Source organism: Streptomyces sp. 351MFTsu5.1 (assembly GCF_000383655.1).
In the GTDB taxonomy this organism is placed as follows: Bacteria; Actinomycetota; Actinomycetes; order Streptomycetales; family Streptomycetaceae; genus Streptomyces; species Streptomyces griseorubiginosus.
This window is the reverse complement of record NZ_KB911787.1, coordinates 1-55,389: the sequence shown is the minus strand read 5'-3', so window position 1 is coordinate 55,389 and position 55,389 is coordinate 1. Positions and strand designations below refer to the sequence as shown.

55 protein-coding genes and 3 pseudogenes (1 of these 58 only partly in view) are annotated in these 55,389 nt (G+C 72.0%); 21 read left to right on the top strand and 37 right to left on the bottom strand.

All coding sequences use genetic code 11. The features are described 5' to 3' along the window. Window positions 1-331: the end of a SpoIIE family protein phosphatase gene (locus H295_RS0127055; RefSeq protein ID WP_051135617.1), read on the top strand. Its footprint begins 1,751 nt before the window's first position; 331 of the gene's 2,082 nt are visible here — the last part of the coding sequence; its start codon lies beyond the left edge, outside the window; the stop codon is at window positions 329-331. Window positions 332-362: 31 nt separating this feature from the next. On the opposite strand, the gene H295_RS43600 is transcribed toward H295_RS0127055, so the two are convergent. Beyond that, window positions 363-1,613: an MFS transporter gene (locus H295_RS43600; RefSeq protein ID WP_020138488.1), complete on the bottom strand. Its 1,251-nt coding sequence runs from the start codon at window positions 1,611-1,613 to the stop codon at window positions 363-365. Between the two features lie 132 nt (window positions 1,614-1,745). On the opposite strand from H295_RS43600, the gene H295_RS0127045 reads away from it, so the two are divergent. Then, window positions 1,746-2,672: a LysR family transcriptional regulator gene (locus H295_RS0127045; RefSeq protein ID WP_020138487.1), complete on the top strand. Its 927-nt coding sequence runs from the start codon at window positions 1,746-1,748 to the stop codon at window positions 2,670-2,672. A gap of 9 nt (window positions 2,673-2,681) precedes the next feature. Here the strand turns inward: H295_RS0127045 and H295_RS0127040 are convergent, their stop codons facing one another. Continuing rightward, window positions 2,682-3,473 (bottom strand): putative protein N(5)-glutamine methyltransferase, encoded by a 792-nt coding sequence (locus tag H295_RS0127040; protein ID WP_020138486.1) that lies wholly within the window; start codon window positions 3,471-3,473, stop codon window positions 2,682-2,684. A gap of 217 nt (window positions 3,474-3,690) precedes the next feature. On the opposite strand from H295_RS0127040, the gene H295_RS0127035 reads away from it, so the two are divergent. After that, the gene (locus tag H295_RS0127035) at window positions 3,691-4,122 is read left to right on the top strand and encodes a MarR family winged helix-turn-helix transcriptional regulator (RefSeq protein WP_020138485.1); all 432 of its coding nucleotides are present in this window, start codon (window positions 3,691-3,693) and stop codon (window positions 4,120-4,122) included. 46 nt (window positions 4,123-4,168) lie between these two features. On the opposite strand, the gene H295_RS0127030 is transcribed toward H295_RS0127035, so the two are convergent. Next, entirely contained in the window at window positions 4,169-4,981 is an 813-nt protein-coding gene (locus H295_RS0127030; protein ID WP_020138484.1) for a GNAT family N-acetyltransferase, read from the bottom strand. Beyond that, window positions 4,978-5,895, bottom strand: a complete 918-nt coding sequence (locus H295_RS0127025) for an NADP-dependent oxidoreductase (protein ID WP_020138483.1) — start codon at window positions 5,893-5,895, stop codon at window positions 4,978-4,980. The genes H295_RS0127030 and H295_RS0127025 overlap by 4 nt, the downstream gene beginning before the upstream one ends. A gap of 169 nt (window positions 5,896-6,064) precedes the next feature. On the opposite strand from H295_RS0127025, the gene H295_RS0127020 reads away from it, so the two are divergent. The 5 genes from H295_RS0127020 (at window position 6,065) to H295_RS0127000 (ending at window position 10,608) form a co-directional block, all read left to right on the top strand. Continuing rightward, on the top strand, window positions 6,065-6,670 hold the full coding sequence (locus tag H295_RS0127020) for a sulfite oxidase-like oxidoreductase (RefSeq protein WP_020138482.1): 606 nt from the start codon (window positions 6,065-6,067) through the stop codon (window positions 6,668-6,670). Continuing rightward, window positions 6,663-7,418 carry a ferredoxin reductase gene (locus tag H295_RS0127015; protein ID WP_020138481.1) on the top strand — a complete coding sequence of 252 codons (756 nt, stop codon included), beginning with the start codon at window positions 6,663-6,665 and terminating at the stop codon, window positions 7,416-7,418. The genes H295_RS0127020 and H295_RS0127015 overlap by 8 nt, the downstream gene beginning before the upstream one ends. 118 nt (window positions 7,419-7,536) lie before the next feature. Next, complete coding sequence (locus H295_RS0127010; protein ID WP_020138480.1) at window positions 7,537-8,118, top strand: hypothetical protein; 582 nt, start codon at window positions 7,537-7,539, stop codon at window positions 8,116-8,118. A gap of 254 nt (window positions 8,119-8,372) precedes the next feature. Next, on the top strand, window positions 8,373-9,341 hold the full coding sequence (locus tag H295_RS0127005; RefSeq protein WP_020138479.1) for an acetylxylan esterase: 969 nt from the start codon (window positions 8,373-8,375) through the stop codon (window positions 9,339-9,341). 100 nt (window positions 9,342-9,441) lie between these two features. Then, a complete protein-coding gene (locus H295_RS0127000; protein ID WP_020138478.1) occupies window positions 9,442-10,608 on the top strand; it encodes an EstA family serine hydrolase in 1,167 nt (388 codons plus the stop codon). Between the two features lie 22 nt (window positions 10,609-10,630). Here H295_RS0127000 and H295_RS0126995 read toward each other — a convergent pair whose 3' ends face one another. From H295_RS0126995 to H295_RS0126985, 3 genes are all read right to left on the bottom strand, one after another. Continuing rightward, the gene (locus tag H295_RS0126995; protein WP_020138477.1) at window positions 10,631-11,404 is read right to left on the bottom strand and encodes an acyl-CoA thioesterase; all 774 of its coding nucleotides are present in this window, start codon (window positions 11,402-11,404) and stop codon (window positions 10,631-10,633) included. A 74-nt stretch (window positions 11,405-11,478) separates the two neighbouring features. After that, the gene (locus H295_RS0126990) at window positions 11,479-12,207 is read right to left on the bottom strand and encodes a class I SAM-dependent methyltransferase (protein WP_020138476.1); all 729 of its coding nucleotides are present in this window, start codon (window positions 12,205-12,207) and stop codon (window positions 11,479-11,481) included. A gap of 18 nt (window positions 12,208-12,225) precedes the next feature. Beyond that, on the bottom strand, window positions 12,226-12,789 hold the full coding sequence (locus H295_RS0126985) for a PadR family transcriptional regulator (RefSeq protein ID WP_020138475.1): 564 nt from the start codon (window positions 12,787-12,789) through the stop codon (window positions 12,226-12,228). Window positions 12,790-12,863: 74 nt separating this feature from the next. On the opposite strand from H295_RS0126985, the gene H295_RS0126980 reads away from it, so the two are divergent. After that, entirely contained in the window at window positions 12,864-13,274 is a 411-nt protein-coding gene (locus H295_RS0126980; RefSeq protein WP_028809790.1) for a nuclear transport factor 2 family protein, read from the top strand. 10 nt (window positions 13,275-13,284) lie between these two features. On the opposite strand, the gene H295_RS0126975 is transcribed toward H295_RS0126980, so the two are convergent. The 3 genes from H295_RS0126975 to H295_RS0126965 are packed head-to-tail and all read right to left on the bottom strand — an operon-like array spanning window position 13,285 to window position 15,511. Beyond that, on the bottom strand, window positions 13,285-14,514 hold the full coding sequence (locus H295_RS0126975) for an RNA polymerase sigma factor (RefSeq protein ID WP_020138473.1): 1,230 nt from the start codon (window positions 14,512-14,514) through the stop codon (window positions 13,285-13,287). Further along, window positions 14,511-14,852, bottom strand: a complete 342-nt coding sequence (locus H295_RS0126970) for a YciI family protein (protein WP_020138472.1) — start codon at window positions 14,850-14,852, stop codon at window positions 14,511-14,513. Before H295_RS0126970 ends, H295_RS0126975 begins: the two co-directional genes overlap by 4 nt. Beyond that, window positions 14,849-15,511 carry a YciI family protein gene (locus H295_RS0126965; RefSeq protein ID WP_020138471.1) on the bottom strand — a complete coding sequence of 221 codons (663 nt, stop codon included), beginning with the start codon at window positions 15,509-15,511 and terminating at the stop codon, window positions 14,849-14,851. The genes H295_RS0126970 and H295_RS0126965 overlap by 4 nt, the downstream gene beginning before the upstream one ends. 154 nt (window positions 15,512-15,665) lie before the next feature. Here H295_RS0126965 and H295_RS43595 point away from each other — a divergent pair. The 3 genes and pseudogenes from H295_RS43595 to H295_RS45695 form a co-directional block, all read left to right on the top strand. Further along, window positions 15,666-16,492 (top strand): annotated as a pseudogene (locus tag H295_RS43595) (class I SAM-dependent methyltransferase). 226 nt (window positions 16,493-16,718) lie between these two features. Further along, window positions 16,719-17,852, top strand: coding sequence for a transcription termination factor Rho (gene rho, locus H295_RS0126955; protein WP_020138470.1), 1,134 nt, complete (start codon window positions 16,719-16,721; stop codon window positions 17,850-17,852). 174 nt (window positions 17,853-18,026) lie between these two features. Beyond that, window positions 18,027-18,866: pseudogene (locus tag H295_RS45695) on the top strand (D-alanyl-D-alanine carboxypeptidase family protein); the annotation flags it as partial. An 83-nt stretch (window positions 18,867-18,949) separates the two neighbouring features. On the opposite strand, the gene H295_RS48035 reads toward H295_RS45695, so the two are convergent. From H295_RS48035 to H295_RS0126870, 14 genes are all read right to left on the bottom strand, one after another. Beyond that, a complete protein-coding gene (locus H295_RS48035) occupies window positions 18,950-20,305 on the bottom strand; it encodes a glycosyltransferase 87 family protein (protein ID WP_020138467.1) in 1,356 nt (451 codons plus the stop codon). Continuing rightward, a complete protein-coding gene (gene mptB, locus H295_RS0126935) occupies window positions 20,302-21,702 on the bottom strand; it encodes a polyprenol phosphomannose-dependent alpha 1,6 mannosyltransferase MptB (RefSeq protein ID WP_020138466.1) in 1,401 nt (466 codons plus the stop codon). The genes H295_RS48035 and mptB overlap by 4 nt, the downstream gene beginning before the upstream one ends. 143 nt (window positions 21,703-21,845) lie before the next feature. Further along, the gene (locus H295_RS0126930; protein ID WP_043218048.1) at window positions 21,846-22,775 is read right to left on the bottom strand and encodes a glutaminase; all 930 of its coding nucleotides are present in this window, start codon (window positions 22,773-22,775) and stop codon (window positions 21,846-21,848) included. Between the two features lie 56 nt (window positions 22,776-22,831). Then, window positions 22,832-24,244: an aspartate ammonia-lyase gene (aspA, locus tag H295_RS0126925; RefSeq protein WP_020138464.1), complete on the bottom strand. Its 1,413-nt coding sequence runs from the start codon at window positions 24,242-24,244 to the stop codon at window positions 22,832-22,834. 142 nt (window positions 24,245-24,386) lie between these two features. Beyond that, a complete protein-coding gene (locus H295_RS0126920) occupies window positions 24,387-25,403 on the bottom strand; it encodes an asparaginase (protein WP_020138463.1) in 1,017 nt (338 codons plus the stop codon). Window positions 25,404-25,530: 127 nt separating this feature from the next. Further along, the gene (locus tag H295_RS0126915) at window positions 25,531-26,985 is read right to left on the bottom strand and encodes an amino acid permease (protein WP_020138462.1); all 1,455 of its coding nucleotides are present in this window, start codon (window positions 26,983-26,985) and stop codon (window positions 25,531-25,533) included. Beyond that, window positions 26,982-27,719, bottom strand: a complete 738-nt coding sequence (locus tag H295_RS0126910; RefSeq protein WP_078616757.1) for a FadR/GntR family transcriptional regulator — start codon at window positions 27,717-27,719, stop codon at window positions 26,982-26,984. The genes H295_RS0126915 and H295_RS0126910 overlap by 4 nt, the downstream gene beginning before the upstream one ends. A gap of 828 nt (window positions 27,720-28,547) precedes the next feature. Then, window positions 28,548-29,384: an undecaprenyl-diphosphate phosphatase gene (locus tag H295_RS0126900; protein WP_020138459.1), complete on the bottom strand. Its 837-nt coding sequence runs from the start codon at window positions 29,382-29,384 to the stop codon at window positions 28,548-28,550. Window positions 29,385-29,458: 74 nt separating this feature from the next. Next, window positions 29,459-29,833: a fluoride efflux transporter CrcB gene (gene crcB / locus H295_RS0126895; RefSeq protein WP_020138458.1), complete on the bottom strand. Its 375-nt coding sequence runs from the start codon at window positions 29,831-29,833 to the stop codon at window positions 29,459-29,461. Continuing rightward, entirely contained in the window at window positions 29,830-30,222 is a 393-nt protein-coding gene (locus H295_RS0126890; protein ID WP_020138457.1) for a DUF190 domain-containing protein, read from the bottom strand. The genes crcB (H295_RS0126895) and H295_RS0126890 overlap by 4 nt, the downstream gene beginning before the upstream one ends. Further along, window positions 30,219-30,674 (bottom strand): fluoride efflux transporter CrcB, encoded by a 456-nt coding sequence (gene crcB, locus H295_RS0126885; RefSeq protein ID WP_028809787.1) that lies wholly within the window; start codon window positions 30,672-30,674, stop codon window positions 30,219-30,221. Before crcB (H295_RS0126885) ends, H295_RS0126890 begins: the two co-directional genes overlap by 4 nt. Before the next feature lie 167 nt (window positions 30,675-30,841). Beyond that, window positions 30,842-31,804 (bottom strand): SMP-30/gluconolactonase/LRE family protein, encoded by a 963-nt coding sequence (locus tag H295_RS0126880; RefSeq protein WP_020138455.1) that lies wholly within the window; start codon window positions 31,802-31,804, stop codon window positions 30,842-30,844. Between the two features lie 28 nt (window positions 31,805-31,832). After that, window positions 31,833-32,120, bottom strand: coding sequence for a helix-turn-helix domain-containing protein (locus tag H295_RS0126875; protein ID WP_020138454.1), 288 nt, complete (start codon window positions 32,118-32,120; stop codon window positions 31,833-31,835). Between the two features lie 225 nt (window positions 32,121-32,345). Beyond that, window positions 32,346-34,367: a beta-galactosidase gene (locus H295_RS0126870; RefSeq protein ID WP_020138453.1), complete on the bottom strand. Its 2,022-nt coding sequence runs from the start codon at window positions 34,365-34,367 to the stop codon at window positions 32,346-32,348. 199 nt (window positions 34,368-34,566) lie between these two features. Between H295_RS0126870 and H295_RS0126865 the strand changes: the two genes are divergently transcribed. From H295_RS0126865 to H295_RS0126850, 4 genes are all read left to right on the top strand, one after another. Further along, on the top strand, window positions 34,567-35,598 hold the full coding sequence (locus tag H295_RS0126865; protein WP_028809786.1) for a LacI family DNA-binding transcriptional regulator: 1,032 nt from the start codon (window positions 34,567-34,569) through the stop codon (window positions 35,596-35,598). Window positions 35,599-35,879: 281 nt separating this feature from the next. Then, complete coding sequence (locus H295_RS0126860) at window positions 35,880-36,230, top strand: VOC family protein (protein WP_020138451.1); 351 nt, start codon at window positions 35,880-35,882, stop codon at window positions 36,228-36,230. A gap of 64 nt (window positions 36,231-36,294) precedes the next feature. Next, window positions 36,295-36,684 carry a MarR family winged helix-turn-helix transcriptional regulator gene (locus H295_RS0126855; protein WP_020138450.1) on the top strand — a complete coding sequence of 130 codons (390 nt, stop codon included), beginning with the start codon at window positions 36,295-36,297 and terminating at the stop codon, window positions 36,682-36,684. A gap of 169 nt (window positions 36,685-36,853) precedes the next feature. Continuing rightward, window positions 36,854-37,840: an AraC family transcriptional regulator gene (locus H295_RS0126850; protein ID WP_020138449.1), complete on the top strand. Its 987-nt coding sequence runs from the start codon at window positions 36,854-36,856 to the stop codon at window positions 37,838-37,840. Window positions 37,841-38,089: 249 nt separating this feature from the next. On the opposite strand, the gene H295_RS0126845 is transcribed toward H295_RS0126850, so the two are convergent. The 6 genes from H295_RS0126845 to H295_RS0126820 form a co-directional block, all read right to left on the bottom strand. Continuing rightward, on the bottom strand, window positions 38,090-38,485 hold the full coding sequence (locus H295_RS0126845; protein WP_020138448.1) for an SseB family protein: 396 nt from the start codon (window positions 38,483-38,485) through the stop codon (window positions 38,090-38,092). A 164-nt stretch (window positions 38,486-38,649) separates the two neighbouring features. After that, entirely contained in the window at window positions 38,650-39,192 is a 543-nt protein-coding gene (locus H295_RS0126840; protein WP_020138447.1) for a cysteine hydrolase family protein, read from the bottom strand. A gap of 31 nt (window positions 39,193-39,223) precedes the next feature. Next, window positions 39,224-40,693 carry a purine-cytosine permease family protein gene (locus tag H295_RS0126835; protein WP_020138446.1) on the bottom strand — a complete coding sequence of 490 codons (1,470 nt, stop codon included), beginning with the start codon at window positions 40,691-40,693 and terminating at the stop codon, window positions 39,224-39,226. A gap of 248 nt (window positions 40,694-40,941) precedes the next feature. Beyond that, a complete protein-coding gene (locus tag H295_RS0126830) occupies window positions 40,942-41,181 on the bottom strand; it encodes a hypothetical protein (RefSeq protein ID WP_020138445.1) in 240 nt (79 codons plus the stop codon). 29 nt (window positions 41,182-41,210) lie between these two features. Further along, entirely contained in the window at window positions 41,211-41,996 is a 786-nt protein-coding gene (locus tag H295_RS0126825) for a DUF899 family protein (RefSeq protein ID WP_020138444.1), read from the bottom strand. Window positions 41,997-42,280: 284 nt separating this feature from the next. Continuing rightward, the gene (locus H295_RS0126820) at window positions 42,281-43,279 is read right to left on the bottom strand and encodes an aldo/keto reductase family protein (protein WP_020138443.1); all 999 of its coding nucleotides are present in this window, start codon (window positions 43,277-43,279) and stop codon (window positions 42,281-42,283) included. 241 nt (window positions 43,280-43,520) lie between these two features. On the opposite strand from H295_RS0126820, the gene H295_RS0126815 reads away from it, so the two are divergent. Continuing rightward, entirely contained in the window at window positions 43,521-44,726 is a 1,206-nt protein-coding gene (locus H295_RS0126815; RefSeq protein ID WP_234021690.1) for a hypothetical protein, read from the top strand. Here H295_RS0126815 and H295_RS0126810 read toward each other — a convergent pair. The 5 genes from H295_RS0126810 to H295_RS0126790 all read right to left on the bottom strand — a co-directional run bounded on the left by H295_RS0126810 (window position 44,707) and on the right by H295_RS0126790 (window position 49,664). Continuing rightward, window positions 44,707-46,488, bottom strand: a complete 1,782-nt coding sequence (locus tag H295_RS0126810; RefSeq protein ID WP_028809785.1) for a serine/threonine-protein kinase — start codon at window positions 46,486-46,488, stop codon at window positions 44,707-44,709. The two genes, H295_RS0126815 and H295_RS0126810, sit on opposite strands and share 20 nt — an antisense overlap. 74 nt (window positions 46,489-46,562) lie before the next feature. After that, on the bottom strand, window positions 46,563-46,847 hold the full coding sequence (gene tatA / locus H295_RS0126805; protein WP_020138440.1) for a Sec-independent protein translocase subunit TatA: 285 nt from the start codon (window positions 46,845-46,847) through the stop codon (window positions 46,563-46,565). A 72-nt stretch (window positions 46,848-46,919) separates the two neighbouring features. Beyond that, a complete protein-coding gene (locus H295_RS0126800) occupies window positions 46,920-48,626 on the bottom strand; it encodes an LCP family protein (protein ID WP_020138439.1) in 1,707 nt (568 codons plus the stop codon). Between the two features lie 212 nt (window positions 48,627-48,838). Beyond that, window positions 48,839-49,018, bottom strand: a complete 180-nt coding sequence (locus H295_RS48595; RefSeq protein WP_020138438.1) for a hypothetical protein — start codon at window positions 49,016-49,018, stop codon at window positions 48,839-48,841. A 292-nt stretch (window positions 49,019-49,310) separates the two neighbouring features. Next, entirely contained in the window at window positions 49,311-49,664 is a 354-nt protein-coding gene (locus H295_RS0126790; RefSeq protein ID WP_020138437.1) for an ArsR/SmtB family transcription factor, read from the bottom strand. A gap of 267 nt (window positions 49,665-49,931) precedes the next feature. On the opposite strand from H295_RS0126790, the gene H295_RS0126785 reads away from it, so the two are divergent. Continuing rightward, window positions 49,932-50,198: a GlsB/YeaQ/YmgE family stress response membrane protein gene (locus tag H295_RS0126785; protein ID WP_020138436.1), complete on the top strand. Its 267-nt coding sequence runs from the start codon at window positions 49,932-49,934 to the stop codon at window positions 50,196-50,198. On the opposite strand, the gene H295_RS0126780 is transcribed toward H295_RS0126785, so the two are convergent. Further along, the gene (locus H295_RS0126780) at window positions 50,165-51,127 is read right to left on the bottom strand and encodes a squalene/phytoene synthase family protein (protein WP_078616756.1); all 963 of its coding nucleotides are present in this window, start codon (window positions 51,125-51,127) and stop codon (window positions 50,165-50,167) included. The genes H295_RS0126785 and H295_RS0126780 overlap by 34 nt on opposite strands. An 80-nt stretch (window positions 51,128-51,207) precedes the next feature. After that, window positions 51,208-52,272 carry a LacI family DNA-binding transcriptional regulator gene (locus tag H295_RS0126775; protein ID WP_020138434.1) on the bottom strand — a complete coding sequence of 355 codons (1,065 nt, stop codon included), beginning with the start codon at window positions 52,270-52,272 and terminating at the stop codon, window positions 51,208-51,210. A 469-nt stretch (window positions 52,273-52,741) separates the two neighbouring features. Between H295_RS0126775 and H295_RS0126770 the strand changes: the two genes are divergently transcribed. From H295_RS0126770 to H295_RS0126760, 3 genes and pseudogenes are all read left to right on the top strand, one after another. Then, window positions 52,742-54,046 (top strand): ABC transporter substrate-binding protein, encoded by a 1,305-nt coding sequence (locus tag H295_RS0126770; RefSeq protein ID WP_028809782.1) that lies wholly within the window; start codon window positions 52,742-52,744, stop codon window positions 54,044-54,046. An 18-nt stretch (window positions 54,047-54,064) separates the two neighbouring features. Further along, entirely contained in the window at window positions 54,065-55,045 is a 981-nt protein-coding gene (locus H295_RS0126765; protein ID WP_028809781.1) for a carbohydrate ABC transporter permease, read from the top strand. Beyond that, a pseudogene (locus H295_RS0126760) lies at window positions 55,042-55,389 on the top strand (carbohydrate ABC transporter permease); the annotation flags it as partial. The gene H295_RS0126765 and the pseudogene H295_RS0126760, both read left to right, overlap by 4 nt.

The following is a 55,389-nucleotide window of genomic DNA, read 5'->3' as shown; positions in this document are numbered from 1 at the left end:
GCATCTGCCTCCGGTACGACTGCGCGCGGGCCGCCCGCCCGAGCTGCTGGAGCTGCCCACGGGGGCGCCGCTGGGCGTGGGCGGTGTCGCCTTCTCCACGACCACCGTCGACCTCCGGCCCGGCGATCGGCTCGTCCTCTACACGGACGGTCTGGTCGAGACCCGTCAGCACCCTCTCGACGAACGCCTGGACGCGCTCCTGGATCTCCTCGACTGCGCCGACTGCCCTCTGGAGGACGTCTGCGACCTCCTGCTGCGCACATTGCACCAGCCGGACAACTCCGACGACGTGGCCCTGCTGATCGCCCGGGTCCAGACCCCGGAGCACTGAGGGGGCCTCAGTCCACTCCCGGCGGTCCGTGTCACGGGGACGGGGCCGACGACGGCAGGGCGGCGTCCCGGAGTGTCTCCTGCGGGGGCGTCTGCCGGCGGGGCAGCAGGAACGGCGTGGCCAGGAGCAGGAGGCCGGCGAGGGCGATGGCCTCGCGGGTTCCGGTGAGGCCGGCCAGCAGGCCCCACAGGGCGGTCAGGGCCGCCGTGAGGAGCTTGCCGGTCACCGACCAGGCCGAGAGGGTGCGGACCACCCGGTCCGTCGGTGTCATCTCCAGGCGGTGGGTGGCGAACACCGGGTTGAAGACGGCACAGGAGGTGATCACGCCCAGCTCGACGACCATGACGAGGAGCAGACCCGTCGTACCCGGACCGACGAAGGCCAGGCCCAGCGGCCAGCAGGCACGCAGGACCCCCGAGGTGAGCAGGACCCGGTGCCGCCCGAACCGGGTCACCAGGGGGCGGGCGATCCGGGAGCCGAGCAGACCGCCGAGGCAGGGCACCGAGAAGGCGAGGGCGTACTGCCAGGGCGCGAAGCCCAGCGGGCCGAGCATGAGGACCGTGAGCAGCGGCACCGGCACCATGATCAGGGCGTTGACCAGGACCGTGTTGAAGAACAGCGGGCGCAGCGCGGGGCTGGCCAGGATGTACCGCCAGCCCTCCAGGAGCGAACCCTTCGGAGCGCCGGTCGGGGCGGGTGGCGTCTCGCCGCCGCCGATCGCGCGCAGGCCAAGAGCCGACAGCAGATAGCTGACCGCGTCGGCCAGGACGGTCGTCACCGGACCGAACAGTCCGACGGCGGCACCGCCGAGGGGCGGGCCGACCACGATGGAGGTCCAGTTGGTGGCCTCGAAGCGCCCGTTGGCGACCAGCAGGTCCTCCGGGTCGAGCAGCGACTTGAGGAAGGCCCCGGACGCGGCGGTGAAGGTGATGTCGGCCGCCGCGACCACCACGGAGACCACCAGGAGCTGGACGTAGCCGAGCACGCCGAGCGCGAAGGCGACGGGGAGGCTCAGCAGGGCGGCGAACCGGGTGAGGTCCATCGCGACCATCACCGGTCTCTTGCGGCGGAACTCCACCCAGGGTCCGAGCGGCACCGCCACCGCTGCCCCCACGGCGAGGCCCGCGGCCGCCAGCAGGGACACCGCGGCCGGGCCGGCGTGCAGCACCAGGACGGCGATCATCGGGAAGGCACCGAAGGACAGCGAGGTACCGAACGCGCTGACCGCGTAGGCCGCCCACAGCCACCCGAACCGCCGCCCCAGCGACCGCCTCCCGCCCACGCCCCACCCCTTCGTCGACAACCCCGCGTTGAACCGGCGCCATCCAACCGAGTACGGTCCCGCAGATCAAACAACCGGTCCGGCGAATCGGCACAACCCCGGGTTGTACCGAGGGCGGCCTAGGCTACCCGCATGGATCTCGACGCCGTACGCACGTTCGTCGCCGTGGCGGACGCGGGCCGCTTCCAGGATGCCGCGGACCGGCTGGCGGTCACCCAGCAGGCCGTGTCCAAGCGGGTCGCCGCGCTGGAGAAGGATCTCGGGGCCCGGTTGTTCACCCGCACCCCGCGCGGCGCCCGGCTCACCATCGACGGACAGGCGTTCCTGCCGCACGCCCGCGACCTGCTCCGGGCCGCGGAGCGGGCGGCCGCCTCGGTTCGGCCCGGCAGCCGCGCCCTGCGGGTGGACGTGATCGGCCGCCGGCTCGCCCCCGCCGAGCTGCTGCGCGCCTTCCACCGCGCCCATCCCGGCGTCGAGCTCGACGTGGTCACGCTCTTCGACGCCGACGCGGCCCTGGACGCGCTCCGGTCCGGCACGATCGACGCGTCCTTCCGTGCCGTCCCCCATGCCCGGGGACTGTCGGCCGACGGCATCGAGTCGGTGCGGGTCTACGACGAACCGGTCCAGCTGCTCACCGGCCCCGACCACGCGCTCGCGACGGCCCGCTCGGTGACACCCGACCGGCTGGCCGGGCACCGGATCTGGATGCCCGGCCTGGTCACCGGGACCGAGTGGGGCACCTACTACGACGACCTGGCGGCCGCTTTCGGCCTGACCATCGAGGTCACCGGGCCCGACTTCGGCACCGACCCCCTCCTCGACACCATCGCCGACTCACCGGCATTGGCCACGCTGGTCGGCGAGCTGACCAGGCTGGTCTGGCCGTCCGACCAGGACCTGCGGCGCATCCCGGTGCACGGGCCCACACCGGTCTACCCCCACTCCCTGATCTGGCGCGCCGACAACGCCCACCCGGTCCTCGACGCCCTCCGCTCCCACCTCCACCGCACCCGGCCCGACCTCCCGGACACCGGGACCTGGACCCCGGACTGGGCGTGATCTGCGCCGCTACGCCCGGGTGCCGATCACGACCTGGGCGTGGAGCTCCTCGGAGACCGCCAGGCGGGTCGCCAGGCCGCTGCGGGTGAAGGCGTCGACGGCTGCGGGAGCCTGGCGGGCGCTGGTCTCGACGAGGAGGCAGCCGGCCGGGGACAACCAGTTCAGGGACTCGGCGGCCACCCGGCGCAGGAGGTCCAGGCCGTCCGTGCCGCCGTCCAGGGCGACCAGCGGTTCGTGGTCGCGGGCCTCGGAGGGGAGGAGGGCGACCTCCTCGGTGGGGACGTAGGGGACGTTGGCCGCCAGGATGTCGACGCGACCGCGCAGGTCGGCGGGGAGGGCCTCGAAGAGGTCGCCCGTGTGGACGTGGCCGCCGGCCCCGGCGGTGTTGCGGCGGGCGCACTCCACGGCGGCCGGGTCGATGTCGGCGCAGTGCAGTTCGACCGGGCCGAGCGCGGCGGCGAGGGCCGCGCCGACGGCACCCGAGCCGCAGCACAGGTCCAGGACCACCGAGGCGGCCGGTGCCTGGGCGAGGGCCTGCTCGACGAGGAACTCGGTGCGTCTGCGGGGCACGAATACGCCGGGGGCCACGGAGATCCGCAGTCCGCGGAACTCCGCCCAGCCGACGACGAGTTCGAGGGGGTGGCCGGCGACGCGGCGGTCCACCATGGCGGCCAGTTCGTCAGGGGTACGGGCGGCGGCGAGGATCAACCGGGCCTCGTCCTCGGCGAAGACGCAGCCGGCCGTGCGGAGAGCGGCGACGACCGAGTCGCCGGACGGGAAGCGGGGAGACAGGGAAGGCATGGAAGCCGGGGGCCTTTCGAGAGCCGAAGGGCGCTCCAGCGGTCACCTACCGGCGGTGATCCGCGCCGATGCGAGAGGCGAGCACCCGATCTGACACAGCGTTGATGGGTCTCACCCCCTCGGTACCTCACGGCCGGGACCTCCCGCGGCCGGACGGCCACCCTACCCCAGGGCATGATGAGTTGTACTGTGCAACCAGTGCGACGAGGGAGGTCCTATGCGAGCGGCGGACAGGGCCGTGGAGACGATCCAGCACGAGATGACGGTGTTCGCGCGGCGGGCCCGGGCCTCGGCGGGCCGGTTGCACCCCGAGCTGTCCCTGGTGTCGTACACCCTTCTCGGACATCTGGAGGAGCGGGACGGCTGCCGGGCCACCGACCTGGCCGCCCACTACGCCCTGGACAAGTCCACCGTGAGCCGGCAGGTCGCCGCGCTGGAGCGGGCCGGGCTCATCGAGCGGCGCCCGGACCCGGCCGACCACCGGGTCCAGGTGCTGCATCTGACCGACGCGGGCCGGAGCATCCTCGGCCAGGTCACCGTGAGCCGCCGGGCCGCGGTGGGTGAGCGGCTGGCGGAGTGGTCCGAGGAGGACCTGGAGCGGTTCGCCGGGTATCTCGTGCGGTACAACTCCTGGTCCCGTGCCGGCTGAGGAGTCCTGCTGACGGCCTCTGCCGGTCCGGTCCGCCCCAAGGGCGCTACGACACCGCCTCCGGCGACCGTTCGGGCACGCGTGCCGCCAGGAAGGCGGTCCTGCGGCGGAGCCGGAAGCCGAGGGACTCGTAGAGCCGGATGGCGTGGGTGTTGCGGGCTCCGGTGTGCAGGAAGGGTGTCTCGCCGCGCTCCCGGATGCCGTGCGCGACGGCGTGGATCAGTCGGGTCGCGAGGCCCTGGCCGCGGGCGGCGGGGTCGGTGCAGACCGCGCTGATCTCGGTCCAGCCCGGTGGGTGCAGCCGCTCCCCCGCCATCGCGATCAGGGCGCCTTCCCTGCGGATGCCCAGGTAGGTGCCCATCTCGACGGTGCGGGGCAGGAAGGGGCCCGGCTGGGTGCGGGCGATCAGGTCGAGGATCTCGGGCACGTCGGCGGGGCCGAGGCGGACCGCCTCCGGGTCGGGTGCGGCGGCGACGCCGTCGTCCACCAGCTGGACGCCCTCGACGTGGAAGGTGATCTCCCAGCCCTCCGGCACCGCGCCTACGTACGCCGTCAGCATCACCTCCGCGCCGGGACCTGCCTGGGCCGCGAGGTCGGCCCAGTCGCCGGCGTCGGGCTCGTCGGGCAGGGCGAGCCACGGCGACACGTCGACGGGGTAGCGCAGGACCCGGCCGCGCTTCTCGGCGAAGTGGGCGTGCGGACCGGTGAGGGAGGCGAGGGCGGGGTTGTCGAGGACGTGCAGGGCGCCGGTGGCGGCGAGGCCGTGGAGCGCGCCGCCGCTGTCGGCCCGTGAGGCATCGCTGCCGTCGACGTGCCGGACGTCGCCGCTGGTGAGCACGTTCGGGGTGTCGTCGGTCATCCGGCGACCTCGATCACCGTCTTGCCGCGGGCGTGGCCCTCCTCGACCGTGCGCAGCGCGTCGCCCGCCCGGTCGAGGGGGAACGTTCCGGTGATGTGCGGGTCCAGGTCACCGGCGACCACGAGCCGCGCGACCTCCTCCAGTACGGCCGCGTCGCGGGCCCGGATCACGCGGGCGCCGCCCAGCCGTCGTACGTCCTCCTCCGGTGCCCCGGCGGTGATCAGCTTCGTCCGGTCGGCGAGCAACTCGGCGGCCTCGACGAGCACTTCACCGCCCACGAGGTCGTAGACGCCGTCCGGTGCGGCCGCCCGGGCCCGCTCGGCCCAGCCGGGCCCGGAGGCGACATGGACCGCGCCGAGCGACTCGACGAACTCCTTCTTGGTGTCGCTCGAGACACCGACGACCTTCAGGCCGAGGGCCCGCGCGATCTGCACCGCGGCCGCGCCCACTCCCCCGCCCGCACCCGTGACCAGCAGCGTGGCCCCCTCGGGCAGGTCGAGCTGGCGGACGCCGTCGTAGGCGGTCGCGGCGGCGACGGGCAGCGTGGCAGCGTCCGCGTGGGAGAGCTCGGCCGGCTTGTGCGCGGCGATGCCGACCGGCAGCAGGGCGTACTCGGCGTAGCCGCCGGTGAGCGTGCTGCCGAAGACCTCGTCCCCGACCGCGAATCCCTCGACACCCTCGCCGGTCTCCGCCACCACACCGGAGACCTCGCTGCCGAACACGGCGGGAAAGACGCGCTCGCCGCTGTCGCCGGGGCGCCGGTAACCGGAGCGGATCTTCCAGTCGACCGGGTTCACACCCGCCGCCCGCACCGCGACGAGGAGCTCACCGGGTCCGGGGCTCGGCCGGTCCACGTCCACGAACGCCTCGGTCTCCGGACCGCCGTACCGCGTGAAGACGTACGCCTTGGGCATCTGCTTCCTCACTCTCCTCGTGCCGTCACCGGGGCAGCGACCCGGCACTCCAGCGCCAAGGAGCGGCGCGCGGCGGCTATTCCCGCAGCCGCGCGCTGTTCACACGGCCGCAATGATCGGGGCACTGACCTGGGGCGGAGCACCAGGGGCGAGAGCGTACGGTGGGTGCATGAACGTCACCCGAGGCTTCACCGGACGCCCCCGCGTCCACAACCCCGGACTGCCACCGGGCCAGTACGACGCGGGCGACGACTGGCCCGTGCTCTCCGCCGAGGTCACCCCCGACCTGTCGCCGGCCGACTGGACGTTCCGGGTCGACGGGCTGGTCGAACAGCCCCGCACCTGGGACTGGGACGAGGCGCACGAGCTGCCGTCGTCGGCCTACGAGGGTGACATCCACTGCGTGACGAGCTGGTCGAAGTTCGGTGTGCGGTTCGCGGGGGTCTCACTGGACGCGTTCCTGGCCGAGGCGCGGCCCCATGCGTCGGCCACCCATGCCGTCGCGTACGCGCACACCGGGTACACCACGAACCTGCCGCTCGCGGACCTGACCGGCGGGCGGGCCTGGATCGTGTGGGAGTACGACGGCGAGCCGCTGCCCGCCGAACACGGCGGCCCGGCGCGGCTGCTGGTGCCGCACCTGTACTTCTGGAAGAGCGCCAAGTGGGTCGCGGGCCTGACCCTGCTCGACCACGACGAACCCGGTTTCTGGGAGCAGAACGGCTATCACGCGCGGGGCAACCCGTGGGAGGAGCAGAGGTACGCCGGTGACTGAGACCTTCGTGCCCGCGACGCGGTTCGCCGTGCCCGGACGGATCGCCGTCAGCAACCGGTCGGCCGCGCTGTGGCAGACCGCCACACTCACCGAGATCCGCCGGGAGACGCCGTACGCGTCCACGTTCCGCTTCGCGGTGCCCGACTGGCAGGGGCATCTGCCCGGCCAGCACCTGATGCTGCGGCTCACCGCCGAGGACGGCTACACCGCCCAGCGGCACTACTCGATCGCGTCCCCGCCGGAGGACACGGGGCACGTCGAGCTGACCCTGGACCGCGTCGAGGGCGGCGAGGTGTCCGGCTGGTTCCACACGCAGGCCGCGCCCGGTGACGAGGTCGAGGTGCGGGGGCCGCTGAGCGGTTTCTTCGCCTGGCCCGGTGATCGGCCCGCGCTGCTGATCGGGGCCGGGTCCGGGGTCGTCCCGCTGATGTCGATGGTGCGGCACCACCGGGCGCGCGGACTGTCCGTGCCGTTGCGGCTGCTGGTGTCGGCGCGGGGGCCGCAGGAACTCATCTACGCCCGGGAGTTCGGCGCCGAGACCACGACCGTGTTCACGCGGAGCGCGCCGGAAGGGGTGCCGGTAGGACGTATGACGGCCGCCCATGTGGCGGCACTCCTGGCCGAACAGCCTGATGATGGGTGGGAGGCCTATGTGTGTGGATCCAACGCGTTCGCCGAGCACGCCTCGCGGCTTCTGTTGGCGGCGGGGCAGCCGGTGGACCGTATCCGGATCGAGCGGTTCGGCTGACAGGAGACGCGTGTGTGCACTCCGTGTGCAGGCGCACTCCCCCACAAGTGAACGACGCCGGTTGAGGGGTACTACATCTTTGTGACCACTCACAGGCGTGCGTGGTGCGGAGGTCGACATGCGAACCCGGGTGCGCGGCTGGCGCTGGCGGCGCAATCCGCTCAGGCGTCGGTCGGACGTCGTCGAGGCGTGGACGGTCCTGGCCGTCGCGGTGTTGTTGCTGCTGGCGGCCCCGCTGGCGGGTGCGGTTGTGGGCTGGTGGGCCCATGGCGACGCACGGGCGGTGGCCGAGGAGCAGCGCGCGGAGCGTCATCGGGTGCGCGCGGAGGTGACCGGCGAGGTGCCGGCCTCGCCGCCCACGGTCCAGGGCGGACGCGAGCGCCCGTACCGGGTGGCCGTGCGCTGGACGGAGGCCGGGGCGACGAAGACGGCCACCGCGCGGGTTCCGGCCGGTACCGACCGGGGCGACAGGGTCGACGTGTGGTTCGACTCCCGCGGCCGGAGTGTGGCCCCGCCGCCCGACGAGACCGCGATCTGGCAGCACACCCTGACGATGGGGGCCTGCGGAGCGGGCGGCGCGGTCGCGGTGATCCTGCTCGGTCACTCCCTCGTCCGGGCCGCCGCCCACCGCCACCGGCTCAGCGAGTGGGAACGCGACTGGGCTCTCACCGAGCCCCAGTGGACCCGCCGCCGGGCCTGAACCCGCACCGGACCAGCGTCTCCGCACGCCGGCGGTGACCCGATCACTTCCGACGGCCCGACGACCGCCCGCGCTCTCCCGTGCACCCTCCACGGCCAGCGCTCCGGTGTCCTGACCAGCGGATCACGGGCTGTCAACGGGGCGGGGCCATAGTCGGCCGATCGTCGGGCGATCATGCAAAGGCCTGGCGATTCGTCCGACCACGCACGTACGGTGTGATCATCCCGCACGTCCCTTCGCAAAGGCGGTCCTGCATGGCACTGTTCGACCTCCCCCTCGACGAACTGCGCGAGTACCGCAGCGAGTCCGCCGAGCCCGAGGATTTCGACGCGTTCTGGTCCAAGACTCTTCAGGAAGCCCGCGAGTACGACCTGGACGCCCGTTTCGAGTTCGTCGACACCGGCCTGTCCACGGTCAAGGTGTACGACGTGACCTTCGCCGGATTCGGCGGCCAGCCGGTCAAGGGCTGGTTCACGATCCCCGCCGAGGTCTCCGCGCCGGTGCCGGTGGTCGTGGAGTTCATCGGATACGGCGGCGGACGCGGACTGCCGCACGAGCATCTGCTGTGGGCGTCCTCGGGCCGGGCGCACTTCGTGATGGACACCCGGGGGCAGGGCAGCGCCTGGGGCGGCGGTGGCGGCACCGCGGACCCGCAGGGCGGCGCCCCGGCGTATCCCGGTTTCATGACCCGGGGCATCGACGCTCCCGAGACCTACTACTACCGGCGGGTGTTCACCGACGCGGTGCGCGCGGTGGAGGCGGCCCGCTCGCACCCGCTGACCGACTCCGCGCGCACGGTCGTGCTCGGCGGCAGCCAGGGCGGGGGCATCTCGATCGCGCTTGGCGGTCTGCTGCCGGACCTTGCGGCGGTCGCGCCGGACGTGCCGTTCCTGTGCGACTTCCCGCGCGCGACGACGATCACGGACCGGCATCCGTACCGGGAGATCGGTCTCTACCTCAAGACGCACCGCGGCCGCTTCCAGGACGTCCTGGGCACCCTCGCCTACTTCGACGGCGTGCACTTCGCGAGCCGCGGCCGCGCGCCCGCGCTCTTCTCGGCGGCCCTGGAGGACCAGACCTGCCCGCCCTCCACCGTCTTCGCGGCCTTCAACGCCTGGGGCCATGAGGACAAGCAGATCGAGGTCTACGACTTCAACGACCACGAGGGCGGCGGCCCCTACCAGGAGGCGGCGAAGCTGCGCTGGCTGCGCGCCCGCGCGTGAGTCGCGCCTGACACCTTCCCCCCGGTCCGACCAGTCGGTATGTTCGGCGGATCCGGGTCGCGGCGTGGCGGCCCGGACGTCCGGCGACGACGGAGGACCCATGTCCGAGCACCAGTCAGTTGTCCACGGCCACTGCGACGCCCGCTTCACGGCGGTACGGACGGCGTTCGAGGAGAACTTCCGGGACCGTGCCGAGCTGGGCGCCGCGGTGAGCGTCTCGGTCGGCGGCGAGACGGTGGTGGACCTCTGGGGCGGCTGGGCCGACGCGGCCCGCACCCGCCCCTGGGAGCGGGACACGCTGGTCAACGTGTGGTCGACGACGAAGGGCCCCACCGCCCTGTGCGCCCACCTCCTCGCCGACCGGGGTCTGCTCGACCTCGACGCCCCGGTGGCCGTGTACTGGCCCGAGTTCGCGGCGGCGGGCAAGGAGAAGGTGCTCGTACGGCACCTGCTCTCGCACCGGGCCGGGCTGTCCGGCCTGCGTGAGCCCCACTCCCTGGCCGAGCTCTGCGACTGGGAGCTGACGACACAGCGGCTGGCGGCGACGGAGCCCTGGTGGGAGCCCGGCACGGTGTCCGGCTATCACGCCTTCACGTACGGCTTCCTGGTCGGGGAGGTCGTCCGACGGGTCTCGGGGCTGCTGCCCGGTGCCTTCCTGGAGCGGGACGTGACCGGGCCGCTCGGCATCGACTTCACGATCGGCCTGCCGGAGAAGGAGGCCGGGCGGGCCGCCGAGCTGGTGCATCCGCCGGTGGTGTCGACCAGCGAACAGGCAGCGGTCTTCGCCCAGTTGGCGCCGGCCGCCATCGCCGCGCTGACCAACCCGGTGGCGGGAGCGGCGGAGGCGAACACGCCGGAGTGGCGGGCCGCCGAGATCCCCGCCGCCAACGGCCACGGCACGGCCCGGGCCGTCGCCGCGCTCTACGGGATCTTCGCGGGCCGGGGCTCCTGGGGCGGTCACCGCGTCCTGTCCCGGGAGGCGGCCGAGCGGGTGCGCGAGGGGCAGGGCAGCTGCCGTGACCTGGTGCTCGGCGCCGGTCTGGGGAACGACACGGAACTCGGGCTCGGGCTGTGGCTCAGCGGGGCCGAGGGCTCGTACGGGCCCAATCCGCGGGCCTTCGGACACGACGGCTTCGGCGGCTCGTGCGGCCTCGCCGACCCGGAGTCCGGGGTGTCCCTGGGGTATGTGATGAACCGGATGGGCCCCCACATCGCCAACGATCCGCGCAAGAAGGCCCTGGTCGACGCGTTGTACAGCGCACTGTGACCGCGGATCCCGGTCGGCGGCGCTACGGACGCGCGCCGCGCACCACGCGGGACTGACGGCCCAGGGCGAGGAGGCGGCCGTCCGCGGCCCAGACGGCACTGTCGTCGACGGCCCATCCGGCGCCCGCGTGGTCGGTGCGGATCCGGACCAGGGCCCAGCCCCCGAGGAGGCCCTCACCCTCGTCGAGGGCGTCGGTGAAGTGGACGGTGAGCTCCGCGCTCGGCACCGGGCGCGGGGCGTCCCAGACGGCGTACAGCGCGGGCGGCAGCACATCGGTGAGGGTGACGACCGCCGGTGCGTCCAGCGGCCGGCCGTCCAGGAAGCGCACCCAGGCGAGCAGCTCGGCCCGGTCGCCGCCGGCCAGGGGCAGGCTGTGTCCGGCCTGCCGTATCTCCAACTGCCGGGCGAAGGGCGCCAGATGGCCGGGCAGCCGCAATGTCCGGCAGTCGTCCGCGCCCGGCACGTGCGGGGCCGGCTGTCCGTCGTACGCCACTCCGGGCCGCCCGTCGCCGAACAGGGCCGAGCCGACGACGACCGGCTGACCGTCCTGGTGGCCGGTGAAGACACAGGCGGCGGTGCGCCGCCCGGAGGCGGGCGCGGCCCCCGAGACGTGCAGCGGGCCGGCGTCCGCCGGGGCCAGGAAGTGCGTGGTCAGTGTGCGGACCGGCCGGGTTCCCCCGGCGAACCGCGAGCGGACGGCCGCCAGGGCGACGGCGGCGACATGGCCGCCGTGCGCCCCTTCCCAGGACCGCCACTGGGGGTCGATCCGGCTCTCGTGCTCGGTGGAGGTGGTCACGCGCCTCACCATAGCGTGGTGAGTTGGAAAATCAAACGAATAAGTTGGAAATCCAGACCGACTGGCCTGACCGACTAGGCGGGCCGACGTGCCACGACCATCCGGACCCGGGGACTGCCGTCCGGCCGCTCGCCGAACTCGCGCAGCGCGTGCAGCTCCACCTCGAGCCCGGCCCACTCCAGTTCCCGCCGCACGTCCCCGAGCCGGAAGTCGCGGTAGTACATGACGAACGGGGGCCGCCACAGGGCGTTGCGCACCCGCATCACGGCATCGAAGCCGAGCAGCGTCCAGTACGCCGGGGAGGAGGGGCGCGGCGGGGCGACGACCGGGAAGGCGAAGCAGCCGCCCTGCCGCAGCACCCGCCGGGCCTGGGCGAACAGGCCCGGCAGCTCCCGCGGCAGGAAGTGCCCGAAGGCCCCGAAGCTCACGACCAGGTCGAAGGAGCCGTCGGCGAACGGCAGGGCGCGCGCGTCGCCCCGCACCCAGGACACGCGCGGCCCCCGTGTAGCGGTCCGCTCCCGGGCCACGTCGAGCATCCCGGCACTGAAGTCGACGCCGGTGACACTCTCCTGGCAGACCCGGGCCAGCACCCCGACCCCGGCTCCGGTGCCGCAGCACAGGTCGAGCCCGGCGTCGAAGGGGCCCAGCCGGCGGAGTGCCGACGCCACCGCGTCCAGGACGGAGTCGGGCGTACGGAAGGGGGTGTGGTCGAACTTGGGGGCGAGCAGGTCGTAGCCGCGCTCGACGGACGACAGCGCCTGGACGGCGAGTTCGCGGAGGCTGGGGCCTTCTGGGCTGAACATCGCGACAGCTTAGGCGAGTCAGGTGTGCGCGGCGCGCGCCTCGAGGATCACGAGCGCGCGTTCACACCAGCGCACGGTCTCGCTCTCCAGGGCGATGCCGCCCAGCAGGGTGAGATAGGGGCCGATACGCTCGGCGTCCCGCAGGTACTCGGCCTCGGTGCGGCCGTCCAGGAACCGTTCACGTACGCGCTCGTAGCGGGCGAGCTTTCCGCGCGCCCAGGACAGACGTTCCTCGAACAGGGCCCGGGTGGCCTCGGGGTCGGTGCCGTCCATGGCCTGGATCTTGATCAGGAACTCGTCGCGGAGGGCGGCCGGCCTGCGGGGCGGTTCGCCGGCGAAGGTGCCCAGCTCCCGGCGGCCGGTCTCGGTGAGCGTGAACAGCCGCTTGTTGGGCCTGCGTTCCTGCTGGACCACCCGCGCCTCGATCAGCCCGTCCTGGGCGAGACGCTCCAGCTCCCGGTAGAGCTGCTGCGGGGTCGCCGGCCAGAAGTTCGCCAGGGAGACGTCGAAGACCTTCGACAGTTCGTAGCCCGAGGCCTCACCCTCCAGCAGGGCCGCCAGGACGGCGTACTTGAGCGACATGTGGACACGCTAACAGCAGAGTGACTAATCTACTCCGCACCTACTCAATTAATTGACTATGGATGGAGCCACCGATGCGAGCGTTCCGAGAAGCGGTGGAGGCGGGCGACCTCGCCGCCGTCGAGGCGTTGCTGGCCGAGAACGTGGTCTTCACGAGCCCGGTGGTGTTCAAGCCGTACGAGGGCAAGGCCATCACGGCGGCGATCCTGAACGCGGTGGTCAAGGTCTTCCAGGACTTCCGCTACGTGAGCGAGCTGAGCAGCGCGAACGGCCGCGACCATGCCCTGGTGTTCTCGACGCGGGTGGGCGAACGGGCCCTGGACGGCTGCGACTTCATCCATCTCGACGAGAACGGCCTGATCGACCGGTTCATGGTGATGGTCCGCCCGCTGTCGGCCGCGCAGGCCCTCGCGGCCGAGATGGGCGCACGGTTCGAGGAGATCGCGAAGGAGGCGGAGGCGCGGACCCGGGCCACCGCCTCCTGAACCCCCGCCTCTACGCCGACCGGCACTCCGCGAGACGCCTTTCGAGGAAGCCGCGCTCGGCGTCGTTCTCCACCAGTTCCAGCGCCCGCTCGTACGCCCGGGCCGCCTCCCTCGTACGGCCGCCGCGGCGCAGCAGGTCGGCGCGGGTGGCCGGGAGCAGGTGATAGCCGCTCAGTTCGCCCTCCCGCTCCAGCTCGGCGACCAACTCCAGTCCCGCGTCGGTTCCTTGGGCCATGCCGACGGCCACCGCGCGGTTGAGGCGGACCACGGGCGAGGGCACGAAGCGCTGCAACTCGCCGTAGAGGGCGGCGATGTCGGCCCAGTCGGTGTCCTGCGCGGTGGGTGCCGTGGTGTGACAGGCGGCGATGGCCGCCTGGATCTGGTACGGCCCGGGGCGGCCCCGGCGCAACGCGGTCTCCAGGAGCCCGGCGCCTTCCTCGACCTCGGCATGGTCCCACGCGGTGCGGTCCTGGTCCTCCAGGGTGACGAGGTCGCCGTCGGCGTCCACGCGGGTGTCCCGGCGGGCGTCGTGCAGCAGGAGCAGCGCGAGCAGGCCGAGGGCCTCGGGCTCGTCGGGCATCAGACGGGCCAGGACCCGGGCCAGCCGGATCGCCTCCGCGCACAGGCTCCGCCGTACGAGATCGGCGCCCGACGTGGCCGCGTACCCCTCGTTGAAGAGCAGGTAGATCACCCCGAGCACGCCCGTGGTGCGCTCCGGCAGGAGATGGGCCGGCGGCACGCGGTACGGGATGCCCGCGTTGCGGATCTTCTTCTTGGCGCGCACCAGGCGCTGCGCCATCGTCGCCTCCGGGACGAGAAAGGCGCGGGCGATCTCCGGGGTGGTCAGCCCGGCGAGGGTGCGCAAGGTCAGGGCGACCCGGGCCTCGATGTGCAGCGCGGGGTGGCAGCAGGTGAAGATCAGGCGCAGCCGGTCGTCCTGGACCCCGCTGTCGTCGTACGGCTCCTCGGGGGCCGTGAGCATCGCCGCCTCCTGCAGTTTCCGCGCTCCGACGGCCTCCCGGCGCAGCACGTCCATGGCCCGGTGGCGGGCGGTCGTGGTCAGCCAGGCGCCGGGGCGGCGCGGGACTCCGTCGCGCCGCCACCGGTCGAGGGCCTGGGCGAAGGCGTCCTGCGCGCACTCCTCGGCGAGGTCCCAGTCGCCGGTCACCCGGATCAGGGTGGCGACGACCTGGCCCCACTCCTCACGGAAGGCGGCGGCGACGGCTTCCTCCGGGGTCACTCCCACACGGGCCGCACTTCCACCGAGCCGCCCCTGAGCGCCGCCGGGTGCCGGGACGCGAGGGAGATCGCCTCGTCGAGATCGGCGACCTCGATGATGTCGATGCCGGCGATGTACTCCTTGGACTCGATGAACGGGCCGTCGGTGAGCAGGACCTCGTCGCCCCGGACGCGCACGGTCGTGGCGTCGGAGGCGGGACGCAGCCGGGCACCGCCCTTGACCAGGTCCCGGGTGCGGACCTCGTGGATGTACGAGGTGAAGCGGGGGTCCTCGGCGATCTCGGCGGGGCTGAGCTCCTCACCGTCGACCGGGGTGCAGATCAGCAGGACGTACTTCATGACGTGGCCTCCGTGACGTGCTCGTGGACGATCAGCCAGCGCGGGCCGGCGTTGCGGTAGCCGGTGGTGACGCGCCGCAGCCTGCCGTCGGTGCGGACGAGGGCGTGACCGAAGGCGATGCTCTCGTCGACGTGGAGCCCGAACTCCAGGACCTCGCGGGTGACCGGTCCGGTCTCCGACCATGCCTTGCGGAGTGCCTCGACGCCCAGATCCGCGCGACCGTCCGCCACGACCTGCGCGTCCCGTGCGTAGCAGGCGAGCGCCCGCTCGACGTCCCCGGCGCGGGCCGCGTCCGTCAGTTCGGCGTCCAGCCGCCGGATCTCGCCCTCGGCGTCCTCGTCCTCCCAGAACGGGCGGATCTCCATGGCTCCGACGGTGGCCACGGGGTGCCTGGCGGCGGCCTCGACCGCCTCCTCCAGGCTGCCGCACTCCAGGATGTCGAAGCCGGCGACGTACTCCTTGGTCTCCGCGAACGGGCCGTCCGTGCGCAGCACCTCACCGCCGCGCACCCGCACGGTGACCGCGTCGGCGGGCCGGGCGAGCCGGTGCCCGTGCAGCCGTACGCCACGGTCGCCGAGCTCGTCGACCCAGGGTTCGACGGGGGCCATGTCCGAGGCGTCGTTGGTGTCGTCGCCGCAGACGAGCAGCATGTACTTCATGGTTCCTCCCGGTCCTCATGAGCTTCCTACACCCCACCGACGAACGGGACCGAGGCGCATCGACACCGGCCGCGGAAAAAATCGAAGCGCATGAGGTCCGGACGTGTTCCCGCACGTCGGCGCGTCGCCGCCCGGTTCGCGGTTGGATGGGGCCATGACCTCCGACGAGCACGCGCGGCTGATGCGGGTCAACCAGGCCAACTGGGACGCCCGCACCCCCGTCCACCTCGCCAGCCGGTTCTACGGCCTCGACCAGGACCTCGATCCCGAGCGCTGGTTCGCCGCCTTCGAGTGGGAGGACCTCGGCGACCTCACCGGCCGTGACGTGCTCCATCTCCAGTGCCACCTCGGCACCGAGACGGTGGCCCTGGCCCGCCGCGGCGCCCGGGCGGTGGGCCTGGACTTCTCGGAGGCGTCGGTGCGGGCCGCACGGGACATCGCCACGAAGGCGGGCGTCGAGGTCGACTACGTGCGGGGCAATGTGTACGACGCCGTCGAAGCGCTGGAGGGACGGCGGTTCGACGCCGTGTACACCGGCAAGGGCGCGCTCTGCTACCTGCCCGACCTGGAGCGGTGGGCCGCGGTGGTCAGCGAACTCCTGCGCCCCGGGGGCCTGTTGTACCTCGTCGAGTTCCATCCGCTGCTCAACTCCCTCGGCCCGAAGCCCGCCGAGGGGGAAGGACCGGAGCTGCTGCTGCGCCACGACGACCTGGGCGGCGACGGCCCCGTCCGCCGGGACGCGACCCACACCTACACCGACGGCCCCGCCGTCGAGGGCGCCACGGAGAGCTTCGAGTGGATGCACGGAATAGGGAGGTCGTGAACGCGTTGAGCGGGGCAGGACTGCATGTCCGCCGACTCCGCGAGAGCGACGAGCTGCCCTGGCCCCGCTGGGAGCGGATGACCCGCACCGCGTCCGGCTGGTGGCGACTGCCCGCACCGCGCATCCCGCTGCTCTACGGACTCCTCGCCACACGCTGAACGGTCGTGGTACGGTCCTGCTAGCACTTGTGTACGCCCCGTCAGGGCGCCGGTGCCAGTTCTCCTTCCTCCGCCGGTCGCTGTACCGGCTTCTCCTCACCACCTCGTAGTTCCCGAGGTGCTGTCTTCCGCCACCCGAAGGCGCCATGTCCGCCTTCCCGTCGTGCGCGGCTCTCCCCTCCCTTCCGCATGTCCCATGCCCTGCGTCCTCGAAAGGACCACCCTGATGACCACCACACTCGAAAACCCCCCGATCCAGCAGACCCCGGTCCGGACCGTCACCGGCGTGCTCGACATCGACACGAACGGCAAGGGCCACCTCCGCTCCGCCGGTCTGCTCCCGACACCCTCCGACCTCCAGGTCGCCCCCGCCCTGATCCGCAGGTACGGCCTGCGCAAGGGCGATCTCGTCGAGGGCACCCGCGGCGAGCAGCGCGCCCTCACCGAGATCGCCCGGGTCGACGGCCGCGTCCCCGACCGGAACCGTCGCCACTTCCACGACCTGACCCCGCTGCACCCGCGCGAGCGGATCCGGCTCGAGCACCCGGCGTCCGGGCTCACCGGACGGGTCGCCGATCTGATCGCCCCCGTCGGCAAGGGGCAGCGCGGGCTGATCGTGGCCCCGCCCAAGACCGGAAAGACCGTGCTGCTCCAGCAGATCGCGGCCGCGGTCGCCGGCAACCACCCCGAGTGCCGCCTGATGGTGGTGCTCCTCGACGAACGCCCCGAGGAGGTCACCGACATGCGGCGCTCCGTGCGCGGCGAGGTGTACGCCTCCACGTTCGACCGCACGCCCAAGCAGCACATCGCGCTCGCCGAGCTGGTGATCGAGCGTGCCAAGCGGCTCGTCGAGGCCGGTGAGGACGTCGTGATCCTGCTCGACTCCCTGACCCGGCTGTGCCGGGCCCACAACAACGCCGCCTCCGGCAACGGCCGCACGCTCAGCGGGGGCGTCGACGCGACCGCGCTGATCGGGCCGAAGAAGTTCTTCGGTGCCGCCCGGCTCGCCGAGGAGGGCGGTTCGCTGACCATCCTCGCCACCGCCCTGGTGGAGACCGGTTCGCGCGCCGACGACTTCTACTTCGAGGAGCTCAAGAGCACCGGCAACATGGAGCTGCGCCTGGACCGCGAACTCGCCTCCCGGCGGGTCTTCCCGGCCGTCGCCGTCAACCCCTCAGGCACCCGCCGCGAGGAACTCCTGCTGCCGTCGGCCGAGTTGACCACCGTCCACGGTCTGCGCCGGGCGCTCCAGACCCGCGACGGCCAGGCCAGCCTCGAGACGCTCCTGGAGCGGATGCGCGAGACCCCGGACAACGCGACGTTCCTGCGCCGCATCCAGCCGACGCTGCCGACGGGCTGACGGGCCGTCGAGTGAGGTGACCGGTGACCGACGGGCCGTCGAGCGACGGGAACCGGTCACTGACGGGCCATCGCCCCTCCATGTCCCAGCGGCCCCTCGTCCGTCCGGGTGCTCGCGCGCGCCGCACGGCCCGGGCAGCACGGTGTACGGCGGGTCCGTTCCTAGCTTTGCAGTATGACAATCGGATTTCCCTCCCGGTTTGCCGTCCCGGCCTGCGCTCTGTGCATGACAGGACTGCTGGCGCTCGCCCCCGCCACGGCGGCGGCCGCGCACACGGGCTCCGGACCCGGCGCACCCAGCAGACCCCGCACCCCGGCCGTGTCACCCGCCCTGCTGTACCAGTCCGACACGCAGGCCCGCCCGCACCCCGGCGCACCCCGCGTCCCTGACGTGTCCGCGCTGTCGTGGGTGGTGGCCGACGCCCGCAGCGGGGAGGTGCTCGCGGCCCACGACGCCCACCGCAGGCTGCCGCCGGCCAGCACACTCAAGACCCTGTTCGCCCTGACCGTGCTGCCTGTGCTGCCCGGCGGGCTCCGGCACACCGTCCGGCCGGAGGACCTGGCCGGCATCGGGCCCGGCAGCAGCCTGGTCGGGGTCGCCGAGGGCCAGACCTACCAGGTCGCCGACCTGTGGCGCGGGGTCTTCCTCAACTCCGGCAACGACGCCGTGCACGTCCTGGCCCGGCTGAGCGGCGGCTGGCGCGCGGCGGCCACCCGGATGCAGGCCAAGGCCAGGGCGCTCGGCGCCCGTGACACCCACGTCCGCTCCCCCGACGGCTACGACACCCCGGGCCAGGTCTCCTCCGCGTACGACCTCGCGGTCTTCGGCCGGGCGGGGCTGCGCAACGCGGACTTCGCCCGGTACTGCGGCACGGCCACGGCCAGTTTCCCCGGCCGGGGCGGATGGTCGTACGGGATCCAGAACACCAACCGGCTGCTGACCGGCGCCAACGGCGTGGCGCGCTACGACGGGCTGATCGGCATCAAGAACGGCTACACGAGCCACGCGGGCAACACGCTCGTCGCCGCCGCCCGCCGGGGCGACCGCACGCTCGTCGTGACGGTGATGAACCCCCAGTCCGGTGGCGGATTCACGGTCTACGAGGAGGCGCGCGCGCTGCTCGACTGGGGGTTCGCCGCGGCCGGGCGGGTCGATCCGGTGGGCTCCCTGGACGCGCTGCGGGTGCGGCCCAGGCCGGGGCCCGCGGCCGTGCCGGTCGCGGCGGCGGTGTCGCCGCCGGCCGCGGGGCCCGGCTGGCTGGAGACCTGGGCCATCCTGGGCGCGGCCGGGCTCGGGGCGGGGTCGATGGCCCTGGCGCTCAGGGCCAGGTTCGGGCGGGCGGCCCGGGGCTGACCGACCGGCAGCCACAGCAGCAGGCCGAGGGTGATCCACGCGTAGGTGTTGCTGCCGAGGAAGCCGTCGACGCCGGACGCGTCGTCGAACCACAGCCACACCACGCTGGTGCACAGCACGGCGTACAGGGCGCCCGCCACCCGCGGGTGCCCCGCGCGCACCAGGACGGCGAACGAGGGCAGCAGCCACACCAGATGGTGGACCCAGGTGATCGGGCTGACCAGGCAGGCGGTGAGCCCGGTCAGTGCGAACGCGGCCGTCCAGTCCTGTGCCGCGGCGGCCCGGCGGGCCCGTACGGCCCACACGCACAGGGTCAGCAGCACGGCCACGGCCCACACCGCGCGGTCCGTTTCGCCGAGCCGGGCCAGGATGCCCTGGAGCGACTGGTTGGAGACGTAGTCCAGGCGGCCCACCCGGGTCGTGTCCCACATCGCGTCGGTCCAGTAGAAGCGGGAGGCGTCCGGGGCCACGACGGCCGCGAATCCGGTCGCCGCCAGCGCCACCACGGTGGCGACCGCCGCCGTGCGCCAACGCCTGGTGACCAGGAGCAGGCCGATGAAGAGAGCCGGCGTGAGCTTCACGGCGGCGGCCAGACCGATCCCCACGCCGGCCAGACGTCCCCGGCCGGTCGCGAGCAGCCGGGCGTCGACGAGGACGAGGGCCAGCAGCAGCAGGTTCACCTGACCGAAGCTGAAGGTGTCGCGCAGCGGTTCGAACAGCGCGAGCGCGCAGGCGCCCAGAGTGCAGCCGTACCAGCCGAGGCGCCGCCAGGCGCGGCCGGTGAGCAGGCGCACGACCAGGGCCAGCGCGGCCAGGTTGAGCAGCAGGCCGACGACGATGGCCGTGCGCAGGCCGAGCAGGGCCATGGGCACCATGACGACGGCCGCGAACGGCGGGTAGGTGAAGCCGTACGGCGTCCCCGGGACCCGGTAGTCGTAGAGCCGTCCGCCGTGGTGGATCCAGGTGTCGACGGCTCCGTGGTAGACGCGCAGGTCGAACCAGTCGCGCAGCAGCGGCACGGTCGCCGTGAACGCGGTGACGGCGGCGGCGACGGTCAGGACCAGGAGCAGCCGGCCGTGGTCCGTGCCCGGCGCCCTCACGCCGCGTGTCCCGTCGCGGCGCGCGCGGTCTGGTGAGCCTGGACGAGGACGACCAGGGCGAGCACTCCGCCCGAGACGGCGAGGACCAGTTGGCCGCCGTCGGCGGGGCCGCCGCTCGGCAGGGTGGCGAGGGCGAGGACCCCCGTCAGGGCGGCCACCCGGTCGCGTACGGAGGCACTGGGTGCGGCGGCCGCTATCAGGAACAGGCCCCACAGCGCATACCAGGGGCGGATCGCCGGGCCGAGGGCGGCGACGGTGGCGAGGCTGAGGCCGAGGGCGTAGACCGGCCGTGGGCGAAGGCGCAGCCAGGTCCAGGCGATGAGGGCGACGGCGAGGACGATGCCGAGGGCGTGCCAGGCGGGGACGGCCAGCGGGGCCAGGTCGCTGCCGAGCCGCTTCAGCAGGGCCGCGGTGGCGCGGCCGAGGAGGGTGGTCAGGGCCCAGTTGCCGGACGACACAGGGGTGTTGAGGGCGCCTATCCAGCCGTAGCCGGTGCCCGCCACGGCCGTCACGGCGACCGTGGTGGCGGCGGCCGACGCGGCGGCGGTGAGGACGGCTCGCGCCGGACGGTCGCCGGCCCGGATCCGCAGGACGACGATCGCCGCGAGCCCGAGCACGGCGGGCGCCTTGACGAGCGCGGCCAGTGTCACGAGGACGGCTCCAAGGACCGGCCACCTCCCCAGCGCGGCGACCAGTCCGAGGCCGAGCAGTCCCAGCATCACGGCGTCGTTGTGGGCGCCCGCGACCAGGTGGAGCAGGACGAGCGGGTTGAGGGCGCCGAGCCAGAGCGCGGCGGCCGGGTCGGCGCCGCTGTGCCGGGCGAGCCGGGGCAGGGCGGCCGCCATGAGGGCCACGCCGAGCAGGGCGACAAGCCGCATCCCGAACAGACCGGCGGGCAGTTCGCCCCGGGACGCCTTGGCGAGGGCGGAGGCGAGGCCGAGGAACACGGGCCCGTACGGGGCGGCCGTGTCGCGCCACATGGGGGCGACCTCGTCGGCGAGAGGGCCGCCGAGGAGGGCCGGGCCGTGGGTGTAGACGTCCATGTGGGCGTCGGCCATGGCGCCCTGGGCGAGGTAGCTGTAGACGTCCCTGCTGAACAAAGGCGGGGCGAGCAGCAGCGGGGCCGACCAGACGGCGAGGACGACGATGAGCTCACGGGTGCCGGGCCGGGTGGCGGGGTCGCGCACCAGACGGCCGAGCAGCAGCCAGGCCGCTATCAGGAGCACGACGCCGAAGTAGACACCCACCAGCCCCAGCGCGGCCTGCGGCGAGGCCGGGGCGAGGAGCTCACGCACGGGCAGGGCACCCGCGGTCTCGCCCCCTGCGGCGAGAAACGCGGTGCCGGCCAGACCGAGGACCTGGCAGCGGCGGAGATCGACGGGGACGTTGGCCAGCACGTGGGCAGCGTGGCAGTCGAGGGTGGCGGGGAGGCGACAGGGTGGCGACCGGAGTGTGACCGGTGCGGGCCGGTCGCTCGCACCCGGCGGCGCTCTCGGAAGACGGCGCTCCCGGATGGTGGCGCTCTCGGAAGGTGGTGCTCTCAGAACACCGACAGGCCCGTCAGGGTCGTGAACCTGTCCAGGGCCGCCACGCCCGCCACCGAGTTGCCGCGTTCGTCCAGGCCCGGGCTCCAGACGCACAGGGTGCAGCGGCCCGGTACCACCGCGATGATGCCGCCGCCCACGCCGCTCTTGCCGGGCAGGCCCACCCGGTAGGCGAAGTCGCCCGCCGCGTCGTACGTGCCGCAGGTCAGCATGATGGCGTTGATCTGCTTGGCCTGGCTGCGGGTGAGGAGGCGGGTGCCGTCGGCGCGGATGCCGTGGCGGGCCAGGAAGCCGGTGGCGAGGGCCAGGTCGGCGCAGGACGCCCGGACCGAGCACTGGCGGAAGTACTGGTCGAGCAGGGCGGGGATGTCGTTGTCGATGTTGCCGTACGCGGCCATGAAGTGGGCCAGGGCCGCGTTGCGGTCGCCGTGCGCCGCCTCGGACGCGGCGACCTCCTCGTCGAAGTCCAGGTCCGGGTTGCCGCTCTCCTCGCGCAGGAAGGACAGGAGTGCGCCCGCCGCGTCCGCGGTACGGCTGTGCAGGCGGTCGGTGACGACCAGGGCGCCCGCGTTGATGAACGGGTTGCGCGGGATGCCGTTCTCGTACTCCAGCTGAACCAGGGAGTTGAAGGGGTTGCCGGAGGGCTCGCGGCCCACGTGCTCCCAGAGTTCGTCGCCCTCGCGGGCCAGGTCGAGGGCGAGGGTGAACACCTTGGTGAGGGACTGCGTGGAGAACGGCTCGCGCCAGTCGCCGACCCCGTACACCGTGCCGTCCAGCTCCGCGACGGCCATGCCGAAGCTGCGCGGGTCGCAGGCGGCGAGCGCCGGGATGTAGTCGGCGGCGCGGCCGCGGCCCGGGGTCCGGGCGATCTCCTCGGCGATGCGCTCCAGGACCGGCTGGAAGGTGAGCGACGACGTCGTTGTCATGATCACTATTGTGCCTCCGGGCCGGTCGTGGAGCGCATCGCGGCAGGTGAGGGCCGTCAGGCCGCGGGCGAGCCACTGCCGGCGAGGATCTCCGGACGCAGCAGGTCGGCGAGGGTCTCGGCGGGCAACAGGCCCTTCTCCAGGACGAGTTCGGCCACCCCGCGGCCCGTGGCGAGGGCCTCCTTGGCGATGTCGGTGGCGGCCGTGTAGCCGATGTGCGGGTTGAGGGCGGTGACCAGGCCGATGGAGTTCTCGACGGTCCGGCGCAGCACCTCGGTGTTGGCGGTGATGCCGTCCACGCAGCGCTCGGCGAGCGTCAGACAGGCGGCGCGCAGGTGGGTGACCGACTCGGACAGGGAGTGCAGGATGATCGGCTCGAAGGCGTTGAGCTGGAGCTGCCCGGCCTCCGCGGCCATGGTGATGGCGACGTCGTTCCCGATGACCTCGAAGGCGACCTGGTTGACGACCTCGGGGATCACCGGGTTGACCTTGCCGGGCATGATCGACGAACCGGCCTGCACGGGGGGCAGGTTGATCTCGCCGAGACCGGCCCGCGGACCCGACGACAGCAGCCGCAGGTCGTTGCAGCTCTTGCTCAGCTTGACCGCGATCCGCTTCAGTACGCCGGACATCTGGACGAACGCCCCGCAGTCCTGGGTGGCCTCGACCAGGTTGGCCGCGGTGACCAGCGGCAGCCCGGTGATCCCGGCGAGGTGACGGCGGGCCGACTCGGCGTACCCGACGGGAGCATTGAGTCCTGTCCCGATGGCCGTGGCGCCCAGGTTGATCTCATGGATCAACTCGACGGCCTCGTCAAGACGGCTGCGGTCCTCGTCCATCATGACGGCATAGGCCGAGAACTCCTGACCGAGCGTCATGGGCACCGCGTCCTGCAACTGTGTACGGCCCATCTTGAGCACATCACGGAACTCGACGGCCTTACGGGCGAAGGAGTCCTGGAGTACAGCCATCGCCTTGAGCAGTCCATGCACCGCGAAGACCGTCGCAATCTTGACGGCGGTCGGGTAGACGTCATTGGTCGACTGCCCCAGGTTGACGTCCTCGTTGGGGTGCAGGAACGAGTACTGCCCCTTCTCGTGCCCCAGCAGCTCCAGCGCCCGGTTCGCGATGACCTCGTTGGCGTTCATGTTGGTGGAGGTACCGGCGCCGCCCTGGATCACGTCCACCACGAACTGGTCGTGCAGCTTCCCGTCCCGGATCTCCCGGCAGGCCTCGACGATCGCGGCCGCCTTGCGGGACTCCAGCAGCCCCAGCTCCTCGTTGGCAAGCGCGGCGGCCTCCTTGACGGCGGCGAGGGCGTCGATCAGGTGCGGGTAGGCGGAGATCGGGGTGCCGGTGATGGGGAAGTTCTCGGTGGCCCGCAGGGTGTGGACACCCCAGTAGGCGTCGCCGGGTACGTCCCGATCACCCAGCAGGTCGTGCTCACGGCGGCTGATGACGGCACTCATGAGGGTAGGTCCTTCTTCTGAGAGAGGCTCAGGTAGGTTTTTTTCAGGGGCGCGGGGCTATGTTGGAAATGCGGCTCCGCCGCGCGGGCGCGACGAGCCACGACGGGCCCGCACCCGCGATCCGACAGGGACGACCGAGCTCTCAGGCGCAGGCAGACACAGAAACGGGGTCGAGCGAACGAACGGGCCGCACAGACCCGACCTCAACGCCGCCCCCGAGCAACGCCTCCCCCTGGAACTCCGTGAGCAGGTCCCCCGGGACACCCGCACGGGCAAGCGCCGCCGCGGCCACCGGAATCCGCGCCCGGTTCGCCCCGTCGGAGATCTTGACGGCGACGGCCCGCCCGTCGGGAAGGGCCGCGACCTCGACGCCCTCGAACCCGTCCTTGGCCAGCAGCCCCGGCACCGCCCGCATCAGCGCGGCCACATCGCGCCCCGCCCCGGACGCCATCTCCGGATGCGCACGCATCGCGTCGGCGAGCCGCGCCTCGGGCGTACCGGGAGCCGCGGACGTGATCCGGGCGGCGGCCCTCGCGAGGCCGTGCAGGGAGACGGAGAACAGCGGCGCACCGCAGCCGTCGACCGTCACGCGCGCGATCCGCTGCCCGGTCAGGTCCTCGACGATCTCGGCGATCGCCTGCTGGAGCGGGTGCGCGGGGTCGAGGTACCCGTCCAGGGGCCAGTCGTTGAGCACGCAGGTGTACAGCATCGCCGCGTGCTTCCCGGAGCAGTTCTGCGCGAGCCGGGAGGGCCCGCGTCCGTCCCGGATCCACTCGTCCCGCACCGCCGGACCGAACGGCATGTCCGGGACGTTGCGCAGGGCGGCCTCGGTGATCCCCGCCAGGTCCAGGATCCGGCGCGCCCCGTCGAGGTGGCGTTCCTCGCCGGAGTGGCTGGCGGCGGTCAGCGACAGGAGCTCGCCGTCGAGGGGCAGCCCGGCCCGGACCATGGCGACGGCCTGGACCGGCTTGAGCGCCGAGCGCGGGTAGAACGCGGCCTCGATGTCACCGAGCTGGAAGCGGACCTCCCCGTCCCGGCCGAGGATGACGACGGATCCGTAGTGGGTGCCCTCGACCAGGCCACCGCGGATGAGGTGGGCGACGGGAGCGTGGAGGGGCTCACGGACAAGGGGTGCGTCCGCGACGGAACTGCTGAACATCACTGCCTGTTTCTCGGGAGGCGCCACGCGGGTGGCGTGTCGGCGCCGGTGGATGTGGAGTCTCGGTCGCGCGCGAGCATGCACGCGTGGACGCCGGCGGGGTCGGCCCCGGCGTCCACGCGTTCACTCACCCGTCGACGCCGGTGGATTCGGTTGCGGTGGATGTCCGGGCGACCCGGCCGCGGACGGCGAACCAGCCGGCGACGAGGGCCGCGACGATCAGCGGGAGACACAGCACGGTGGTGCGGCCCGCGCCGCCGTCGGCGTACATGAGGACCAGGACGGAGGCGAGGAAGGCCAGCGTCACGAGTTCGGTCCAGGGGGATCCCGGCAGCCGGTAGCCGGGGCGGGTCAGGTCGCCCTTCTCGGTCTTCTGCCAGAAGAGCAGGTGACAGATCATGATCATGCCCCAGGTGGCGAGGATGCCGATGGCGGCGAAGTTCAGCACGATCTCGAACGCGTCGGAGGGGACGACGTAGTTGAGGCCGACGCCGAGCACGCAGATGCCGCTGGTGAGCAGGATGCCGCCGTAGGGGACCTGGCTGCGGCTCATCACCCCGGTGAACTTCGGGGCGGAGCCGGACATCGCCATGGAGCGCAGGATGCGGCCGGTGGAGTACAGGCCGGAGTTGAGGGAGGACATGGCCGCGGTGAGGACGACGAGGTTCATCACGCCGCCGGCCGCCGGAATGCCGATGTTGGACAGGACGGTCACGAAGGGGCTCTCGCCGGCCGTGTACTTGTTCCAGGGCAGCAGCATCGAGAGCAGGACGACCGAGCCGACGTAGAAGAGGCCGACGCGCCACATGATCGAGTTGATCGCCTTGGGCATGATCTTCTCGGGGTTCTCGGTCTCGCCCGCGGCGACGCCGACGAGTTCGACGGAGGCGTAGGCGAAGACGACGCCCTGGATGATCAGCAGCATCGGCAGCATGCCGTTGGGGAAGACGCCACCGTTGTCGGTGATCAGGGCCGGGCCGGGGTGGTGGCCGTCGATGGGGTGCTGGGTGGCCAGCAGGAAGATGCCGATCAGCATGAACGCCACGAGCGCGCTCACCTTGATGATGGCGAACCAGAACTCCAGCTCGCCGAACATCTTCACGGAGATGAGGTTCACCGTGAGGACGACGGCGAGGGCGATGAGCGCGAGCGTCCATTGCGGGATGTCGGCGAACATGCCCCAGTAGTGGGTGTAGAGGGCGACCGCGGTGATGTCGGCGATGCCGGTGGTGGCCCAGTTCAGGAAGTACATCCAGCCGGCGACGTACGCGCCCTTCTCGCCGAGGAACTCCCGGGCGTACGACACGAAGGCGCCGGAGGAGGGCCGGTAGAGGACGAGTTCGCCGAGCGCGCGGACGACCAGGAAGGCGAAGACACCGCAGACCGCGTAGGCGATGAACAGGGAGGGGCCGGCGTCGGCGAGGCGGCCGCCGGCGCCGAGGAAGAGGCCGGTGCCGATCGCGCCACCGATGGCGATCATGTTGACGTGTCGGGACTTCAGCGACTTGCTGTAGCCCTCGTCTCCGGCGTCGACATGGCTGGAACGTTTCCGCACATCGTCGTGCAGGCTCTGCTCGCTCACGCCTGGGCTTCGCTTTCCTTGGAGGGGTCCGCATCCGTGCGCGGGGAACGCACGATGTCGGTGAGGGTGGTCTCGACGCGGTCGAGGTGGTGGGACATCGCCTCGACCGCGTCGTGCTCGGAACCGTCGATCAGCGCCTCGACGATCGCGCGGTGCTCGCGGTTGGACTGCTCGCGGCGGCCGCCCAGTTCGTTGAGGAAGGCCGACTGGCGCGCCAGTGCGTCGCGGATCTCCTCGATGACCCGGCGGAAGACCGGGTTCTGGGCGGCCTCGGCCACGGCGAGGTGGAAGAGGGTGTCCATCGCGACCCATGCCGTGGTGTCGGTCTCCCGTTCCATCCGGTCCAGGAGGTGGGCCAGGTGGTCGAGGTTCTCCGGGGTGCGGCGGTTGGCCGCGTACCCGGCGACCGGGATCTCGACGTGCCGGCGGACCTCCAGGAGGTCGCTGGCCGCGTAGTCGCCGAAGGTGGGGTCCTCCACCGCGTCGGCGACGACGAAGGTGCCCTTGCCGGTCTTGGAGACGGTCAGCCCCATGGTCTGCAGGGCCCTGAGGGCCTCACGCAGCACTGGCCGGCTGACCTCCAGGGTCCGGCAGAGCTCCGCCTCGGAGGGGAGCTTGTCGCCGATGGCGTACTCCCCGCGCTCGATGGCGCCACGCAGGTGCGCCAGGACGGCCTCCATGGCGCTGACGCGTCGCGGAGGCTGACTGGCTGTCCGGCTGTCTGACAGGTTCACGGGAGAGATACTCCGGGCGACGAGAGGGTGCTGTCAAGAGTCCGGGGCGCTCCGGGATGCCGGGGTGGTGGGTGCCTCGCGACGGGGGCGGCATTGCCAAGGGCGAGCAGGACCTCGGCCGAGCGGACCGAGCCCCGGGCGACGTGGGCGTGCTCGGCGTGGCCGACGGGGCGGGTGGGACGCGGCGGCAGGGCGACGGCGTGCACTGACGCGGGCGGAGATGTCTGGGGGCAGGGCCGGGGCTACGCGGAGTGGACAGAAGACGGCACCGCCACAGGCCGACGGCTCCGCAGCGGCCGGGCCACAGGCACAGGCATCACGTGGCCCTGCAGGGCATGGACGAGGTGGAGGCGGCTGCACCGACGAGGCAACGGCCCGGTGAACGCCCTGCCCGGCGGGAGCAAGGACGCGGGGCAAAGCCGCATCACCACCAGGACAGAGGACGGGCGGCGACGCCGAACAGGCCGGTGCAGCGCAGCGACCGGGCCACAGTCACAGGCATCACGTGGCCCTGCAGGGCATGGACGAGGTGAAGGCCGCTGCACCGACGAGGCAACGGCCCGGTGAACGCCCTGCCCGGCGGGAGCAAGCACGCGGGGCAAAGCCGCATCACCCCCAGGACAGAGGACGGGCGGCGACGCCGAACAGGCCGGTGCAGCGCAGACGGGGTCGCCGTCTCCTGGCGACAAGGCGCAGGCATCGGCGGACCTTCCGCTGCACCGACGCTCACCCACGCCACACGGCCGGCACAGCACAGGCGCGGGGCGGGGTCGCAGGCCCGCGGCTCCAGCGGCGCCATGTCGGGAGCGCCCCCGCCCCCGTCCCGGTTCAGCCGGACAGCGTCCCCGTGGCCAGCAGGCCGAACAGGAGGACGCCGACGACGAGGCGGTAGATCACGAAGGCGTTGAAGGAGTGCTTCGCCACGAACTTCAGCAGCCAGGCGATGGAGGCGTAGGCGACGACGAAGGAGACCCCCGTGCCGACGGCGAGCGGTGCCGCGCCCACGCCCGTGCCCAGGGCGTCCTTGAGCTCGTAGATCCCGGCGCCGGTGAGGGCGGGGATGCCGAGGAAGAAGGAGAGGCGGGTCGCGGCGACGCGGTCCAGGTCGAGAATGAGGGCCGTGGACATGGTGGCGCCCGAGCGGGAGAAGCCGGGGAACAGCAGGGCGAGGATCTGCGAGCTGCCGACCAGCATGGCGTCCTTGAAGGAGGTGTCGTCCTCACCCCGCTTGTGTCGGCCCATCTGGTCCGCCGCCCACATCACCCCGCTGCCGACGATCAGCGAGCCCGCGACCACCCACAGGGAGGCGAGCGGCCCCTCGATGAGCGGCTTGGCGGCGAGGCCGACGACGACGATCGGGACGGTCGCGGCGATCACCCACCACGCGAACTTGTAGTCGTGGTGGTAGCGCTCCTCCTTGTGGACGAGCCCCCTCCCCCACGCGGAGACGATCCGCACGATGTCCTTGAAGAAGTAGACGAGCACGGCGGCGATCGCGCCCACCTGGATGACGGCCGAGAACCCGACGACGGCGTCGTCGTCGACGGGGATGTTCATGAGCCCCTCGACGATCTTGAGATGGCCGGTCGAGGAGACGGGCAGGAACTCGGTCACCCCCTCGACGGCTCCGAGGACGACGGCCTGACCGACGCTGATGACGCTCATGGGATCCAGTTCTTCTCAGGGGAAGGCAGGTGCGGAGGGCTCAGTCTTACTACACGCGGGCGAGGACGGAATTCCTACGCCCACACCACCTGCGCCAACGCGACGCCCGCGAAGGCTGCCCCCAGACCTGCCACGAGGCTCGCGGCCACGTTCGCGGCGGCGTAGAAGCGCGCCCCGGTCTCGGCCAGCCGCAGGGTCTCGTACGAGAACGTCGAGTACGTCGTCAGCGCCCCGCACAGCCCGGTGCCCAGCAACAGCTGGAGGTGGGACCCGGCGGCCCCCGCCGCCGCGGCGCCGGTGAGCAGGCCCAGGATCAGGCACCCCGTGACGTTGACGGCGAAGGTGCCCCAGGGGAAGACCGAGTCGTGCCTCGACTGGACGGCCCGGTCGGTGAGGTAGCGGAGCGGGGCACCGACCACGGCACCCGCGACGACCAGCAGCCAGTTCACAACGACTTCTTACCCTTCATGCCCGTTCTGCCCCGGTTCGGCTCCTGGCGGTCGTCGCGGCCGACGTACCGGATGACCTCGCACGCGTCCAGGGTCACCAGTCCCTCGGTGACGAGTTCGTCGAGCTGCGGCAGGAACTCCCGTACGCGCGTCTCGGTGTCGACGATGACCACGGCCACCGGCAGGTCCTCGCTGAGGGACAGCAGCCGGGAGGTGTGGATCAGGGAGGACGCGCCGAAGCCCTCGATGCCGCGGAAGACGCTGGCTCCGGCGAGCCCGGCGGCGTGCGCGCGGTGCACGATCTCGGAGTAGAGGGGCTTGTGGTGCCAGGTGTCGTTCTCGCCGATGTGGACGGTGAGGCGCAGCGCGCTGCCGGTGAGCCTCGTCATGGCTGCCTCCGCTTCAGGACGCGGCGGGCCGCCGTGGACGCCAGCCACACCGCCGTGAGGGCCGCGAGCAGGGTCGCGGCGAGGTAGGCCAGGCCCGTGAGGGGCCGGCCGTGGTCGACGAGTTTCTGGATGTCGACGGCATAGGTGGAGAAGGTGGTGAAGCCGCCGAGGACACCGGTGCCGAAGAACGGGCGGACCAGGCGGTGGGCGGCCCACACGTCGGTGATGACGACCATGAACACGCCGATGACGGCACAGCCGACGACGTTGGTCCAGAAGGTCGCCCAGGGGAACTGGCCCGGGTGCGCGGGCCAGTGCAGCGCGAGGGCGTAGCGGGCCGTCGCGCCCAGGGCGCCGCCGAGGGCGACCATCGCCACCACGGGCGCCTGGCCCTGCCACGGGGACTGCCGTGGGGGCCGCGCGGGGGCGCGGAGGCTTTCCGGGGCTGTCATCGTGGTGTCTCTCCTACTCGCCGGTGCCCGGGCGTGCGGGCGCGCTCCATCGCAAGTAGGGACCGTTGGCGGCACCTTCGCCGCGGTTCGGGTACGGCGGGCCCCACCGCCGCGTCGCGACGGTGATCGCGACCGAGGACCAGGGTAACGCCGGGGCCCGGCCGGGGTCACTTCGCGGCGGGCGGCTCGCACAGCGCGATACCGCGCTCCCACAGGCTGCCCAGGACCAGGTGGCCGGAGGCCTCGCACACGCTGGTGACCATGCGGAACCGGGAGCGGCGGCGGGTGAGGTGGTGGACGGTGCGGCCCTCGTCGTCGACCGCGAGCATCCCGACGAAGCCGGTGGGCCGGTACGGGGCGCCCACGGCGACGCGGGCGGCGGCTCGGCGGACCGGCGGCGCGGCGCGGTGCAGCAGGTCGAGCGGCGGGATCCGGGGTCCGGCGAGGGAGACCCAGATCGGTCCGTCGGGTCCGCCGCGCCAGATGTTGTCGGGCATGCCGGGGAGGTTCTCGGCGAGGGGTTCGGTGCGGCCCGCCCGAGGTCCGTCGAGCCAGTAGCGGGTGAGGCGGCGGGCGCCGGTCTCGGCGACGACGAGGAAGGACTCGTCGGCACTCGCCGCGAGGCCGTTGGCGAACTGGAGCCCCTCCAGGAGGACTTCGGGGGTGACATCACCGGGGGCCAGACGCAGCAGCCGCCCGGTCCCGGTGTGTTCGACGATGTCGCCGATCCACTGGTCGAGGGGGTAACGGCGGCTGGAGACGGTGAAGTACACGCTGCCGTCGGACAGCGCGACCACATTGCTGGTGAACCGCAGCCTCTCCCCCGCCACCTCGTCGGCGACCACGCGCACCGAGCCGTCGGTGAGGTCGACGCCGAGGAGTCCGCGTTCCGCGTCGCACACCAACAGGGAGCCGTCCGGGAGGAGTTCGAGGCCAAGGGGCCTGCCACCGGTGTCGGCGAGGACCTCGACACGGGGTGCGACGGGTTCCGTCAGGCCGTCGACGCGCAGGATGCGGCCGTCCGCCACGCCGGTCAGGACCCGGCCCCGGCCGTCGGCGACGACATCCTCGGGACCGTGGCCGCCGAGGGCGACGTAGTGGCGTGGGGTCAGTGCGGTGGGACGGTCCATGTGCTGTCTGCCCTTCCGGTGCGGGTCGCTACCAGCCCTTCTCGAACATGCGCGCCACCTCGGCGATGCGCATCTCGTCGCGACGGTAGTAGGTACGCCACCGGATTCTCTTGGTGCGCACCAGGCCGGTGTTCACGAGGAGGCCGAGATGGGTCTCCGCGACCGAACGCGACACGCCGAGTTTGACCGCGACGGCGTGCGCGGAGACGCCGTCCTCGACGGGGTCGATGTGCCGCTGCGGGGGGAAGTGCGCGGCCGGGTCCTTCAGCCACTCCAGGATGTCCAGGCGCCGCCGGCCGGTCGGAGTCCTCAGCATCTCGTCCCCTCCGCCCCTCCCTCTGCGTCTCACCACTGTCCCGCAGCGGCGGCGGCCCTGTCCCGGGGTCGCGGAGCTTGTCCGATATCGAACTCCGCTGCGACAAGGGGCTGTTCGGCTTGTACGGCCGCTGACCGGGGAGGGACGGGGGACGAGGCCCCCTCCGCCCGCGGCTCGCGGTCTCGCGGGCGGAGGGGAGTCGGCGGGGCACGTGGCCGGACGGGCTCAGGCGTCGAGGCGTACGACCCTGACGGCACCGGCCGGAACCGCGAGGCGGCCCGCGGCGCGCTCACCGGTCAGCAGCTCGGTGCCCGCCCCGCCCAGGGGCACCTTGGCCTCGGTCGCCGTGTGGTTGACCACGAAGACGTAGGGACCGGACGCACCGTCGCGCCGGACGACCTCGACGTCGTGGGGCAGGTCGGCGCGCGAGGGGAGCCCGGCGTCCTCGGCGGACCGGCCGAGGAGTGCGTCGAGACCCTGGGCGGTCAGACGGGTCGAGACGTACCAGGCGGTGCCCCGGCCGTGGCGGTGCCGGGTGACGGCGGGGTGGCCCGCGGTCAGACCGTCCGCGTACGTCCACACGGTCTCGGCGCCGCGCGGCACCACGAACTCGGTCCACACGTCACCGGTGAGCTCGGAGCCGTCGGGGCCGGTGACCCGGACCCGCTGCTCCGGGAGCAGCGGCGAGAACTCCTCGACGGTGAGCCCGAGGACGTCACGGAGCGCGCCGGGACAGGCACCCTCGTGGACGGCGTCGTGCTCGTCGACGATGCCGGAGAAGTACGACACGACGAGGGTGCCGCCGTTCTCGACGTAGCGCGTGAGGTTACGCCCGGCCTTCCTGGTCATCAGGTACAGCGCCGGTACGACGACAAGGGGATAAGCCGACAAGTCGGCCTCCGGGTGGGCGAAGTCGACCGTGAGGTGGCGGTCGTAGAGTGCCTCGTAGAAGGCGTCGGCGCGCTCGCGGGCGTCGTGGTCGACGCTCGGCCGCCAGTCGAGGTTCTGCGCCCACCAGGAGTGCCAGTCCCACAGGACCGCCACGTCGGCCCGCGTGCGGGTGCCGCGGACCGCGCTCAACGAGTCGAGGGCGGCGCCCAGTTCGACGACCTCGCGCCACACGCGGGTGTCGGTGCCGCCGTGCGGGACCATCGCCGAGTGGAACTTCTCGGCGCCGCGCCTGGACTGCCGCCACTGGAAGAACATGGCGCCCTCGGAGCCGCGGGCCACGTGCGCGAGGGAGTTGCGGGCCATCTGACCGGGTGCCTTGGCGGGGTTGCGGGACTGCCAGTTGACGCCGGAGGTGGAGTGCTCCAGCAGGATCCAGGGGGCGCCGCCTGCGACGGAGCGGGTGAGGTCCGCCGCCATGGCGAGGTTGACGTGGGTGCGGCGGCCGTCGGTGATGAGGTAGTGGTCGTTGGTGACGATGTCGACCTCGCGGCCCCACGCCCAGTAGTCGACGGAGTCGCACTGGCTGAGCGCCGTCATGAAGTTGGTGGTGACCGGGATGCCCGGGGAGAGGCGGTGCAGGATGTCCCGTTCGGTGCAGAAGTTCTCGCGCATGGTGGCGTCGGCGAACCGTCTGTAGTCCAGGGCCTGGCCCGGGTTGCCGACGGTGGCGGCGGTGCGGGGCGGGTCGATCTGTTCCAGGCTCGTGTAGTGCTGGCCCCAGAAGGCGGTTCCCCAGGCCTCGTTGACGCCGTCGACCCCGCCGTACCTCGTCTCCAGCCAGCGGCGGAAGTGGTCGGCGCAGGAGTCGCACCAGCAGGCGGAGACGGGGACGCCGTACTCGTTGTGCACGTGCCACATCGCGAGGCCCGGATGGTCGGCGTAGCGCTCGGCGAGCCGGGTGGTGATGCCGGCGGCGGCCGCGCGGTAGGCGCCGTTGCTGTGGCAGATGGCGCCGCGGGAGCCGAAGGCGAGACGGGTGCCGTCGGCGGTGACGGGCAGCGCGTCCGGGTGGGCGCGGTAGAACCACTTGGGCGGGGCGACCGTGGGAGTGCCGAGGTCGACGCGGATGCCGTTCTCGTGGAGCAGGTCCATGACCCGGTCCAGCCAGCCGAAGTCGTACCCGCCGGGCTCGGGCTCCAGGAGCGCCCAGGAGAAGATCCCGACGCTGACCATGGTGACCCCGGCCTCCCGCATCAGCCGGACGTCCTCGTCCCAGACACTCTCCGGCCACTGCTCGGGGTTGTAGTCCCCGCCGTAGGCGAGCCTGCTGAGGCCCCTGGGTGTGGTCTCCGGCATGGGTCTCTCCCGGGTCGATTGGTTGGGAACGTGCACACACAGCTCTGGACGCCTGCGGCCCAAGATAACCGCACACAGGCAAACCTTGCCAAGTGCTCGCCCTCGAACAATTCTGTGCACGATCCCAGTCCGTGCGCCCTCTGCCCGAGGCGGCCCGTCGGTCACGCACCCCCGTGCCGCCCGCACGGGGCTTAGAGTCGTGACCATGAACAATGCGGGGGGCCGGCGCAGACCGCCGACGATCCACGACGTGGCACGCGAGGCGGGGGTCTCGCGGGGCACCGTCTCGCGGGTGCTCAACGGCGGACACTACGTCTCCCCCGCCGCGCAGGAGGCGGTCAACTCCGCGATCCGCAAGACGGGTTACGTCGTCAACCGGCACGCCCGCTCACTGATCACCGGACGCTCCGACTCGGTCGGCTTCCTCCTCACCGAGCCCCAGGAGCGGTTCTTCGAGGACCCCAACTTCAACGTCCTGCTGCGCGGCTGCACCCAGGCGCTCGCCGCGCACGACATCCCGCTGCTGCTGATGCTGGCGGGCACCGAGGACGAGCGGCGCCGGATCAAGCGGTTCATCACGGCCGGCCACCTCGACGGGGTGCTCCTGGTGACCAGCCATTCCGCCGACCCGGTGGCCGAGGAGCTGCACAAGGCGGGCGTGCCCGTCGTCCAGTGCGGCAAGCCCATGAGGTCCGGCTCCAAGGTGAGTTACGTGGCCGCCGACGACCGGGACGGCGCCCGTGACATGGTGCGCCATCTGCTGTCGCGGGGCCGGCGCCGGATCGGCATCGTGACGGGCCCGCCGGACTCGCCGGGCGGGGTCGACCGCCTCGCCGGGTACAAGGAGGTGCTCGCGGAGGCGGGCATCGGGATCGACGAGCGGCTCGTGATCTCCGGCGACTACAGCCGGGGCAGTGGGGAGGCGGCCACCGAGTCGCTGCTGGCCCGGGCGCCGGACATGGACGCCGTGTTCGTCGCTTCCGACCTCATGGCCCTGGGCGCCCTGACCGCACTGCGCCGCGCGGGCCGCCGGGTGCCGGAGGACGTGTCGGTGGGCGGCTTCGACGACTCCAACGCGGCGACCGAGGCCACCCCCGCCCTCACCACGATCCGCCAGCCCTACGACCGCATCAGCGCCGAGATGGTCCGCGTCCTGCTGGCCCAGCTCGGGGGCGAGGACCCGGCGGCGGTGATCCTTCCGACGGAACTGGTGCTACGGGAATCGACGTGACGCCTGCGGCGGCGGGGACCGTGTGGGGCGGGATCTCCACCACTTCCGGGGCCAGGATCGGCCGCAAGGCATCGCAGGCACGGGATCCGGTGCGGCGGGGCCGCAGGCACGGGATCCGGTGCAGGGGGACCATCCGCTCCGCACGGTCGCAGCGGATCGCCGATGCCGGTGAAGCGCGGTGCCCCCGACCGGTCAGGATCGGAGAAGCGGTCCCCGCTTCCCCGGCCTAGCGTGAGACCACCGACGGAAAACGTCGGGAACACCTCACGGAGGAGCACACCATGACCGCCGGCCTGAAGACGATCATCTACCCCGTCAAGGACCTCGCCGCCGCGAAGGCACTGTTCGGCGCGCTGCTGGGGGTGGAGCCCTACGCGGACGAACCGTACTACGTCGGCTTCAAGGACGCGGGACAGGACGTCGGCCTCGACCCGAACGGGCACGCGCGCGGCATGACCGGGCCGGTCCCCTACTGGCACGTCGACGACATCCGGGCCACGCTCGCGGCGCTGGTGGCGGCAGGCGCCGAGACCCTTCAGGACGTCCAGGACGTCGGTGGCGGCAAGCTGATCGCCTTCGTCAAGGACGCGGACGGCAACCTGGTGGGGATCACCCAGGACCCCCAGGCCTGAACTCTCTTGCGCATGCACTAGTTGCATACTCAACGAATGGTCGGTTCGGTGTTACCGTTCACTTATGGCGGTGAACACGGCCGGGACCGGTCTTGAGGAGCGGTGGCGGGACATCCTGTCGGTGCACGCGCGCACGATCTGCGAGATCGACCGCGTGCTGCACCCGCACGGGCTGGGCGCGAGCGACTTCGAGGTGCTCGACATCCTCGCCACCGAGTCGCCCCGGGAGGGCGACCAGTGCCGGGTGCAGAACCTCGTCGGCCGGGTGCACCTGAGCCAGAGCGCGCTGTCCCGGCTGATCGGCCGCCTGGAGAAGGACGGCCTGGTGGAGCGGTCGGTGTGCGTGGAGGACCGGCGGGGCGTGTGGGTCTCCCTCACCCGCAAGGGCCGTGAGTTGCACTCGGAGGTACTCCCCCTGCAACGCGAGGTGCTCGCCCGCACGCTGGCCGACTAGGCCCCGGCAGCAGACCAGGAGGAGCGGGGTCCGGCACCCGGCGCAGGCAGGACCGCCCGCTCCCGCGTCAGGCGCTGTGAAACCCGGCCCCCTCCCGCCCGGCATGAGGTATCGCCCCCGGGGTCATGCTGAACAGCAGACGCCGAGCGGGGAAGGGGCTGACGACGCCTTGGCCGGGGACGAGGAGCGCACCGCCGAGTTCAGCAGCTACGCGACGACCTCCCTGGAGGAGGCGCACGACGCGATCGCCGCCCACTACTACGACCTGCGGCTCGACGTCGCCGGACCGGCCGCGCGGTTCGCCACCCGGCTCGACGTCGTGGAGCTCGGCGCGCTCACCGTGGGAGACGTGCGGTTCGGCACCGAGATGCGGATGAGCTTCGGCGAACCGGGCGTCTACCACGTCGCCGTGCCCTTCAGCGGCTGCTTCAGCATCCAGGAGGGGCGCGGCAGGGCGGAGATCTCGACCCCGGGGCGGGCCCTGGTCTTCGATCCGGAACGGGGCATCCGCATCGACACCTGGTCCGCCGACTGCCAGGCCTTCACCGTGAAGATCGACAAGGTGGCCGTGCAACGGCAGCTGGAGGTGCTCCTGGGCCGCTCGGTGAGCCGTCCGCCGCGCTTCGGCCCGTACCTGGACGTCTCCTGCGGGGCGGGGCTGAGCTGGGTGCGGCTCGCGATGTGGAACCTGCTGGAGCGGGACGTGGCGCACGGACTGCTGACCCGTCCCATGATCCGTGGCCGTCTCGAGCAGACCCTCCTGGAGGGGATGCTGTTCGCCACGGACCACACCTTCCGCGAGGCGCTGGAGGCCCCTCCCCCGCCGATGCGGCCGGCGTCCGTGAAGCGGGTCATGGACGCCGTCCAGGAACTGCCCGCCGAGCCGTACGACGCCAACCGGCTCGCAGCCATCGGCCAGGTCAGTCTGCGCACCCTCCAGGAAGCTTTCCGCACGTATGTCGGCATGTCGCCGATGGCCTACGTCCACGAGGTGCGGCTCCAGCGGGTGCACCGGCAGTTGCAGGCGGCGGCACCGGGGACGACGACCGTGACGGACGTGGCCCATGCGTGGGGGTTCGTGCATCTGGGACGGTTCGCGCGCCGGTACCGGGAGCGCTTCGGGGAGTCTCCCTCGCAGACACTGCGATCCGTGTGAGCCCTCGCGCCCGCCGATCCGCCGCGTTTTGCGGACACGCGCCACGTATTCCGGCGCGACGGCCTCTCGGATCGGTCCTATGGTCGGGGCACGGCGATCGCACGGCGCCGGGGATGAGCAGGGTCGGCGCCGCTCATCCTCCGACTCGCGGGCGAGAACCGGGGTGCGGTGGCGGGAGCAGGTCCGCACCTACTGCGGGCCCGGCCGCTCCCCCTCCGTCGTATGTGGTGGCCGGGCCCCACCGCGTGGTCAGCCCTGCGGTCGCGCCAGCAGCGTGCGCACACCCTCGGAGGTGAGCGTGAGCGGATGCGTGGAGCTGGCGTCGATGGAGAGCGACAGGTCGCCGTCAGGCCACTGCGCGGCGAGCGCGCCGAGCGGCACCAGGCGGTAGCGGGAGACGAACGGCAGCAGTTCGGCCATCTCCGTCTCGGAGGTGAACACGGGCACCACGGGAGCTCCGTCCTGCTGCTCCAGCACGGGCAGCGCCACGGTGGTGTCCTCGTCGGCGGCGTCGTCCGGCACCGGGATGAGCACCTCGCTGGTGGCGAGCGTGTCCAGCGCCGTCGTGTCCTCGGTGTTCTGGGTCAGCGCGTCCAGCGCCCGCTGGGCCGGTGTTGCGGTGTGGTCATTGGCGGGTGTGTCCATGGCAGATCCCCTGGTAGCGGCTGTCGTGCAGGCCCGCCCGCGGACATGATCGCCCGGGGCGCGGTCCTGCTCGCGTACCCGAGCGGGCCGAGAGCATGCGTACGAGAGGTCAGGGAATCGGCACGTTGCCCACCGGGGGCGACCGGCGGCAGCGGGCGACGGCTTCAGGACGCGAGGACTTCGTCCACCGTGACGATCCGGACGAGCGGGCCGTACGTCCCCATCACGTCGAGCGCCGTGCGGTGCGAGTCGTCGTCCACGCCGGCGCACGCGTCGGACACCACCCATGTCTCGACCCCGGCGTCGGCGGCGGCCAGGGCCGTGGACAGGACACAGCAGTCGGTGCTGACCCCGGCCAGGACCAGCCGGCCCTCGGGGGCGACCCGGGCGGCGAGTTCGGGGGTCCATTTGCCGAAGGTGGTGGCGTCCAGGACGTGCGGCGCCCGGTCGGCGAAGTCGTCGGTGAGCCGCCACAGCGGGGCGTCCGGGGGCTGGAGGGCGAAGGGCCACCGCGCGTAGTAGGCCCGCCAGGCGCCGGTGGGCTCCGCGGGGGCGACGAAGCGGGTGAAGGTGACCCGGTCGGCGAAGGCCGGCAGCAGCAGCCGTACACCTGCCGCCGCCTCGGCGTAGCGCGGGGCGGCCCAAGGGCTGTCGGGCTCGGCGAAGACACGCTGCATGTCGATGACGACGAGCCGCCCCGTCGTCACAGGGCCTCCCCCGCCGTACGGTTTTCCCTCGTCATACGGCCTCCTCCTGGGCGCGGACCCGGCCGCGGCCGAGGGTCAGGGTGCCGAGGAAACCGGTCGCGAGCGCGGCCAGGACGCCGAGGTTGGCGTAGGCCCACGCGCCGGACTTGCCGCCCAGGCCGAGGGAGCCGAGGAGATAGCCCTGCCAGTCCAGCCAGCCGGCGGCCGAGTTGGTGACCAGGCCCCAGCCGAGGACGGTGGCGAGGACCGTGAGGAGCAGAGGAACGGGCGGCACGTCGCCGTAACGGCCGCCGGGGCGGTACAGGTCGGCCTCGTCGTAGTCGCGGCGGCGCAGCGCGAGGTCGGCGAGCATGATCCCGCACCACGCGGCGATGGGGACGCCGAGGGTGGTGAGGAAGCCCATGAACTGACCGAGGAAGTCGTCGGCGAAGAACACGATGTACACGGAGCCGGCGATCATCAGGACGCCGTCGACGAGCGCGGCCAGCGGTCGCGGGATCCGCAGGCCCGCGGACAGCAGGGCGAGGCCGGAGGAGTAGATGTCGAGGACCGCGCCGCCGACCAGGCCGAGGACGGCGACGACGGCGAAGGGCACCAGGAACCAGGTGGGCAGGAGGGTGGTCAGGGCGCCGATCGGGTCGGCGGCGACGGCGGCGCTGAGCTTGGTGGAGGAGCCGGCCAGGAGCAGTCCGAAGACCAGCAGGAGCAGGGGGGCCACGGAGGCGCCGAAGGTGGTCCAGCCGATCACGCCCCGGCTCGACGAGGTGCGGGGCAGATAGCGGGAGTAGTCGGCGGCGGCGTTGACCCAGCCGAGGCCGAAGCCGGTCATCATGAAGACCAGTGCGCCGATGAACTCCTGCGCGGAGCCCGTGGGGAGGGCGCTGACGGTGCTCCAGTGGATGTGGTCGGCGACGAGACCGACGTAGACGACGGTCAGGACGCCCGTGACCACGGTGATCACGGTCTGGAGCCGCATGATCAGGTCGAAGCCCATCACCCCGCCGACGACGGTGAGCCCGGCGACCACGATGAGTGCGAGCACCTGGGTTCCGGTGCCGCCGCCCCAGCCCAGCTCCCTGAAGACGGTCGCCGTGGCCAGGGTGGCGAGCGCGCACAGCACGGTCTCCCAGCCGACGGTGAGCACCCAGGAGACGACCGACGGCAGCCGGTTGCCGCGCACTCCGTAGGCGGCGCGGCTGAGCACCATCGTCGGGGCCGAACCCCGCTTGCCGGCGACCGCGACGAAGCCGCACAGCAGGAACGAGAAGACGATCCCGATCACGCCGGCGACGAGTGCCTGCCAGAAGGAGATCCCGAAGCCGAGCGCGAAGGAGCCGTAACTCAGGCCCAGGACGGACACGTTGGCGCCGAACCACGGCCAGAACAGGGTGCGGGGGGTGCCTTTGCGTTCGGCGTCGCCGATCACGTCCAGCCCGTGCGTCTCCACCTGGAGCTGCCGGGCGGTGGATCTGCTGTCGGGGTGCCCCGTGGTGTCAGTCATCGTCGATCCGCCTGTTCGGATGTGTTGGGGCGACGGTAGGCAGGGGGCGGCGGGGCGTCAATCAGGAGTAGCTCTCTCCTGGGTGGGGACTTGATGCGAAGGCCGGATGTTCGGTGAGCCCATGGGAGCCGCCCGGCCAGGCTTCTCCGGTTCAGCCACGAGCCGGGGAGGCCGCAGCGGGTCGGCCCAGGGTGCCCTTCTCACAGACCTGGCGGGCGACCTCGCCCTCGGCCGCGAGCCCCGGCGGGTCAGTCGTCGAGGCGGGCCAGTCGGTCGTCGGGTCCGGCGGTCAGTGCGTCCACGGCGTCGAGCAGGAAGGCACGGTTGACCGCCACCCGGCCCGGGTCACCGTCGGCGTCGGCATGGAGGGTCACCGTGCCGTCGTCCTGCGCCGCGAGCACGCTGAGGGCCTGTCCCCCGTCCTCGCCGGCCCGCACCGGGCCGGTCTCCAGGGCCTGCCGGAAGGCGGCCGCGTCGAGCGAGCACATGCCTTCCCGGCCGGCCTCCCCTCACGACCTCAGTGGTGGTGGCCCCGGCGGCCGAGGGTGTGCACGGGGGTGGCGTCGGGGCGGGTCCACTGGGGTACCGGGCGGCTGGTGGGGCCCCAGGTCGGTGTTCCGTCCGCGTCCGCGCGCCAGCTCCAGCACGCGGCGAGGCCCTCTGGCCAGTCCTCCGGCTTGTCCTCCCACGCCTCGCCGCGACCGTAGGGCGTCATGTCCAGCAGGCCCAGGGAGCCGTTGACCCGCTCGTTGCCCCGGCCCGTCGTGGAGTAGGTGAGGAACGTGCGGTCGCCGTCGCGGAGGTAACAGGTGAGCCGGCCCATGTCGCCGCCGACCGGCGGAGCGACGTCACGCACCGAGTACCAGGGCTGCGTGTAGCCCATGAACGCGACGTACGCGGCCACCTCGTCCGCCGGTCCCGAGGTCAGGACGGCGAAGGAGACACCGCGGGCGTTGAGGTAGACGGCGTCCTTGAGATGCCACGCCGTCGTGGTGCAGCCCTCGCACTGGCCCTGGTGCGGCGCGCCGTCGTACCACATGTGCTTGTAGACGACGAGCTCGTCGCGGCCCTCGAACAGGTCCAGGAACGGGACCGGTCCGTCCGGCCCGACGACGTCGACCGCGCCGTCGAACTCCACCATCGGCAGTCTCCGGCGGGCCGCGGCGATGGCGTCGCCCTCGCGCGTGTGGGCCTTCTCGCGGACCAGCAGTTCGTCACGGGCGCGCTGCCAGGTGGCCAGGTCGGTCACGGGCGGGCGGCCGGGGGTCCGGGGCGCGCCGGCGTCGTCCGGGGCGGTCGTCATGAGTCCTCCATGGGTCGGGCGCGGTGCACGGGTGCGTACGGCGGCCACGGGCAGGGCGCGGCGTACGGCACCGCGTGATCGGTCACCTGGACAGACCGCGGGCCCGGCTCGAACTCATCGCGCTCACACGGAGGACTTTCGGCGCTCCGTCGGTTCTCGCGACGGGCCGCTCGTCCAGGCCCTGGCGCCGTCGGGCCGGCGGGCACCGTGGGCGCGGCCCGCGCCGTCGAACCGGTGGGCACCGCGGGCGCGGCCTCTCACCGGCCTGGCGCCCGGGACCCCGCTCACCGGCGCTTGATGCCCGCCTCCGCCCCCGGAGCCAGGGTCGGTTCAGTGACGGGGGTGTCGCCGAGGGCCCGGTCGACGGCGGTGAGGACGTCCTCGGTCAGCTCGACCCCCGACGCCGCCGCGTTCGCGTGGACCTGTTCCGGACGGGAGGCGCCGGTGATCGCGGAGGCGAGTTCCCGGCGCCGCAGGACCCAGGCGAGGGCCAGGGTCGGCAGGTCGAGGCCCGCCTCCTCGGCGATCGGGACGAGGCGCTGGACCGCTTCGAGGGTGGCGTCGCTGTAGACGAGGTCCTGGGAGACGGCCATGTCCGCGGAGGCGAACCGGCTGCCCTCGGGCACCGGCTGCCCGGGCCTGTACTTGCCGGTGAGGACGCCTTGGGCGAGCGGGGACCACACGATCTGGGAGATCCCGTGCGCGGCGCAGAGGTCGAAGACCTCGGCCTCGGGCGCCTGCCACAGCATCGAGTACTGCGGTTGCGAGGAGACGAACAGCTCGGGCCCCGCGAGGTCGATCGCCGCCTGGATCTGCTCGGGGGTCCACTCGCTGAAGCCGATGTAGCGGGCCTTGCCCTGCGCGACGACCTTCTGGAACGCCTCGACGGTGTCCTCGATCGGCACGGTGGTGTCGAAGCGGTGTGCCTGGTACAGGTCGACGTGGTCGGTCCTCAGGCGGGTGAGGGAGGCGTCGATCTGCCGCGCGATCTGCTGTGCGGACAGGCCCCGGTCGGCCGGGTCGTCCGACATCGGGAAGTAGACCTTGGTGGCCAGGACGTAGGAGTCACGTGGGTGGGCCGAGAGGATCTCGCCCCAGGCCGTCTCCGCCGCTCCCCTGCCGTACGCGTTCGCCGTGTCGAAGAAGTTGATGCCCGCATCGAAGGCCGCCTCGGTGCAGGCGCGGGTCGCGTCGGCCTCGACGCCGCCGGAGTAGGTGAGCCACGAGCCGAGGGAGATCTCCGAGACCTCCAGGTCCGAGCTGCCGAGTGTGCGGTACCGCATGGGGGCTCCTTCTGGACGGCGCGTGGCCGGGGTCCGTTCCAGTGTGGGCGCCCGGCGACCATGCCCGTACCCCGAACCGCGGTCTTCATCGGCCGACGAGGTGAGGACCGTTTCCGACACCGCCCGAGTCGTCGACAAACGGAGCAGTGAGCCGACCCTGCGGTTCGGGCGAAGGTCCCCTTGACCTACTCTTCGGCTGATCGAAGCACCCATGACCAGGGGCCGAGGCGGGGGCAAACACATGACGTATCGACGTGCGGTGATACCGGCGGTGTTCGGGGGACTGCTCATCACGCTGCTGATGTGGTGGGCAGGTGCGAGCGCCGCGGCGCTCCAACTGCGCGGCAGCACTGGCGTGTTGGGCATCGACTCCGTCAACGAGCTGCGGAGCTGGCTGGCCCCCTGGTCGTACGACGCCTCGACGGCCTCCGTGGACCCCGGCGCGGTCGGCGCCACCCGGTACGCCGACCTGTACAGGACCGCGATGCAGATCCGGTTCGTGGCGGTCTTCGGGGTGTTCGTGGCCGGTGCGCTGCTGCTGATCCGCAGGGTGCCGCCGACGCGGGGCCGTACACCGGCCCTCCTGCTCGCGCTGTGGGCCTGGGGCCCGGTTGCCTGCACGCTGGCCGTGACACTCTCCGCGCCCTGGCTGCTCGCCTCCCGGGAGCACGGGAGCTTCCGGATCCTGCCCCAGCTGGCGTCGGTGATCTCGTCGAGCGGGCCGGTCGCGGTGTTCGCGGGGCTGTTGACCGCCGTGCTCACGGTGGTCGTGGCACGCGTCACGGTCAAGGGCGGGGCCCCACTGCCCCGGCGGGCCGTACCGCCGCGCTCCGCGCGGGTCGCCGCGAGCGTGGGGACCGCGGTGGTCGCACTGTCGCTGGTAGTCCTTTCCCACGTGTCGGTCGCGGGCTGGATCCAGACCTCGTTCAGCGGCCGGGGGCTGCTGTCCGAGCCCGGCGATCTGCTGCGCGAGTGGCTGCTGCTCGGGAGCTGGGCGGGTCCGTCGACCGCCCCGCTCGGCGACTGGCTGCTCTACCGGGCCGCGGATCTGCTGACGCTGGCCGTGGTGTGGTGGTCGCTGCGGCTGCTGCCCGGGCTGCTCACCCGGATCACGGCCCCGGCGATGGCGGTCGGCGCGGTGTGCGCCATCCTGCTCGGGCTGCTGGCGAGCGAGCTCCTGCGCACGGTGGCCGACGACACCGTCACCGTGTGGGGCCCGGTGCACCTGTTCTCGGGTCTCGGCTCGAACGTGCCCGCGGCTCTGACCTTCGGCGTCCTCGCGGGCACGGCGGCGTTCGCGGCACTGCGACTGACCGGCGGCGGGGACGGCAGGGGCGGAGACGGCGCGGAAGGGGACGCAGACGGGGACTCGGACGGGGACGGGGACGCCGTGAAGTCGTCAGAGCCGCAGCCGCAGATCTCGCCGGTCAGTCCTCCGCAGGCATGACCCGGGTCACCTTGCCCTGGGGGGTCGCCTCCAGATAACCGGCCTGGCTGTACTCGTTGCTGAGGTAGACAGCCATGCCGAGCGGGGTGTCGAAGGTGTCGTTGGGCGGTCTCACCACCACGTAACTGCTGTCGGGGTTGTCGACGTTGAGCTTCTTGCGCGCCTCCGCGAGCAGCACGGGCACCTTGTCCCAGTCGAAGCCGTCGAGCCGGAAGGGCTGGTTGCCGCCGGCGAGGCTGCCCTTGATGATGCCCTTCTCCACGCCCCGCCCGGCACGGTAGGTGTAGGTGTCGTACTTGCTGTCGCTGCCCTTGACCATGACCTCGACGGACACGAAGTCGGCGTAGGCGGTGAAGTCGCCGAACCGGTCCCGGCCGGTCTCCTTCTCGATCGCCGCGACTGCGGTGCGGATGCCGTCCGGGGTGAGCAGGCTCGTGGCGGCCGAGCCCCTGGACTGCCGGCCGGCGGGGGCGGCGGTCGGGGAGCCGGTCGACTGCCGGGCCGAGGCGACGGCCGAGGATCCGGGGTCCGCCGAGGCACCCGAACCGCCCGAGTCGTCCCCGAGCGGCAGCAGCCACCACATCAGGACCATGGCACCGGCGAGCGAGGCCCCCACGGCACCGAACAGCACCCTCGGCGCGGGGCGGCTCGCACCGCCCGCCCGCACGGGTGAGGTGACCGGCTGGGGCATGACCGGACCGGGTCCGGGGTGGACCGGCGGCGGCCCGAACCCGGTGGGGACGGTCGAACTCCCGGGTGCGGCACCGCCGTAGGGCGTCGTCGGGGCCGCAAAGGCCCCCGGGTACGAGGGCGCCGACCCCGTGTACGTCGGGGCAGGCGGGTGCGGAGCGGCCTGCTGCTGCGGGTTCTGCGGGTAGGGGGCGGGCTGGTGCCAAGGGGCCGCCGGGACGGTGTGCCCCGACTCGATCCCGGCCAGCATCCGGTCCAGTGCGGCCGACGACGGCCGCGCCGCGGGATCGCGGACGAGCACGCTCATCAGTACGTCTCCCAGGGCCCCGGCCCTGACCGGTTTCGGCACGTCGTCGTTGAGGACGGCGGCGAGGGTGGCCAGGGTGTTGCCCCGGCGCAGCGGGTGGTGGCCCTCCACGGCGGCGTACAGCATCATCGCCAGCGACCACAGGTCGGAGGCGGAACCGCCCTCGTGGCCCGAGATCCGCTCGGGCGCCATGAAGTCGGGGGTGCCGATGATGGAGCCGGTGACGGTGAGACTGGTCGTCTCACGGATCGCGGCGATGCCGAAGTCGGTGAGGAGGGGGCGGCCGTCGGGCCGCAGCAGCACGTTGGCGGGCTTGACGTCCCGGTGCTGGATGTCGGCCTCGTGCGCGGCGGTGAGCGCGGCCAGCACGCCCCGGCCGATCCGGGCCGCTTCGGCAGGTGGCATCGGTCCCTGGGCCAGCCGGTCGGCCAGCGAGCCGCCGGTGACCAGTTCCATGACGATCCAGGGGTAGGTGCCCTCGCCGCCGTCGACGATGTGGTGGATGGTCACGACGTTCGGATGGTCGATCCGGGCGAGGGCGCGCGCCTCGCGCAGCACCCGCTCCCGCAGGGTGCGCGCGCCGTCCGGGTCGTACTCGGCGAGGTCCGGGTCGGGCGGGCGGACCTCCTTGACCGCGACCATCCGGTGCAGGGCCAGATCCCTGGCCCGCCAGACCGTGCCCATCCCGCCGCCGCCGAGGCGGGCCTCCAACTCGAAGCGCCCGTCGACGACTCGTCTGCCCGGGCCTTCGCCTGCCTCACTCATGGACGGGAGCATAGTTGTCGTCACCGACAGCGTTCACCGCCCCCTGGGCCGGGGGGCGCCGACCGTCCGGAACCTCAGTGGGCCGGGGTGCCCTCCGCCGTGAGCCGGGCCGTGGCGGGCTCGCCGGGAGCGGACTCGATGACCTGCGGCGTGGACTCGGCCGTGGACGCGCCCTCGGCGGGGGCGGCGGTGGACTGCGCGGCGCCGTCCTCCTTCATCGCCTTGGCCTCGCTCTTGAGGATGCGCATCGACTTGCCCAGCCCGCGTGCGGCGTCCGGAAGCTTCTTGGACCCGAACAGCAGAAGGAAGAGGATGACGACGACCAACAGGTGCCAGGGTTCCAGTCCGTTGCGGAGCATTCCGTACGTCCCTTCTCTACGCTCATTGTTGCCAGCTTGCGCAACTGTACAACCCCGGACCGCGATCCGGTGTCACTCGTCGGAGTCCTTCTTGCCGGTCGCCGCCGCGTAGGCCTGCGCCGGTGTCATCGGGACCCCGTTGAGCTCCACCGTCTTGTAGGGGCTCACCTTGGCGCAGGTCTTGGCCTGGTCGGCGGTCTGGGCGTGGGCGTTGGAGACCGCGGCCTTGGTGTCGGCGGGCGCGTGCGAGGAAGTGCCGCCCGGATAGGTGGCGCCGCTCGGCCAGTCCGCGCCGATCACCAGGGTCACGCCGGTGCCCGAACCCTGTTCGAGATGGGAGGCGGACAGCCCGAGCGCCTTGGCGGCCGTCTGCGCCGCCCCCTTCTGGCCGGTGCCGTAGGTGAGCGTCGTGGTCGACGCGGGGCTGGGAGCGTTGGCGGTGGTCGTGGCCGAGCTGAAGCCCTGCTGCGTGAGCGCGCTCGCCACCTCGGAGGCCCTGCCGGTGATCGTGGTGCCGTTCTCCACGGTGACGGCGACCTGGGAGGCCGGCACCGCCGAGGCCGAGGGCTTCGCGCCGGCCGCCGCCGACTTCTTCCCGGAACCGGTGGTCAGGGACTGGTCGTCGACGATGCTGGAGAACAGGTCCTTGGCGCCCGATCCGACCACCACCCGGTTGCTGTCGGTCGGGTCGGGGGCGGTCTGCATCGTCGTGAAGGTCATCCGCTTGGTGGGGACCTTGTTCACGTCGTCCGCGAGCGAGATCAGCTTCTTGACGCTGCCGAGGCCGTCGTCGACGGTCAGCGCCTTGGTGGCGGCGTCGGCGAGGTCGTAGACCGCGGTGGGGTCGGTGAGGGTGCCCGCGCTCTTGAACTTCCGGATCATCGCGCTGAGGAAGATGTGCTGCGAGACGGTACGTCCGAGATCGCTGCCGTCCCCGAATCCGTGCCGGGAGCGGACGAACTCCAGGGCCGCCTGGCCCTTGAGGGTGTGGGTGCCCTTGGACAGCTTCAGGTGCGAGTAGGTGTCGTACACGTTGTCGCTGACACACACCGAGACTCCGCCGACCGCGTCGGACATCTTCACCACACCGGAGAAGTCGAGCTTGACGAAGTGGTCGATGGGGATGCCGGTGAGCTGGTGGATGGTGGCCACCTGGCAGGCGGGGCCGTACTGGAGGGCGCTGTTGATCTGGCCGTAGTAGCCGGCGGTCGACTGACCGCTCTCGCTGTCCTTGCAGGCCGGGACGTTGACCATGGTGTCGCGCGGGATGCTCATGACGGTGGCGTTGGAGCGGTCCGCGGATATGTGCACCACCATCTGTACGTCCGCGTTGCCGTTGCCGGTCTGCACACCGGTCCGGGAGCAGCCGCCGCCGAGCTTGCAGTCCGCCTTGCTGGTGCGGCCGTCGGAGCCCATGACGAGGATGTTGATCGGGGTGCGGCCGAAGGCGTCGGCCTTCTCCGAGCCGCCCTTGCCGTCGAGCGCGACGCTGTTGATGTTGCCGTTGAGGTGCTGGTAGAACCACCAGCCCGCTCCCGCGGTGGCCAGCACCAGGACCGCCAGGCACAGCCCGGCGATCCTCAGGATCCGCTTGCCGCGACGCACCGGGCGCGCGCGGCGGCGCGACCCCTTGCCGCCCTGAGAACGGGTCGCCGCCCGGGCCGCGGCCCGGCCTCCGGGCCGGTGTGCTCCCCCGGATCCACCCGCGCGCTGTCCGGGCACCTGGTCGGTGCGGCTGCGCGTGGCCTGACCGCCCGGGACGTCCCACCGGTCGCTCATCTACCACTCCCACGAAACGGTCGGGCCCGTCAGGCCGGGCCGAGGGGTGGATGGCCGGGCGTGGGCGACGGTGTACGGGCAGGCCGGGCGCGAACTCGGCCTAGGTTGCGTAGTTGCGCAATCTAACAAATCCGTGGCCCGTCCAGCGCGGAGCCCGCGGGATTTCACAGGTGAGGCATCTCATGGAGGAACGTGGCAACCCCGCACACATCTCAGCCCTCGCCCAGGGCCTTTCCCGCCCGGGTCCAGTCGGCGTGCAGCTGGGCCGCCAGGTCGTGCAGGTACCAGGCCTCGGCCTCGATGGCGAGGTCGCGGTCGTCGGGCAGGTCCTGCCGGCTCCGGTCCGCGAAGTCCCGGCTCTTCTTGGCCTCGTCGAAGGTGGCGCGGCGCATGTTCGCGACACCGAAGGCCGCGTCGGGCCTGCACCTCTGTCAGGCCCGCTCCAGGGCCGGATCGTGCGGCTCGTACGCCTCGTTGCAGAGGATCGCCATCACCAGCCGCGCACTCACCCCCGCCTGGCGGGCGCGTGCGCGCACGGAGGAGGCGTACTGGGCTGGGTCGTACGACGACGTACAGGGCCAGGGCGAGGACGACCGCGGGCAGCAGGCGCCGACGCCAGGACACCCGGCCCTCGGACATGCCTGTCCCCCTCTTCCGGCCGGCCTCCTTCGTACCGAAGGAGGACTAAGAGCGGCGTGAGGCGATGCTGTGGGCGGCCGGGACGGTGCGGGCGGTCAGCTGGCCGACCATCACGCGGACCACGGTCACGATGTCGGGGTCGTCGACGTAGTAGACCTGCCTGCGGCCCTCGCGGCGGGAGCGGACCAGACCGGCGAGTTTCAGCTTCGCCAGGTGCTGGCTGACCGCGGGCAGCGCGCCGCCCACCCGGTCGGCGAGGTGGGTGACATCGCTCTCGCCCTGGGCCAGCGCCCACATGATGTGCAGTCGGGCGGAGGAGGCGAGCAGCCCGAACACCTCGGCCGCCTCGGTCAGTACCTCGGCGGACGGGTCCTCGAAGCCACCTGCGAGTGTCGCCACAGTCCTCTCCTGCCCCGCCCCGGTCACGGTGAACGCACGTGTGCTGTCTCAGTGTAAGGGCCGCGGACGGGGGCCCGGCAGGCTCACTGTCGGTTCATCACTTGCGCAATGTAATAAGTCCGTGAAAGAACGTCGACGACTTGCCGTCAGTCCCCGGCGGACCCCGCCGCCGCCCCGCACCAGTCCATAGGCTTGCGCAAACAGGCAACTTGAAGCATCGGGCCAGGCGGACTCCGCCCGGCCCGGACCCGACCGGAGGACTACGACGTGGGCATCATCGGCTGGATCATCCTGGGCCTGCTCGCCGGAGCCATCGCCAAGATCCTGCTGCCCGGCCGCGACCCGGGCGGCCTCATCGGCACCACTCTCATCGGCGTCGCGGGCGCGTTCGTCGGCGGCTGGCTCTCCGCCCGCTTCCTGGACCGCCCGGTGGAGAACCACTTCTTCGACCTCTACACCTGGGGCTCGGCGATCGCCGGCTCCCTGGTCCTGCTGATCGGCTACCGCCTGCTGTTCGGCAACTCACGCGACTGACGCGACAGTCGGCGCCGCTCACGGAACAGGACGGCGAGCGGCACGCGGACGCCGTATCCCACGGCTCGCCGGGTGACGGCGGCGCCGGCGCTCTCGACGCGGGAGAGCTGATGCTCGGCGAGGTCGAGCAAGGCGCGCTGCAACGGCCGGAACCCCGGCACCGTGGCATCCGCCAGGGCCCGCGATTCGGTCAGGGACTTCCTGGTCCTGTCACAGGTCAGGGCCACCAACTCCCTTACGGCCGGGGTGTCCTGCCCCTGTTCGAGGTCGGCGCGGGTGACGCCCAGGCGGTCCAGGTCCTCCTGCGGGAGGTAGAGGCGCCCTTCCTTCAGGTCGTCGGTGAGGTCGGTCAGGAAGTCCAGGCGCTGGAGGCCCTCGGCGAAGGACCGGCACCGGGACCGGAAGACCTCGTCTCCGCCGCCCTCGTACTGGAGATCCTCGATCAGCATCAGCGCGGGCAGGGCGAGATGGTCGACGTACCGCTGGAAGTCGGCCTCGGTGGCGTGGCCCGCGAAGTGCAGTTCCTCGGTGGTGGCCTTGAGGTAGGTGTGCACCCAGTGGTGGGGCAGCCGCCGTACGGCAACGGTGTGCAGGAAGGCACGGAGCACCGGGTCGTCGGCGTGGCCGGAGCTCAGGCCGTCGGTGACCTGCTCGGCCCAGGCGTGCCAGCGCGGCAGGCGTTGCTCCAAGGGCCCTTGGTCGGCGAGGTCGTCGGTGCGGGCGAGGAAGGCGTAGGAGGCGACCACGTGCGGGTGCAGCGCCGGGGCCACCAGCAGGCGTACGGCCGCGTAGTGAGCGAGGATGCGGCGGGCGAAGACCCGGGCGGCGGTCGAGTAGTCCGCACGCAGAGCGGGGTCCCCCACCCCGGCGGCCGTCAGTCTGCGGTCCCAACTCGGCACGTGCTCACGCCCTTTGCTCGTCCACGGCATCTCCGGGTGACCTTAGTCCTCGCCGGGCGGGCCGTCCGACGGTCTGGTCAGGGGAGGCCGTGGCCGTCGGCGAGGGACGCTCAGGTCGTGCGCAGCGGGGGCCGGCGGCGGGCGGGCGGTGGGGGTGCGCTCGAGCCGCGGACGACGAGTTCGACCGGGGGTTCGCAGGCGAACGCCGGCTCGGCGTCGGGGTGCTCGACGGCGTGCACGAGCACCCTGACGCCTTCCCGCGCCGCCGCCTCGAAGGGCTGACGCACGGTGGTCAGCGACGGGGAGACATAGGCGAAGACGGGCTGGCCGTCGAATCCGACGACACTGATGTCCTCCGGCACCCGCCGGCCCGCCTCCCGCAGGGCATGGACGAGACCGATGGCCATCTCGTCGCCCGCTGCGAACACCGCGGTCACCGACGCGTCCGAGGCCAGCTCACGCCCGGCCGTGTATCCGGACTCCGCCGACCAGTCGCCGTTGAGCAGCGGCGGCTCGTGCGCACCCCGGGCGGCCAGTGCGTCCCGCCAGCCCTCGATCCGGTCCTTGGTGACGTACCACTTCCGGGGACCGGCGAGATGGTGGACCGTCTCGTGCCCCAGCTCCAGCAGGTGCTCGGTGGCGGCCCGTGCCAGCTCCCGGGTGCCCAGGCTCGCCGTCAGCGTCCGGGAGCCGGTGAAGGAAGGGGGTGCGCCGAGGAAGAGGACGGGGACGTCGACGCGGAGCGGTACCTGTCCCTTCACGAAGGGTTCGGAGACGATGACCCCGTCCACGCCCTGCTCGAGCAGTGACCCCAGTGCGTCGGCGATGCCCTCCGGGGCACCGTCGGGCGTGTTGATCACGCGGAGCGCGTACCCGGAGTCCCGCACGGCGTGCTCGATGTGCACCAGAAGGGAAGCGGTTCCATAGCCGGCGGTGCCGAGGGCGACGACACCTAGGGAGCGGGTGCGCCCGGAGGCCAGGGCCCGGGCCGCGTGGTTCAGGCGGTAGCCGAGCTCCTCCGCGGCGGCGAGAACACGACGTCGTGCCTCGTCGGAGACGTACGGCTCGTCGTTGAGCACCCGGGAGACCGTCTTGCGCGACACCCCGGCCAGCCGTGCGACGTCCGCACTGCGTGGCACGGGCGCCTGCGGGTCGCGCGCTGCTTCCGGTGTCATGAACTCTCCCGTGGATCTACCCCTCGGCGCAGGTCAGCCGGGGTGACCGCGCGGTCTGACCGCGCGGTCATGTCTACGGCGCCCGCAGCGGACGCGTCAAGGGTGCGGAACGGACGCCCTCAGCGCCCCATGTCCGAAGTCTCCCGGAAACCGCTTCCCCCACGGCCCGACTGGAAGGGCATCATGCCTGCTCAGCCCCAGGGCACCAGGACGGCCCGACCCGTTGGCGCCGACGCCGGAACCCCCCGCGAAACCGTGCGTGCGCACCCTCTCGCCGCATCCCGCCTCTGCAGATATTCGGACACATGGTCTTGACAGTGACCCCGCCCAACACCCAATCTTCGAGGCATCGCGATCGCCTCTGTGCGATCACGTTTGATTCTGAGCAGTTGGTGAAGTCCTCCTCACCACCGTCACATCGGGTCGCCGTACCGAAGCCGCGGTACGACCGCCATGTCAGGAGCCGTCCATGCGTGATCTCTCGTCTTCTCTCCCTTCCCCCAGCCGTCGTGGTCTGCTCAAGGGGGTGGGCGGCGCCGCCCTTCTCGGGGCGGGTATCCCGTTGCTGTCCGCCTGTGGCAGCAGTGGCAGTTCCAGCGACCCGAAGACGGTGAGCCTGGGGTCGAACGCGTCGGACGCGGTGCCGAAGAAGGCGTTTGCCGAGATCTACGCGGCCTTCCAGAAGCAGTCCGGGATCACGGTCGACGTGAACACCAAGGACCACAACACGTTCCAGGAGCAGATCAACTCGTATCTGCAGGGCACGCCGGACGACGTGTTCAACTGGTTCGCCGGGTACCGGATGCAGTTCTTCGCGCAGAAGGGGCTGGCCTCCCCGATCGACGACGTGTGGGAGAAGATCGGGGGGAACTTCCCGGACGCGATGAAGAAGCTGTCCAAGGGCGCGGACGGCAAGTACTACTTCGTGCCGCTGTACACGTACCCGTGGGCGATCTTCTACCGCAAGAGCGTCTTCCAGCAGCACGGCTACCAGGTGCCGACCACGTGGGACCAGCTGGTCGCGCTGTCCAAGCAGATGAAGAAGGACGGTCTGGTCCCGATCGCGTTCGGTGACAAGGACGCGTGGCCGGCGATGGGTACGTTCGACCAGATCAACTTCCGTCTGAACGGCTATGACTTCCATGTCGAGCTGATGGCGGGCAAGGCCGCGTGGACCGACGCGAAGGTCAAGGCCGTCTTCGACCACTGGGCGGAGCTGCTGCCGTATCACCAGGACGGTTTCATGGGCCGGACCTGGCAGGACGCGGCGCAGACGCTGGTGTCGAAGAAGGCGGGCATGTATCTGCTGGGCACGTTCGTGGCGCAGCAGTTCAGCAACAAGGCGGACCTGGACGACCTGGACTTCTTCGCCTTCCCGGAGATCAACCCCGCCTACGGGCAGGACACCGTCGAGGCGCCGACCGACGGGTTCATGGTCTCCAAGTCGCCGAAGAACAAGGCGGGTGTGAGCAAGCTGCTGGAGTACCTGGGCACCCCGGCGGCGGAGGAGATCTACCTCAAGTCGGACCCGAGTGTGGTCGCGGCCTCCAGCAAGGCGTCGACGGCGTCGTACTCGCCGCTGCAGAAGAAGGCGTACGAGATGATCTCGGGGGCGAAGAGCCTGACGCAGTTCATGGACCGTGACTCGCGTCCGGACTTCACCTCGACGGTGATGCAGCCCTCGCTGCAGAAGTTCCTGCAGAACCCCAAGGGCGTCGACAGTCTGCTGTCCTCGATCGAACGCCAGAAGAAGACGATCTTCGCGTCCTCCTGAGCTGAGCTGAGCGGCTAAATGACTACCGACACAACTTCTCCCCAGAGCCCGGAGGCGGCCGTGGTGCCGCCTTCGGGCCCTGCCCCGTCCAAGCGCATGGCGCAGGGTCACAAGCGGCTGCTGACCCGCCGTGATCGCATCACGCTCGCCTTCATGGCGGGCGTGCCGACCGTGTTGCATGTGCTGCTGGTGTGGGTGACCGCGCTGGCCTCGATCGCGCTGGCGTTCACGAGCTGGGACGGGATCGGCTTCGACTCGATCAAGTGGGTCGGCCTGGACAACTTCCGTCAGCTGTTCACGGACAACCCGCAGTTCTGGCCGGCCCTTGAGCACAACGTGATCTGGTTCGTGGTGCTCATCGCGATCCCGACCCCGTTCGGCCTGTTCCTGGCCGTCCAGCTGGACAAGAAGATCCGCTTCTCCCGCGTCTACCAGACCGCGTTCTTCCTGCCCGTGGTGGTCTCCCTCGCGGTGACCGGGTTCGTGTGGCAGCTGGTCTACAACCCCGACACCGGCCTGATCAACAGCCTCATCGGGGCCAACAAGCCCGGCCACTACATCGACTGGATCGGCGACCCGAAGCTCAACCTGTGGGCCGTGCTGATCGCCGCGTCCTGGCGCCACACCGGCTACATGATGATCCTCTACCTCGCCGGCCTCAAGGGCGTGGACCCCTCCCTGCGCGAGGCGTCCTCACTGGACGGGGCCAACGAGTGGCAGACGTTCAAGAACGTCATCTTCCCCACCCTGCGCCCCACCAACACCGTCGTCCTGGTCGTCACCATCATCGAAGCCCTGCGCGCCTTCGACCTGGTCTTCGTCTTCAACAAGGGCGCCCAGGGCACCGAACTGCTGTCCATCCTGATCACCAACAACATCATCGGAGAGTCCAGCCGGATCGGCTACGGCTCCGCGATCGCCGTGGTCCTGCTGGTCATCTCCCTCGTCGTGATCATCCCCTACCTGATCGCGACCTTCCGCAAGGAGCGGCAGGCATGAGCACCACCGCAGCGCCGCTCAAGCAGCGCACCCCCCTCCGCCCGGCCCGGATCCTGCTGCACACCTTCCTGGCCGCCACCGCACTGGCCTGGCTGGCCCCCCTGCTCTGGGCCGTCTTCGCCGCCCTGCGCCCCTATGCCGAGACCAGCAACAAGGGCTACGTGTCCTGGCCCGACAAGCTGACGTTCGAGAACTTCACCAACGCCTTCGAGCAGTCGGACATGCTCCACTACTTCAGCAACACGCTGATCATCGCCGTGCCCGCGGTGCTGCTCACCCTGCTGCTGTCCTCGATGGTCGCCTTCTACGTCTCCCGCTTCGACTTCCGCCTCAACATCTTCCTG

Excerpts from the sequence above, each read along its gene's own strand:
- H295_RS0127045 (WP_020138487.1), top strand. The coding sequence starts at position 1,746 with ATGGATCTCGACGCCGTACGCACGTTCGTCGCCGTGGCGGACGCGGGC.
- H295_RS0127040 (WP_020138486.1), bottom strand. The coding sequence starts at position 3,473 with ATGCCTTCCCTGTCTCCCCGCTTCCCGTCCGGCGACTCGGTCGTCGCC.
- H295_RS0127035 (WP_020138485.1), top strand. The coding sequence starts at position 3,691 with ATGCGAGCGGCGGACAGGGCCGTGGAGACGATCCAGCACGAGATGACG.
- H295_RS0127030 (WP_020138484.1), bottom strand. The coding sequence starts at position 4,981 with ATGACCGACGACACCCCGAACGTGCTCACCAGCGGCGACGTCCGGCAC.
- H295_RS0127025 (WP_020138483.1), bottom strand. The coding sequence starts at position 5,895 with ATGCCCAAGGCGTACGTCTTCACGCGGTACGGCGGTCCGGAGACCGAG.
- H295_RS0127020 (WP_020138482.1), top strand. The coding sequence starts at position 6,065 with ATGAACGTCACCCGAGGCTTCACCGGACGCCCCCGCGTCCACAACCCC.
- H295_RS0127010 (WP_020138480.1), top strand. The coding sequence starts at position 7,537 with ATGCGAACCCGGGTGCGCGGCTGGCGCTGGCGGCGCAATCCGCTCAGG.
- H295_RS0127005 (WP_020138479.1), top strand. The coding sequence starts at position 8,373 with ATGGCACTGTTCGACCTCCCCCTCGACGAACTGCGCGAGTACCGCAGC.
- H295_RS0127000 (WP_020138478.1), top strand. The coding sequence starts at position 9,442 with ATGTCCGAGCACCAGTCAGTTGTCCACGGCCACTGCGACGCCCGCTTC.
- H295_RS0126990 (WP_020138476.1), bottom strand. The coding sequence starts at position 12,207 with ATGTTCAGCCCAGAAGGCCCCAGCCTCCGCGAACTCGCCGTCCAGGCG.
- H295_RS0126985 (WP_020138475.1), bottom strand. The coding sequence starts at position 12,789 with ATGTCGCTCAAGTACGCCGTCCTGGCGGCCCTGCTGGAGGGTGAGGCC.
- H295_RS0126980 (WP_028809790.1), top strand. The coding sequence starts at position 12,864 with ATGCGAGCGTTCCGAGAAGCGGTGGAGGCGGGCGACCTCGCCGCCGTC.
- H295_RS0126970 (WP_020138472.1), bottom strand. The coding sequence starts at position 14,852 with ATGAAGTACGTCCTGCTGATCTGCACCCCGGTCGACGGTGAGGAGCTC.
- H295_RS0126965 (WP_020138471.1), bottom strand. The coding sequence starts at position 15,511 with ATGAAGTACATGCTGCTCGTCTGCGGCGACGACACCAACGACGCCTCG.
- rho (WP_020138470.1), top strand. The coding sequence starts at position 16,719 with ATGACCACCACACTCGAAAACCCCCCGATCCAGCAGACCCCGGTCCGG.
- H295_RS0126930 (WP_043218048.1), bottom strand. The coding sequence starts at position 22,775 with ATGACAACGACGTCGTCGCTCACCTTCCAGCCGGTCCTGGAGCGCATC.
- aspA (WP_020138464.1), bottom strand. The coding sequence starts at position 24,244 with ATGAGTGCCGTCATCAGCCGCCGTGAGCACGACCTGCTGGGTGATCGG.
- H295_RS0126920 (WP_020138463.1), bottom strand. The coding sequence starts at position 25,403 with ATGTTCAGCAGTTCCGTCGCGGACGCACCCCTTGTCCGTGAGCCCCTC.
- H295_RS0126900 (WP_020138459.1), bottom strand. The coding sequence starts at position 29,384 with ATGAGCGTCATCAGCGTCGGTCAGGCCGTCGTCCTCGGAGCCGTCGAG.
- H295_RS0126890 (WP_020138457.1), bottom strand. The coding sequence starts at position 30,222 with ATGACGAGGCTCACCGGCAGCGCGCTGCGCCTCACCGTCCACATCGGC.
- crcB (WP_028809787.1), bottom strand. The coding sequence starts at position 30,674 with ATGACAGCCCCGGAAAGCCTCCGCGCCCCCGCGCGGCCCCCACGGCAG.
- H295_RS0126880 (WP_020138455.1), bottom strand. The coding sequence starts at position 31,804 with ATGGACCGTCCCACCGCACTGACCCCACGCCACTACGTCGCCCTCGGC.
- H295_RS0126875 (WP_020138454.1), bottom strand. The coding sequence starts at position 32,120 with ATGCTGAGGACTCCGACCGGCCGGCGGCGCCTGGACATCCTGGAGTGG.
- H295_RS0126870 (WP_020138453.1), bottom strand. The coding sequence starts at position 34,367 with ATGCCGGAGACCACACCCAGGGGCCTCAGCAGGCTCGCCTACGGCGGG.
- H295_RS0126860 (WP_020138451.1), top strand. The coding sequence starts at position 35,880 with ATGACCGCCGGCCTGAAGACGATCATCTACCCCGTCAAGGACCTCGCC.
- H295_RS0126855 (WP_020138450.1), top strand. The coding sequence starts at position 36,295 with ATGGCGGTGAACACGGCCGGGACCGGTCTTGAGGAGCGGTGGCGGGAC.
- H295_RS0126845 (WP_020138448.1), bottom strand. The coding sequence starts at position 38,485 with ATGGACACACCCGCCAATGACCACACCGCAACACCGGCCCAGCGGGCG.
- H295_RS0126835 (WP_020138446.1), bottom strand. The coding sequence starts at position 40,693 with ATGACTGACACCACGGGGCACCCCGACAGCAGATCCACCGCCCGGCAG.
- H295_RS0126830 (WP_020138445.1), bottom strand. The coding sequence starts at position 41,181 with ATGTGCTCGCTCGACGCGGCCGCCTTCCGGCAGGCCCTGGAGACCGGC.
- H295_RS0126825 (WP_020138444.1), bottom strand. The coding sequence starts at position 41,996 with ATGACGACCGCCCCGGACGACGCCGGCGCGCCCCGGACCCCCGGCCGC.
- H295_RS0126820 (WP_020138443.1), bottom strand. The coding sequence starts at position 43,279 with ATGCGGTACCGCACACTCGGCAGCTCGGACCTGGAGGTCTCGGAGATC.
- H295_RS0126815 (WP_234021690.1), top strand. The coding sequence starts at position 43,521 with ATGACGTATCGACGTGCGGTGATACCGGCGGTGTTCGGGGGACTGCTC.
- H295_RS0126810 (WP_028809785.1), bottom strand. The coding sequence starts at position 46,488 with ATGAGTGAGGCAGGCGAAGGCCCGGGCAGACGAGTCGTCGACGGGCGC.
- tatA (WP_020138440.1), bottom strand. The coding sequence starts at position 46,847 with ATGCTCCGCAACGGACTGGAACCCTGGCACCTGTTGGTCGTCGTCATC.
- H295_RS0126800 (WP_020138439.1), bottom strand. The coding sequence starts at position 48,626 with ATGAGCGACCGGTGGGACGTCCCGGGCGGTCAGGCCACGCGCAGCCGC.
- H295_RS48595 (WP_020138438.1), bottom strand. The coding sequence starts at position 49,018 with ATGCGCCGCGCCACCTTCGACGAGGCCAAGAAGAGCCGGGACTTCGCG.
- H295_RS0126780 (WP_078616756.1), bottom strand. The coding sequence starts at position 51,127 with ATGCCGTGGACGAGCAAAGGGCGTGAGCACGTGCCGAGTTGGGACCGC.
- H295_RS0126775 (WP_020138434.1), bottom strand. The coding sequence starts at position 52,272 with ATGACACCGGAAGCAGCGCGCGACCCGCAGGCGCCCGTGCCACGCAGT.
- H295_RS0126770 (WP_028809782.1), top strand. The coding sequence starts at position 52,742 with ATGCGTGATCTCTCGTCTTCTCTCCCTTCCCCCAGCCGTCGTGGTCTG.
- H295_RS0126765 (WP_028809781.1), top strand. The coding sequence starts at position 54,065 with ATGACTACCGACACAACTTCTCCCCAGAGCCCGGAGGCGGCCGTGGTG.